The organism is Paenibacillus sp. FSL R5-0475, assembly GCF_038004585.1.
Taxonomy (GTDB): domain Bacteria; phylum Bacillota; class Bacilli; order Paenibacillales; family Paenibacillaceae; genus Paenibacillus_AQ.
Genome location: NZ_JBBORK010000001.1, coordinates 3,112,404 through 3,170,074, shown reverse-complemented (window position 1 = coordinate 3,170,074; position 57,671 = coordinate 3,112,404). Strand labels below are relative to the sequence as shown.

At 41.6% G+C, this 57,671-nt stretch carries 48 protein-coding genes (2 of these 48 cut by a window edge); 38 read left to right on the top strand and 10 right to left on the bottom strand.

The window, feature by feature from the left end; genetic code table 11:
* The 17 genes from MKX41_RS14205 to MKX41_RS14125 form a co-directional block, all read left to right on the top strand.
* A protein-coding gene (locus tag MKX41_RS14205; RefSeq protein ID WP_340971309.1) for a sigma-70 family RNA polymerase sigma factor crosses the window boundary here: on the top strand, positions 1-431 show its 3' portion. Its footprint begins 121 nt before the window's first position; only the last 431 of its 552 coding nucleotides appear in the window; its start codon lies off the left edge, out of view; it ends in the stop codon at positions 429-431.
* Positions 421-1,719, top strand: coding sequence for a DUF4179 domain-containing protein (locus MKX41_RS14200; RefSeq protein ID WP_340971307.1), 1,299 nt, complete (start codon positions 421-423; stop codon positions 1,717-1,719). Before MKX41_RS14205 ends, MKX41_RS14200 begins: the two co-directional genes overlap by 11 nt.
* 68 nt (positions 1,720-1,787) lie before the next feature.
* The gene (locus tag MKX41_RS14195; protein WP_340971305.1) at positions 1,788-2,273 is read left to right on the top strand and encodes a hypothetical protein; all 486 of its coding nucleotides are present in this window, start codon (positions 1,788-1,790) and stop codon (positions 2,271-2,273) included.
* A gap of 194 nt (positions 2,274-2,467) precedes the next feature.
* Entirely contained in the window at positions 2,468-4,438 is a 1,971-nt protein-coding gene (locus tag MKX41_RS14190) for a serine hydrolase (RefSeq protein ID WP_340971303.1), read from the top strand.
* Between the two features lie 141 nt (positions 4,439-4,579).
* Positions 4,580-5,311, top strand: a complete 732-nt coding sequence (locus MKX41_RS14185; protein WP_340971301.1) for a class I SAM-dependent DNA methyltransferase — start codon at positions 4,580-4,582, stop codon at positions 5,309-5,311.
* Positions 5,312-5,376: 65 nt separating this feature from the next.
* Complete coding sequence (locus tag MKX41_RS14180) at positions 5,377-5,973, top strand: hypothetical protein (RefSeq protein WP_340971299.1); 597 nt, start codon at positions 5,377-5,379, stop codon at positions 5,971-5,973.
* Positions 5,970-6,533 carry an adenylyl-sulfate kinase gene (gene cysC, locus MKX41_RS14175; protein WP_339248627.1) on the top strand — a complete coding sequence of 188 codons (564 nt, stop codon included), beginning with the start codon at positions 5,970-5,972 and terminating at the stop codon, positions 6,531-6,533. The genes MKX41_RS14180 and cysC overlap by 4 nt, the downstream gene beginning before the upstream one ends.
* Positions 6,534-6,722: 189 nt before the next feature.
* Entirely contained in the window at positions 6,723-8,702 is a 1,980-nt protein-coding gene (locus MKX41_RS14170) for an AraC family transcriptional regulator (protein ID WP_340971297.1), read from the top strand.
* A gap of 83 nt (positions 8,703-8,785) precedes the next feature.
* A complete protein-coding gene (locus MKX41_RS14165; RefSeq protein ID WP_379423697.1) occupies positions 8,786-9,814 on the top strand; it encodes a FecCD family ABC transporter permease in 1,029 nt (342 codons plus the stop codon).
* Positions 9,807-10,808 carry a FecCD family ABC transporter permease gene (locus tag MKX41_RS14160; RefSeq protein ID WP_340971294.1) on the top strand — a complete coding sequence of 334 codons (1,002 nt, stop codon included), beginning with the start codon at positions 9,807-9,809 and terminating at the stop codon, positions 10,806-10,808. Before MKX41_RS14165 ends, MKX41_RS14160 begins: the two co-directional genes overlap by 8 nt.
* 39 nt (positions 10,809-10,847) lie before the next feature.
* Positions 10,848-11,909: an NAD(P)/FAD-dependent oxidoreductase gene (locus tag MKX41_RS14155; protein WP_340971292.1), complete on the top strand. Its 1,062-nt coding sequence runs from the start codon at positions 10,848-10,850 to the stop codon at positions 11,907-11,909.
* Positions 11,910-12,144: 235 nt separating this feature from the next.
* Positions 12,145-12,924, top strand: coding sequence for an SDR family oxidoreductase (locus MKX41_RS14150; protein ID WP_340971289.1), 780 nt, complete (start codon positions 12,145-12,147; stop codon positions 12,922-12,924).
* A 139-nt stretch (positions 12,925-13,063) separates the two neighbouring features.
* A complete protein-coding gene (locus MKX41_RS14145) occupies positions 13,064-13,540 on the top strand; it encodes a GNAT family N-acetyltransferase (protein ID WP_339265942.1) in 477 nt (158 codons plus the stop codon).
* Between the two features lie 185 nt (positions 13,541-13,725).
* Positions 13,726-14,478 (top strand): DUF4184 family protein, encoded by a 753-nt coding sequence (locus MKX41_RS14140; protein ID WP_340971287.1) that lies wholly within the window; start codon positions 13,726-13,728, stop codon positions 14,476-14,478.
* Positions 14,479-15,169: 691 nt separating this feature from the next.
* Positions 15,170-15,886: an ATP-binding protein gene (locus MKX41_RS14135; protein WP_231573310.1), complete on the top strand. Its 717-nt coding sequence runs from the start codon at positions 15,170-15,172 to the stop codon at positions 15,884-15,886.
* 125 nt (positions 15,887-16,011) lie between these two features.
* A complete protein-coding gene (locus MKX41_RS14130; RefSeq protein WP_042189803.1) occupies positions 16,012-16,674 on the top strand; it encodes a DUF421 domain-containing protein in 663 nt (220 codons plus the stop codon).
* Between the two features lie 41 nt (positions 16,675-16,715).
* Positions 16,716-17,189: a GNAT family N-acetyltransferase gene (locus MKX41_RS14125; RefSeq protein WP_340971284.1), complete on the top strand. Its 474-nt coding sequence runs from the start codon at positions 16,716-16,718 to the stop codon at positions 17,187-17,189.
* 47 nt (positions 17,190-17,236) lie between these two features.
* Here the strand turns inward: MKX41_RS14125 and MKX41_RS14120 are convergent, their stop codons facing one another.
* Both MKX41_RS14120 and MKX41_RS14115 read right to left on the bottom strand, forming a co-directional pair.
* A complete protein-coding gene (locus tag MKX41_RS14120) occupies positions 17,237-18,646 on the bottom strand; it encodes an MDR family MFS transporter (RefSeq protein ID WP_340971282.1) in 1,410 nt (469 codons plus the stop codon).
* 87 nt (positions 18,647-18,733) lie between these two features.
* Complete coding sequence (locus MKX41_RS14115; protein ID WP_340971280.1) at positions 18,734-19,159, bottom strand: MarR family winged helix-turn-helix transcriptional regulator; 426 nt, start codon at positions 19,157-19,159, stop codon at positions 18,734-18,736.
* 206 nt (positions 19,160-19,365) lie between these two features.
* Between MKX41_RS14115 and MKX41_RS14110 the strand changes: the two genes are divergently transcribed.
* From MKX41_RS14110 to MKX41_RS14090, 5 genes are all read left to right on the top strand, one after another.
* A complete protein-coding gene (locus MKX41_RS14110; RefSeq protein ID WP_188114664.1) occupies positions 19,366-19,881 on the top strand; it encodes a CAP domain-containing protein in 516 nt (171 codons plus the stop codon).
* Positions 19,882-20,051: 170 nt separating this feature from the next.
* Positions 20,052-21,296, top strand: a complete 1,245-nt coding sequence (locus MKX41_RS14105) for a stalk domain-containing protein (protein WP_340971278.1) — start codon at positions 20,052-20,054, stop codon at positions 21,294-21,296.
* Entirely contained in the window at positions 21,293-22,123 is an 831-nt protein-coding gene (locus MKX41_RS14100; RefSeq protein WP_340971276.1) for an AraC family transcriptional regulator, read from the top strand. The genes MKX41_RS14105 and MKX41_RS14100 overlap by 4 nt, the downstream gene beginning before the upstream one ends.
* A gap of 73 nt (positions 22,124-22,196) precedes the next feature.
* Positions 22,197-23,426, top strand: coding sequence for a multidrug efflux MFS transporter (locus tag MKX41_RS14095; protein WP_340971274.1), 1,230 nt, complete (start codon positions 22,197-22,199; stop codon positions 23,424-23,426).
* Complete coding sequence (locus MKX41_RS14090) at positions 23,398-23,991, top strand: hydrolase (protein ID WP_340971273.1); 594 nt, start codon at positions 23,398-23,400, stop codon at positions 23,989-23,991. Before MKX41_RS14095 ends, MKX41_RS14090 begins: the two co-directional genes overlap by 29 nt.
* Before the next feature lie 66 nt (positions 23,992-24,057).
* Here the strand turns inward: MKX41_RS14090 and MKX41_RS14085 are convergent, their stop codons facing one another.
* A complete protein-coding gene (locus MKX41_RS14085; protein WP_042189788.1) occupies positions 24,058-24,870 on the bottom strand; it encodes an undecaprenyl-diphosphate phosphatase in 813 nt (270 codons plus the stop codon).
* A 276-nt stretch (positions 24,871-25,146) separates the two neighbouring features.
* Between MKX41_RS14085 and MKX41_RS14080 the strand changes: the two genes are divergently transcribed.
* Entirely contained in the window at positions 25,147-25,713 is a 567-nt protein-coding gene (locus MKX41_RS14080; protein WP_340971269.1) for a GNAT family N-acetyltransferase, read from the top strand.
* A gap of 61 nt (positions 25,714-25,774) precedes the next feature.
* Here the strand turns inward: MKX41_RS14080 and MKX41_RS14075 are convergent, their stop codons facing one another.
* Positions 25,775-27,529 carry a sensor histidine kinase gene (locus MKX41_RS14075; protein ID WP_340971267.1) on the bottom strand — a complete coding sequence of 585 codons (1,755 nt, stop codon included), beginning with the start codon at positions 27,527-27,529 and terminating at the stop codon, positions 25,775-25,777.
* 15 nt (positions 27,530-27,544) lie between these two features.
* Complete coding sequence (locus tag MKX41_RS14070) at positions 27,545-29,098, bottom strand: response regulator transcription factor (protein ID WP_339797137.1); 1,554 nt, start codon at positions 29,096-29,098, stop codon at positions 27,545-27,547.
* A gap of 278 nt (positions 29,099-29,376) precedes the next feature.
* Here MKX41_RS14070 and MKX41_RS14065 point away from each other — a divergent pair, with 278 nt between their 5' ends.
* The 6 genes from MKX41_RS14065 to MKX41_RS14040 all read left to right on the top strand — a co-directional run bounded on the left by MKX41_RS14065 (position 29,377) and on the right by MKX41_RS14040 (position 39,302).
* Complete coding sequence (locus MKX41_RS14065) at positions 29,377-30,669, top strand: ABC transporter substrate-binding protein (RefSeq protein ID WP_340971262.1); 1,293 nt, start codon at positions 29,377-29,379, stop codon at positions 30,667-30,669.
* A 28-nt stretch (positions 30,670-30,697) separates the two neighbouring features.
* Complete coding sequence (locus MKX41_RS14060) at positions 30,698-31,573, top strand: carbohydrate ABC transporter permease (protein ID WP_076121149.1); 876 nt, start codon at positions 30,698-30,700, stop codon at positions 31,571-31,573.
* Positions 31,570-32,376: a carbohydrate ABC transporter permease gene (locus MKX41_RS14055; protein WP_339265913.1), complete on the top strand. Its 807-nt coding sequence runs from the start codon at positions 31,570-31,572 to the stop codon at positions 32,374-32,376. Before MKX41_RS14060 ends, MKX41_RS14055 begins: the two co-directional genes overlap by 4 nt.
* Before the next feature lie 181 nt (positions 32,377-32,557).
* The gene (locus tag MKX41_RS14050) at positions 32,558-34,063 is read left to right on the top strand and encodes a hypothetical protein (RefSeq protein WP_340971257.1); all 1,506 of its coding nucleotides are present in this window, start codon (positions 32,558-32,560) and stop codon (positions 34,061-34,063) included.
* A 12-nt stretch (positions 34,064-34,075) separates the two neighbouring features.
* Positions 34,076-34,834, top strand: a complete 759-nt coding sequence (locus MKX41_RS14045) for a DUF6063 family protein (RefSeq protein WP_042129190.1) — start codon at positions 34,076-34,078, stop codon at positions 34,832-34,834.
* Positions 34,821-39,302 carry a hypothetical protein gene (locus MKX41_RS14040; protein ID WP_340971254.1) on the top strand — a complete coding sequence of 1,494 codons (4,482 nt, stop codon included), beginning with the start codon at positions 34,821-34,823 and terminating at the stop codon, positions 39,300-39,302. The genes MKX41_RS14045 and MKX41_RS14040 overlap by 14 nt, the downstream gene beginning before the upstream one ends.
* A 176-nt stretch (positions 39,303-39,478) precedes the next feature.
* Here MKX41_RS14040 and MKX41_RS14035 read toward each other — a convergent pair whose 3' ends face one another.
* From MKX41_RS14035 to MKX41_RS14025, 3 genes are all read right to left on the bottom strand, one after another.
* On the bottom strand, positions 39,479-40,366 hold the full coding sequence (locus MKX41_RS14035; RefSeq protein ID WP_340971253.1) for a DMT family transporter: 888 nt from the start codon (positions 40,364-40,366) through the stop codon (positions 39,479-39,481).
* Positions 40,363-41,214, bottom strand: coding sequence for an AraC family transcriptional regulator (locus tag MKX41_RS14030; protein ID WP_340971252.1), 852 nt, complete (start codon positions 41,212-41,214; stop codon positions 40,363-40,365). The genes MKX41_RS14035 and MKX41_RS14030 overlap by 4 nt, the downstream gene beginning before the upstream one ends.
* Before the next feature lie 92 nt (positions 41,215-41,306).
* Positions 41,307-42,770 carry an ATP-binding protein gene (locus MKX41_RS14025; protein WP_340971250.1) on the bottom strand — a complete coding sequence of 488 codons (1,464 nt, stop codon included), beginning with the start codon at positions 42,768-42,770 and terminating at the stop codon, positions 41,307-41,309.
* 205 nt (positions 42,771-42,975) lie between these two features.
* On the opposite strand from MKX41_RS14025, the gene MKX41_RS14020 reads away from it, so the two are divergent.
* The gene (locus tag MKX41_RS14020) at positions 42,976-43,698 is read left to right on the top strand and encodes an MOSC domain-containing protein (protein WP_340971248.1); all 723 of its coding nucleotides are present in this window, start codon (positions 42,976-42,978) and stop codon (positions 43,696-43,698) included.
* Between the two features lie 83 nt (positions 43,699-43,781).
* Positions 43,782-45,851 carry a serine hydrolase domain-containing protein gene (locus MKX41_RS14015; RefSeq protein ID WP_340971246.1) on the top strand — a complete coding sequence of 690 codons (2,070 nt, stop codon included), beginning with the start codon at positions 43,782-43,784 and terminating at the stop codon, positions 45,849-45,851.
* 93 nt (positions 45,852-45,944) lie between these two features.
* Here MKX41_RS14015 and MKX41_RS14010 read toward each other — a convergent pair whose 3' ends face one another.
* Entirely contained in the window at positions 45,945-46,376 is a 432-nt protein-coding gene (locus MKX41_RS14010; RefSeq protein WP_340971244.1) for a flavodoxin domain-containing protein, read from the bottom strand.
* A gap of 413 nt (positions 46,377-46,789) precedes the next feature.
* On the opposite strand from MKX41_RS14010, the gene MKX41_RS14005 reads away from it, so the two are divergent.
* The 6 genes from MKX41_RS14005 (at position 46,790) to MKX41_RS13980 (ending at position 56,390) form a co-directional block, all read left to right on the top strand.
* A complete protein-coding gene (locus MKX41_RS14005) occupies positions 46,790-47,131 on the top strand; it encodes a DUF4181 domain-containing protein (RefSeq protein WP_340971242.1) in 342 nt (113 codons plus the stop codon).
* Positions 47,132-47,357: 226 nt separating this feature from the next.
* Positions 47,358-48,269, top strand: coding sequence for a phosphatase PAP2 family protein (locus tag MKX41_RS14000; RefSeq protein ID WP_340971241.1), 912 nt, complete (start codon positions 47,358-47,360; stop codon positions 48,267-48,269).
* Between the two features lie 84 nt (positions 48,270-48,353).
* Positions 48,354-49,709, top strand: coding sequence for an MFS transporter (locus MKX41_RS13995; RefSeq protein WP_076286555.1), 1,356 nt, complete (start codon positions 48,354-48,356; stop codon positions 49,707-49,709).
* Positions 49,710-49,742: 33 nt separating this feature from the next.
* On the top strand, positions 49,743-52,007 hold the full coding sequence (locus MKX41_RS13990) for a beta-glucosidase family protein (protein WP_340971238.1): 2,265 nt from the start codon (positions 49,743-49,745) through the stop codon (positions 52,005-52,007).
* A gap of 24 nt (positions 52,008-52,031) precedes the next feature.
* Positions 52,032-53,732 (top strand): glycoside hydrolase family 3 protein, encoded by a 1,701-nt coding sequence (locus MKX41_RS13985; protein ID WP_340971236.1) that lies wholly within the window; start codon positions 52,032-52,034, stop codon positions 53,730-53,732.
* Positions 53,733-53,855: 123 nt separating this feature from the next.
* Positions 53,856-56,390, top strand: a complete 2,535-nt coding sequence (locus MKX41_RS13980; protein WP_340971235.1) for a GH39 family glycosyl hydrolase — start codon at positions 53,856-53,858, stop codon at positions 56,388-56,390.
* On the opposite strand, the gene MKX41_RS13975 is transcribed toward MKX41_RS13980, so the two are convergent.
* Complete coding sequence (locus MKX41_RS13975; protein ID WP_340971233.1) at positions 56,385-57,182, bottom strand: lipase family protein; 798 nt, start codon at positions 57,180-57,182, stop codon at positions 56,385-56,387. The genes MKX41_RS13980 and MKX41_RS13975 overlap by 6 nt on opposite strands.
* A gap of 174 nt (positions 57,183-57,356) precedes the next feature.
* On the opposite strand from MKX41_RS13975, the gene MKX41_RS13970 reads away from it, so the two are divergent.
* Positions 57,357-57,671, top strand: the start of a protein-coding gene (locus MKX41_RS13970; protein WP_042189748.1) for a cache domain-containing sensor histidine kinase. Its footprint extends 1,488 nt past the window's final position; only the first 315 of its 1,803 coding nucleotides appear in the window; its start codon is at positions 57,357-57,359; the stop codon falls past the right edge of the window.

Here is a 57,671-nt window from a genome sequence, read left to right as displayed (position 1 = left end):
ATGATGCCATGGATGCCATGGACGATATGATCGTCACACTTTATGAAAAGATCGGTCAACTAAAGAAAGAGGAAGCATTTTATAGCTGGAGTAAGACGATTTTGGTGAATGGCTGTAAACGACTCCTTCATAAGCGCGGCAAGCTGGTGCTATTAGAGGATTGGGGTAAGGTTGACGATAGGGAAATAAGCCAAGTAGTGAGTAGTAATGATCCTTATCGCAGAAGTGAGCAGCAAATGGATATGGAGACCTTGTTGTTACAAGTAAATGAACATCAGAGAGAAGCGATTCAATTAAAGTATTTTCATGATCTCGATTATCAAACGATAGCTGACATTACAAAGGTTTCGATAGGAACGGTTAAATCAAGAATTTACCATGGATTACAAACGCTCAAAAATCAGTACAGAGGTGATGTTGATGAACAATAATGTCGAGCAACAATTAGCTGATGAAAAGACACGCATAGCGTCCATTACCGCACCTGAAGAATTAGAAATGAGATTAAGAAAGGCTTTGAATTCGGCTCCCGCAAAAAGAACGAAAAGAATAGCACCGATTTGGAAGGTTGCGGCGGTTGTTTTATTGGTGACAGTGATCTCTGGACAAAACTACAATGCTTTTGCTTATTTTGGCAAACAGCTTTTTGGCTTTGATGAATTGCTTAATGGCACAACTTTACAACAGCTAAATGAAAAAGGGTTGGGACAAAACATCAACAAGAAAACTACGTTACTAGATGGAACAACTCTTACCATTAACGGAATTATGGCGGACGCCAATCAATTCATTATGTATTACACCTTAACTAACCCAAATGGACTAGAGGATATGTCTGTAGACACTTTTAGACCCTCAAGAATAAGTGGTTTTTTAACCGATTCTAACGTAGTAAGTGGTACATCATTAATCAATGAAGGTCATACGGAGATTAAAGGTCAGATGTCGTTTGACAGCGTAAATCCATTTTCAAAAAAACTAACGTTACACTTTTGGCAGCAGCTAGTAGAGAACGGCCAGATGAGCGAAGGAACAGTTACGTTCCCTTATAACCCTAATGAGGCCATGGAAACTCAGATTAAACAATCGATCAATAAAAAGATTAAAGTCGACAAAGGTACGATTACCTTCAAATCAATCACAGCTACACCAACGATGACTGTAGTAAAAGGGAAGCTGGATGTCGATAATTTTGATCGAGTGAAGCTTGGATTACATGGGATACAATTAATTGTCGATGGAACACCTGTAGAGATTCTGGGTAGTGGTAATCAAACCTCATTAGGTGGAAGAACATTTGATATTCGCTTCGACACATTGCCTAAGGAGCTACATTCCATGCAGCTAGTCGTTAAAGAGTTTCCTGGATATCAAAAGCTGGACGAAAAGTATTCCCTGACTTCCCTTAGTGATAAGCCATTGATGTTGGGTGATAAAGAATTATGGTTAAAGGATGTCTCCAAAACCTCCCAAGGCATCGAAATAACAATCGCTTCTGACGATGATGTAATGCTGGATGGTGTGTCTATAGAAACAAACAACGAGAGTACATCTTTAAAAACAACGATCAATCAAAAAGAGACAAAGCAAGTGGACGGCAAACTAATGAAAGAACGAACTTTATTATTTGATACACAAGCAGAGCCTGAGTCACTACTAATAGAAGGGATGCACTATTTAAAGGCATACAATAAATTGATTGAGATTCCTGTGAAGTGAAGAAAAGTGTAATATCCATTTTTTATAACATATGGTAATCTATATGGACGTGAGAAAAGGAGGGGCACATGGATCATATAGGGGTTTATAGAGTAAGGCGTCCGTCGTTAATACCACTTCTGGTGTATATCAGTCTGCTAATGGGGATTCAATTATTTCAAATTTATAATTTAAACTATCGCTATACAAGTAGTGACAACTTAGTGCTATCTTGTTTACTTTATGGTCAGGCTATTTTGTGTTTCATTGTTGCAATTGTTTTAGTCTACAGGATATTTACGATCAGAAGAGTTGTTGAAATTCAGATTCAACCGGAATCTATATTAATAGAAGATCTAGGAATAGAAGCAGAGCGGATTAATGACATATATATAAAAGGATATTTTAGTCCTGTAATTGGGATTAGACCTAAAGTGAATAAATTTGTTCCTTATAAATTATGCTTTAATTTTCTGTCACAAAAAGATGAAGATGAAATAATGAAACAGTTAAAAGCTTGGGCCGAACGAAATCAGATCAATGTATCTCATAAAAGTTTTTCGAGATGGCTCTAAGCTCCTCTAAACTAATATGTGAAATGAAAGACACTGACTCCTTGTTGGTGTCTTTTTTTGATTAAATCGTTATGTCATATGACATGTAACGAAGCTAATTGGTGACAGAACGTTTCTAGCTAGAATGACAATCCGTTTGTGATACTCAGAACAGGTTTACTATTTACAACTAACCCTATAGAGGAGAATGGATTATGAAGAAAAAGACACGCAAGCTTAGCGTCATCGCACTATTATTATCAACAGCTGTATTTACAGCATGTTCAGCACCAGTCTCCACTAACGCAACCAGTTCGAAAGGATCTTTTAATGGAAAAGAAATCGAGGCTTTCGCGGACCCTATATTTGCGCAGAAAATGAAGGAATACAATGTGAACGGATCCAATTTTGTAGTGGTTAAAGACGGAAAGGTGCTCGTGAATAAAGGGTACGGATATGCGGACAAAGAAAAGAAAACACTTGTCGATAAGAATACCGTCTTTCAGATCGCATCCGTGTCGAAGACATTTACCGCTTTAGCAGCTTTGCAGCTAGTGGAACAAGGAAAGATGGATCTTGATCACGATATCAATGCGTATCTTGGCGGAATGAAAGTACCAAATGAAACGGAAACTCCGTTAACCTTAAGAAATATGTTATCTTACACAACGGGCTTTGATTACCCGGATAAAGCTAACTTTGTTGCACCGGAATATGTAGATCAGGACATCCCCATGAAAAAGTTTATGACGGAGCATATGCCGACTGTCGTTCGGACGCCGGGTGAAGCGTATACCTATGATAATTTTGCCTTTTTACTTGCGGGCTATGCGGTTGAGAACGTAAGTGGTACCCCGTTTTATAAGTATATGGAGAACCATGTGTTCAAACCGTTAGGAATGAACTCTACTAGTGCTCGATTTACCCCAGAGCTTTTAGCTAGAATGGCCACGCATTATGGACCAGATGGTAAACCTCATCCAACCTTTGGGCATGCGCCTACCGATGGGCCACAGGGCAGCATCCTTTCCACAGGAGAAGATATGGCTAAATATTTAACTCTTTTTCAACAACAAGGTAGCGTGAATGGGAAGCAAATCATTAGTAAAGAAACCACGAAGATGATGCAAACGTACTCTGTATTTGCGAATGAATCGCTTCCGATGACGACGGTTGGAGGATTTGAAGGGTATCGTAATGATCTGATGAATGGCTATCATGTGGTTCTCAAAGGTGGAAATATGCCTGGTCATCAATCACTGATCGTATTATTGCCAGAGGAGAATACCGCTTTCTACATGTCCTATAACAATGACACAATGATGAGCTTAGACATTTATGAAGCCTTGATGGATCACTATTTTCCTGAAAAGAAAGCACCAGAGGCGCCAACGTATCTCCCATTGCCTGCATCAGAAGCTACTAAATATACTGGAACTTATTTGAACACCAGATTCTATTTCTTGAAATCGAACTTCACCTATGCAGATGGCAATCTGATTATGGAGACTGGAACAAGCGGTACACATACGTTACGAATGATTAATCCGCTATTGTTCGAAGATGAATTAGGTAACAAATTGGCCTTTAAAAAAGATCATAAAGATCAGATCGAATACTTTTATTATACGAAGCCTAATAGCCCAGACTTTGTTTCAGATGCTCGTAAGGTTCACACGAAGCCAGCATTCGCTGATGTATCTGAGGAGAGCCCTTATAAATCTTACATCGACAACCTGTATTCGCTTGATGTGATAAGTGCTAAATCTGGCAACAATTTCGAACCACAGGGAACGATGACGCAAGGTGAGTTTATGGATGCTCTAATTCTTGCTCATGGTTGGTACGGCTTTCCTCATTTAATTGAGGGGAATAAAGAATTAACGAAAAAAAGTATCCCTGGTTTTGATCGTAATGCTGTCATCACAAGACAAGTAGCAGCCGTTATGATTCAAAATCTAAAACAAGCTAAGCAAGCTTCAAAAATTACGCTTAAAGATGACACAGACTCATGGGCCACTGATTCGATCATAGCATTAGTGTCACAAGGCATTGTAGATCCTGATACAAAAGTGAATGATGACGGGTCTGTCGATTTTCGTTCTAAAAAGCCTTTGCTTCGCCAAGAAGCGAGTGCATTACTTGATCTTGCTTTTGGATACTATACGTTGCCAATCAAACACTAAGAATTGGACACCTCAGAGAGACTCTTTGGGGTGTTTTTTTAATGATAGGTTTAAGAGGTAAATGAAATTATCGGTAGTATAAGGTTGTTTTAAATGCTAAAATTACCCAAAAGAATTTTCTTACAGCAAGGAGGTATTCTGTTGGATTACAAAGGGTCATCGGTGTATGACAATGCGGATTTTTTCTATAACTATTTATTGAGAAGAAACAGAGCGGATAGCCCAAATAACATTATTGAAAAGCCGGTTATATATGATCTTATGGGCGATGTACTTGGGAAAAAGGTGCTCGATTTAGGATGCGGGGATGCTAGGTTCGGATATGAGTTGCTTGAGCAGGGATGTAACTTTTACGAAGGTGTGGAAGGTTCAAGTAATATGGTCAAAGCGGCAAAAGAACTGTTAAATACATCTAAAAGTGAGATTCACCATGCTACTATGGAGAGTTGGAATTACCCAAAAGAGAACTATGATTTGGTAATCTCTCGGTTAGCTATTCATTATTTACAAGACCTAGAACCAATCTTTGATAGTATCCGTAGTGCGCTTATCCCTAATGGTCAGTTTATTTTTAGTGTACAGCATCCGGTTCTAACATCATCCATGAAAAGTGCAACAACTTCAGAAAGAAAGTCGGACTGGATCGTCGATAACTATTTTGAAATGGGTAAGAGAATGGAGCCTTGGATTGGAGAAAGTGTAGTTAAGTACCACAGAACTTTTGAAGAGTATTTTCAGTCACTGAAACATGTTGGATTTAAAATAGAGGATATCAGAGAATGTAAACCAAATCCTCAATTTTTTAATAGTGAAGGAGAGTATAAGAGAAGGATGAGAATCCCACTTTTTCTCGTGTTTAAATGTATAAAATAGTTTGTTGAAGTAACGCTTGTCTAATGAGCATATGAATGAAAAGAATTGCAATAAGGAGGACTAAGATGAAACGGATGCAGTTTATACGCCCAACCGAGCATTACGATCATAGAATTACTGATATCGATGAGCAGATTTGTGCATTGATAAAACAACGTAAGGAACGCTCGGATAATAATCCAGGATTTCCACCATTTGAGTATATTTCCGATTGGGCGGGCAAGTTTGAACTTTACGAGGATTTTTTGAAATCGGTATTTGGGACATTATTTAGTGAAGATCATTTTAAGCCGATGGTCGAGCCAACGGGTTTTAGAAAACATATTGCTGTTCTACAATCTATTGAGGCAGATGAGTTCTTCTATACACTGACCTCTATACGACAATACAGTAATGCAAGTGTTGTCACGCTTAGTATAGATTGGGATATTACCTCTGAATTATATGCCAATAAACTTAACCATTTTGAGCTGTATATAGGAGAAGCGTATGACAGTAGAATGACGAATGGCGGAAGTTCATCAGGGCATGCAGCTTATAACTACGTAGTATCTCCGCCACTCCCCGACGATATCTCCGGTATTAAATTAGAGTTCAGGGAATTTAGTTCACCCTTAAAGAAGGACGGGACAGGTACTGAAATTGTGTTTAAGCTAGAATAACTATACAAAGTATTTTAACAATAGAATCTAGCAGGAAGAGGTACGTATCTATGAATCAAATGATCTGGCTAACTGGACTATCGGGTTCAGGTAAATCTACGCTTGCAGAGGAACTGAAAAATCACATTGAGAATTGCTACATTCTGGACGGTGACACATTGAGGAGAGGTATTAATCAGGATCTTCAATTTAGCGAAGAGGATCGACTGGAAGTTGGTAGAAGAATTGGTGAGATTGGTAAGATTCTGCTTGATGCGAACCTGAATGTGATCGTTGCCTCGATCTCTCCCTACCGCTCTACACGCGATAAGGTCCGTTCTCTCATAGGGGATTCCTACAAGGAAGTTTATGTTCAATGTCCTTTGGAAGTATGTGAAGAGAGAGATCCGAAAGGTCTATATAAACAAGCAAGAGCCGGACAAATCAAGCATTTTACGGGTATTGATTCTCCATATGAGGAGCCCGTTAGCCCGGATGTGATCGTAGAGACAGACAAGTTTTCCTTAGATGAATGTGTGTCGAAAATCCTTCAACACACATCAGCTATGGGGAGGAAATAAAACATTTATTAAATTTGATAGAAAAGACGAGCAAACCATCAACGGTTGCTCGTCTTTTTACGTTCCATTGTCAGTATCACTGCTGGAAAATAGTTCTGCGAATATCATTGTAAATGATAATCATTATCATATATGATGGGGGTATAAATCTCTCAACATGGAGTGATAGAGAAGGGGGAGCGCAAGACAGTGACATTGAATGATCAAGCTTTGCTATGGAATCAGGCATTCATCAAGATCATAGATATACGACATACAAGAATGGAACAAGGCGAGGAGCTGCATGCGTACAGAATGCCCTCAAGCGTCTTCTTATATGTGACTAGAGGTAGCGCACATCTCCAACTGGACGGCATAGCACACCGCGTCAGCCGGTTTTCCGTGCTCCATGGGGGCAAGGGTCTCTACCTTGATATTACGGCAGATGAGCTGCTGGAATACTATATTATTTTGTATAAAGCAGTACTAGCACTACCATCCCGTCAAGAAACGATCAAGCTGATGGATAAGCACAATCCGTTTCAAATGCAATATGTATTTAAGCCCCATTATCCGATTTCCGTTTTCCATCATGTCACCTCCATGAGCAAGGAGTGGCATCGTTCAGATCTACTCAATAAGCTTCAAGTTAAAGCGATATTTTATCAAATGGTTTATGAAATTTTAGAGCAGATGGAACGCCAGAATATCATAGCCGTTAAGCCTGACTTGGTGGCCCAAGCGGTTCGTTATATTCATGAACGCTATCGGGAGCCGATAACGCTTGAGACGCTGCTTGAACACCTTAGTTGCAGCTCCAGACAGCTACTGCACGCCTTTAAGAAGCAAGTGAGAACGAGCCCGATCGATTATTTGATTCAATTGCGGATGAGCAAAGCGAAGCAGTTGCTTCTATCCACAGATTTCACGCTGAAGGAAATTGCCGAGAGTGTAGGCTATACCGACAGCTATTATTTCAGCCGTATTTTCAAGAAATACGAGGGTGTTTCTCCCACCAGCTTTAAAGAAGCAGCGTTGCAACAGGAGCAGCGTCGAAATAATCCATCCTTCGTGTTCAGATCTCCCATTGTTGCTAGAAGGCAGCAACGTTATATTGGTAATGAGTTTGAGAATCATTATCAATATAAAAGAGAAGGGGAAATACCGATGTATCGTAAGTCAAGAACAACAATGGCAGCAACCTTATTATTTTGTTTCGTTCTCTTTTTGAGTGCATGCTCGACAGGGGGAACGAATGTCACACCGACAAGCAACAGCACTTCTACTAATAATGTTGCAACTTCCGCAAGTCCAGCTGCGAGTCCGTCGACGGATGTAAGCAATGACACAAGAGTGATTAAGCATGCGATGGGGGAAGAAACGCTTACCGGCGCCCCTGAACGTGTTGTCATATTGACCAATGAAGGAACAGAGGCACTTTTGGCACTGGGCATCAAACCGGTCGGAGCCGTTCAGTCTTGGATTGGTGACCCTTGGTACGACCATATCAAGAAAGACATGGAAGGCGTTACGGTTGTGGGAGACGAGCTTCAGCCGAATATTGAATTGATCGCGAGCCTCAAGCCGGATCTGATTATCGGTAATAAGGTCAGACAAGAGAAAATCTACGACCAATTAAAGCAGATAGCTCCGACGATATTCTCCGATGACCTGGCAGGAGATTGGAAGATTAATTTCAAGCTCTACTCCGAAGCTTTAAACAAGCAGGAAGAAGGAGCGCAGGCGATGGCGGACTTCGATAAACGAGTTGCGGAAGTCAAGGCGAAGCTCGGCAGCAAAGCAGACACGAAAGTGTCGGTGGTGCGCTTCTCCGCGAAACAAGTGCGTATTTATCAAAAGCAAACGTTCTCCGGCGTGCTCTTGAGCCAATTAGGAATTGCCCGGCCTGAGTCGCAGGATAAAGACTCCTTTATCGAAGTTATGACCAAAGAGACGATTCCTAGCATGGATGGTGATGTGCTCTTCTATTTCGTGTCGGAGACTCCGGGCAAGGACGATGCATCGAAGGTCGTGGAGGAATGGAAAAAAGATCCGTTGTTCCAAAATTTGAGCGTTTCAAAGAACAACAAGGTGATTCAAGTCGATGAAGCGATCTGGAACTCGGCAGGCGGATATGAAGCAGCCAATCTGTTGCTGGACGAACTCGTTAAATACTTTGATGTGAAATAATAAAGGCGGATCGAATCAACAAGCTGGCGCTGTATTCGCGTCAGCTTGTTGACGTTCCGGCAGTTTAGTTGTTAAGACTACCAATGAATAGGAGGCTCGGTGCAGACGTGAATGGTTCTTTCCTAAGCAAGCGAAAGCTCGCCGGCCTAGTTGTCGGCGCGATTCTACTTCTAATTAGTATGTTATGCAGTGTATTGTACGGTCTTCATCAATTCAGCTTGAAAGATCTATGGCTGGCTTACAGTCAATTCAACGGTTCGAACGAACATCTTATTCTGACGAAGGTTCGTGTTCCTCGAACCCTGATTGCGGCACTGGTGGGGGCAAGTTTAGCAGTAGCCGGGGCAATTATGCAGGTTCTGACAAGAAATCCGCTGGCTTCGCCCTCTGTCTTCGGTGTAAATGCGGGCGCTGTGCTATTTATTGTCATCGGGTTACTCGTATTCGGTTCCTCGTTAACGATGAGCGGTATGGTCTGGCTTGCTTTCGCAGGTGCGGTCGCAACATCGGTGGTCGTCTATACGCTTGGATTGCAAGGAGGCGGTTTCGAGCCGGTAAAGCTGACCTTGGCCGGCGCTTGTATGGCAGCTTTCGCTTCCTCAATTACATCCGGCATTATTCTAATTAATAAGCAATCGTTGGAATCTGCCCTATTCTGGATGATCGGCTCTGTAGAAGGAAGAAATCTGGAGCATTTATTGATGGTTCTGCCTTATATGGCAATAGGAATGACGATCTCACTATTACTCTCGGGCTCGTTAAATATTATGGCGATTGGAGACGATAGCGCGAAGAGCTTGGGACAGCGTCTAACGCTGGTCCGCGTGCTGTCGGCTACGGCAATTGTACTATTGGCGGGAAGCTCGGTAGCAGCAGCTGGTCCGATTGCTTTCATAGGACTTATTGTCCCTCACTTATGCAGATACATCGTTGGGCATGATTTTAGATGGCTGCTTCCTTATACCGCATTAGTTGGGGCGATTCTTTTGGTGACTGCGGATTTAGCATCGCGCTTTATTCTGGAATCCAGAGAAGTTCCGGTTGGTGTCGCAACGGCGATTATCGGCGTTCCCTTTCTGATCCATGTGGCTAGGAGGAAACAGCATGCTTAAAGCGCGTATAGCGAAGCATTCGTTCTTGTTGTTTTTCGGTTTAACTTGTATCGTTGCCGCCTTGTCGCTCCTTAGTTTATCCGTTGGGGGAGTTAGCGTACCATTAAAAGAGGTACTTGCTTCTCTTACGGGGCGAAACGCAGAAGCCAGTAACCTGATCATTATGCAGTTCCGTTTGCCTCGAATAGTAGCCGCTATACTCATTGGCGCAGCATTGGCAGTAGCGGGTGCGCTATTACAGGGCGTCATCCGTAATCCTCTCGCTTCGCCCGATCTGCTGGGTGTAACCGGAGGGGCATCGGTAGCTGTAGTCGCCTTCATGACTTTCGTGACCGGCTACAGTATCCACTGGGTACCGTTCATTGCCATCGGCGGCGCGTTGGTTGCGACAACTATTAATTATGTATTTGCTTGGAAAAAAGGTGTGTCGCCGTTTCGGCTGGTGCTGATTGGCATTGGCATTTCTACCGCAATGGGCGCGCTCACTACGTTTCTGCTAATTAGCGGGCCGGCTTATTTGGCCGCACAAGTGCTGAATTGGATGACGGGAAGCATCTACGGCACCAATTGGAGTTATATTGAAGTGCTGTGGCCGTGGGTAGCGGTATTCATTCCTTTATCGCTACTGCTCGCGAAGGAATTAAATGTGCAATCCTTAGGTGAGGATGTCGCTCGCGGGCTTGGAAGCAGGCTTCAGCTAAGCCGGATGATTCTCTTATTTTATAGCGTTGCACTTGCCGGTGCTGCAGTTGGCGTAGCCGGGACGATATCGTTCATCGGATTGATGGCACCGCATATCGCCAGAATGCTGGTTGGAAATTCTTACAAGCTGATCATCCCGGTATCCGCATTAATAGGTGCAATCATTCTACTGTTGGCGGATTTGGCAGGAAGAATGCTTTTTCAACCGCTAGATGTTCCGGCAGGCGTTTTCACAGCAGGCATTGGAGCTCCTTTTTTCATGTATCTGCTGTTTAAGCGCAAGAAGATTTAGATCTTCTTTCAAGAGGATGAGAACAGAGGGAGGCAAAGAATGGGTCAGAAATTGGAGCTTTTTGATGTAACTATAATCGGTGGAGGACCGGCGGGGTTGTATGCTGCCTTTTACAGTGGAATGCGCGACATGAAGACGAAACTGATTGAGGCGAGAGAGGAACTCGGAGGAAGGACATTAATGTATCCGGAGAAGATCGTCTGGGATGTCGGCGGCATGGCCCCCGTTCGAGCAGCGCAGCTGACAAAGCTCATGATCCAGCAAGCTCAAACTTTTGATCCGACCATTGTACTGGGTCAACAAATTACCGGGTTGGAGAGATTGGTTGATGGCACGATGCGTATAACATCTGCAACCGGAGAGCAGCATTGGAGCCGGACGCTGATTTTGGCCATAGGCCATGGTGCGCTAAAGCTTGCTAAGCTTAATCTGCCTGGAGCGGAAAATTACGAAAAAAATAATCTCCATTATAACGTTACGGATGTGGCAAGCTTTCGCGGTAAAAGAGTGCTAATCTCTGGAGGCGGTGATTCAGCTGTCGATTGGGCTAATGAACTAGTAGGAATCGCTTCATCGGTTACGCTCGTGCACAGGCGGGAACGATTCAGTGGTATGGAACGGAATGTGAGGCGGATGAAGGCATCGAACGTTCAAGTTCTTACGCCATATGCCATTAAGGATTTATATGGGAATGGCAATCGCCTTGATGCTGTTTCAATCGCTCCATTAAATGCGGAGGGGGAATGGACGGATGAAACAGAACAGGAGCGTCTTGCGGTAGATGCCGTCCTAATTAATCATGGGCTACGCGGGGATTTAGGTCCTATTGTAGATTGGGGGTTAGTGAGAGAGGATTGGAATTTTAATGCGGACGAGAAGCTGGCAACCAATCTTCCAGGAGTGTTCGTGGCTGGAGATACGGCAAATTACGGCAGCAAGCTTTATCTTATTGCCGGAGCTTTTACGGATGCAGCGTTAGCCGTGAACAGCGCCAAGTTGTATATCGAGCCGGATGCGTCAACAAGAGCGCAGGTCTCCTCACATAACAGTAAGTTTGATCAGAAGAACAGGGCGTTAGAACTTGTAGAGGAACGAAGCTGAAGGGCTGACTTACAAGCGATGTAAATTCATTAATAGTTTTGGAAAGTTTATCTATGTTTGAAGCAGAATTTCAGCTACTATTGTTAAAGGATAGAACAGTAACTGTTCCTACACTAATTCACATAATTAATAAGACGGTACACTATCTCCCTTATAGATTAGTGATGCTGAATCTGCTTATGTCTATGGATCTCTACCTATCTATCCTTCTAATTTATGATCGGAGATGGTATAGATGAACTCATTGAAAAATAAAATAGCAATCGTTACTGGAGCAAGCAGATCCACAGGAATCGGAACAGCCATATGCCGTTCACTTGCAAGCCAGGGGGCAGATATTTTCTTTACGCATTGGCATCCTTTTGATGAAACGGAAGGGAATGGTGGAGAAAAGGAATGGCCGGAGCAACTTTGTGCAGAACTGAAAAGCTTGGGAGTCAGGGCGAGTCACATGGAAGCAGATTTTTCCAATCCTGAAATCTCAATAAAGATTATGGATCAGGTAGAACAAACTTTAGGAAATGCTTCCATTTTGATTAACAATGCAGCTTATTGCGTGCCCACGAATTATCAGAACCTGAGCATCACTTCGTTAGATCAACACTATGTAGTGAACAATCGTGGCACGGTTTTACTCAGTACTGAATTTGCCAGAAGATTCGAAAAGAATCATTCAAAGGGGACTCCAGGTAGAATTATTTTTATGGTTTCTAAAGGGCCTGACCCTGATAATCTGGCTTATATATTGACAAAGGGTGCATTAATTGGATTAATTGAACCTCTTTCTGTTGGTTTAGCTCCGCTTCATATCACAGTCAATGGTTTTGATCCGGGTCCTACGGATTCCGGGTGGATAACGGATGAGATGAAAACTCATTTTTTACCTATGTTTCCAATGGGAAGGATCGGTTTGCCAGAAGATGCAGCTAGAGGCATTAGTTTCTTAGCGAGTGATGATTCGCAGTGGATTACGGGGCAAGTAATAAAGTCTGAAGGTGGATTTCTAGGAAAATAAAAGACATAAGTATTTCATCCTGGCTACCGATTGAACGGTAGCCTTTTTTAGCTAGTGGGCAGACTATCGCTACAAAACATGGAAATTTATGATATAATATCCAAACTCAATAATTCAGATATGAAGGGAGAAGCCCAGCATGATTACTCTCAGAAAGATTACACTAGAAAACCGACGTGCCATTTTCAATTTGGAGGTTTCAGACGATCAACGTCGCTTCGTAGCGTCCAATTTATCAAGCATGGCTTCGTGTTATGTCCTTGTAACTAATGGTGGTCATCCATTTCCGTTTGCGATTTACGAGGATGAAGAGCCGGTTGGTTTTGTGATGATGACTTATGGTATTACTGGATATGAAGTGCCATCCTTTGTAAATGATAGCTATTGTATCTTGCGACTAATGATTGATAAACGATACCAGAATCAGGGCTACGGCCGAGAAGCCATGACAAGAATTTTAGAATTTATCCGCACTTTACCGGCAGGCCCCGCACAATATTGCTGGATTTCTTATAAGGCTGATAACTTGTCCGCTAAAAGGCTCTATGAAAGCTTCGGTTTCCGTGACAGCGGCGAAATTATTGAAGAAGAGCTAACAACCGTATTACGACTTTGATTTGCTTTCCACTTTTCAAAGGTAGTTTCTTCAGCATTATGCTTAATTTAGAAAGCCCGAGGTGTGATATGGAAAGAGTAGCGAATATTAGAACGGAAGAGAAGAGATATCATGACATGTGTTACGATAGTTATAATTTATTCGAGCCATTGCTAAGAAGTTATAAAGAACACTAGGAGATGGTTATGCCTTTTACCTTTGCTCATCCTATATTTGCACTTCCGTTTAAATATGTGAAACCAAAATATTTTAGTACTACAGGCTTGATATTAGGAAGTATGTCGCCTGATTTTGAGTATTTTATTATGCTTGAGCCCTATCAAAGTATAGGCCATTCTATAACAGGACTATTTTTGCAGGCGATTCCCCTATGTGTGATCCTTGCAGTGATTTTCCATGTCATCGTAAAGGAAATATTAGTATTGCATCTTCCTTCAAATTATAATATTGATCAACGAGCATACAATACTTTAAGTAAGTGGAGATTGAATCCTAAGGGCTGGGTAGTGTTTATCCTATCTGTGATAATTGGTTTTTTAACTCATGTGTTCATCGATGGATTTACACATTTCAATGGTTACTTTGTTGAGCGATACTCCCCTCTAAGAGACCTAATGATTTATAATTTCCCTCTTTATAAAATACTGCAGCATTCTTTTTCGGCATTCGGATTAATCATGCTAACCTGGATGATAATTAGTTCTTTGTATCGACACCATGAAACGATAACGACAATACCAGCGGTTTCTACGAAACAAAAGATTGTTTTCTGGACATTAGTAGTTGTTGTAGCAGTTGTTTTGTCCAGTATAAAGTTATTTTTTAGTTCGAGCGGGAATATAATCGGTATTCTTGTGGTTTCACCTATAACGGGGATATGCTTAGGAATTGTACTTGCATCGCTCATTATAAGCGTGATACAAACAACAAAACAATAAAAATCATCGCTTCATCAAAGCATCCATAGGGTGCTTTTGTTTTTTATTATTTTAAAAATGGTTGAGAAATACATAGTTAATAAGGGGAACTTTACTTATAATATTATTTTAGCGTATTTTTCCAGTACGCTGTATTTTAAGCAACACTAGGCTGAAAGGAAGTTATCCCTTGTTTGAGACTTTGCTTTTGAATTTCTTGTTTTTATTGTTTCCAATCTTAATTTTTCTACTTTTCTTTGAGAATCGTGCTTTTGCTTATAATAGTAAGATTCTAGTTCTACTGTCGGCAGTGACCATGTGTCTCTGTATAGCCAAACCTTTTAAACTCGATATGGGCTTTATTTTTGATTTGAGATATATCCCGTTTATCATTGTGGCTCTTTTTGGTGGATACAAGAACGTTCTACCGCTATATATCCTTTTAAATATCTATCGATTCTATGTGGGGGGAGAGGGTACGTTACAATCCTTTCTTTTCGCCACTTCAATCCTAATCCTAGTTCCTCTATATAGTAAAAGGTTCTTAAAACTAGATTCGAAATGTCGCATCATCGCGGCAACAATAATTTCTTTTCTGACAATGGGATTTTACCTAATTATATTAGGGTTTACACAGGGGAGTTTAAATAGGGAATATTGGTTTCTCACCTTAAATGCCTTTACGACGCATGTCGGGGTGATGTGTATCAATATGATCTTAATAGAAAAGATTATTACTAATATTAAGAATCGCGACCGAATTATGCAATCTGAAAGATTAAATGTCGTGAGCGAGCTAGCGGCAAGTGTATCACATGAAATCAGAAACCCGCTTACAGTGACCAGCGGTTTTTTGCAGCTGTTGAATAAATCTAAGACGATCACAAGGGAGGAGAAACAGTACGTAGAGTTATCTCTATTAGAATTACAGAGGGCTGAAAAAATCGTGAGTGACTATCTTTCATTTGCTAAGCCGCAATCCGATAATATGGTTTATTCCAACATGCAGGAGGAGGCAGAATATACTAAAAATATCATCATGCCTTATGCCACTATGCACAAAGTAGAGGTCAAATTTAATTTTAATAATTCGCTATTCAAAAATTATGATCGGAACCAAATACAGCAATGTCTTATTAATCTATATAAAAATGGAATCGAAGCCATGAAGGAAAAGGACGGTGGTACGCTGTTCATCGATATTTCGGAAAAAAAACAAAATATTATTATCAGTATTCGCGATACTGGCATTGGAATGACAAAGGAAGAAATATCGCGTCTCGGTAAACCGTATTATTCGACCAAAGCCGAAGGGACAGGACTGGGAATGCTTATGGTCTACAGTACCATTGATAAAGTGAAAGGCATTGTTGAAGTTGATAGTGAAAAAGGCAAAGGCACAACGTTCCTTATCACCATTCCAACATAAGGGCAAGTTGCAGAGCGTCTCGTTTGCTGTTTATCCCCCACTAGGAGTGTGTAATACCTTTCATGAATGGATTTCGTGTCATAAGGGCAACGACCTTGTGCGAGGTCCCAGCTGGAGGTGCAGCAATGGAGATATTTGTAACTATAGGTGTCAAACTGATCATTAGTTTCTTTGGTTTGTGGATCATTACCTTTATTACTGGCCGCAAGACGCTTAGTCAATTGACGCCACTTGATTTCCTGTCATCATTGATTTTAAGTGAGATTGTAGGGAATACGATATATGATAATGAGGTGAAGATCTGGCATCTGCTGTTTGCGCTTTTCATCTGGACCGCTTTGTCTTATTTGTTTGAAAAGGCAACGACCCATTTTGTGAAGTTCGGGAACATGGCGGAAGGCCGGACGGTGTTGCTTATTGACGATGGCAAAGTGAATCAGGATTTGATGGAGAAATACGATATTGAGTTTACCCAACTGCTGTTTATGCTGCGGCAGCAAAATATTTTTTCTCTAAGTGAAGTGAAGTATGCTCTGCTCGAAACGAATGGCTCACTGTCGATTATGCGCAAGTCTGAAGAGGAGCAATCGGAGCAGTCTTCCTCTTTTTCCATTACAGTTATTGATAAAGGTAGGCTGCTGGAAGATTCGATGCGTGGCAGACCGATGAATAAGATACAGATCCAGGAATGGATCAGGGAGCATGGCTATCAATGCGTTGAGGACATTGCTTATGCTGAATACAAGGAAGACGGATCACTCTATATCATACCTAAAAACAAACCATAAACCTTGTTAATAGTAATATATATTAATGGAGGTACATCTTTATGGGGATTTCTTTATGTAAAGCAGACGTAAGTGATGCGGAATTTATTCATCAAATGCAAGTCAAAGCCTTTATGCCATTACTGGAGAAATATAAGGATTATGAAACCAGCCCAGCCAATGAATCCGTAGAACAAATGATAAACCGAATTAATCAGTCTTTTACAGAATATTATATAATTAAGACTTCTGATATTGCTGTGGGCGGTGTCCGAATCGTTAAAAAGGAAAACAATACTTATCGTGTCAGCCCCATATTTATTATGCCAGAATACCAGGGGATGGGGATCGCCCAGCAGGTTTTTGCAATCATTGAACAGAGATATAATGACGCGAAAAAATGGGAGCTGGATAGTATTGAGCAAGAGCAGAGGAACTGTTATTTATATGAAAAGGTAGGATATAAACGAACAGAAGAAACAAAGCGAATAAACAATAAATTAACTTTAGTATTTTATGAAAAATATATGGATTAAAATTTAGACAGCGGACAGCTCGTGTCCACTGTCTTTTTTGATTAAAATTAATAAACTCTAATACGCTTCACAAATAACGATAAAATTAATCCGATAACTGCAATTGCTGCGATAAATAAGTATGCATGTGTAATTCCTGCGGTTAAAATTTCAGGCTGTGCAGCAGTTGGATGTGTATTAGCGAATCGTGTTTGTCCGCTAGACATTAGTGTAACAGCGAACGTTGTACCAAGAGCACCTGCGATTTGTTGAAGTGTGTTCATAACAGCTGCCCCATCCGGATAGTATTTCACGGGTAACTGATTTAAGCCATTGGTTTGAGCGGGCATAATGACCATAGCTAATCCGATAAACATAGCGCAGTGTATTAAAATAAAGGTCAGATTACTGGTTTCAGTAGAATTGCTTGTAAATAGAAAACTTGCAATGGTTGCGATGGAGAATCCAAGCGGCAGCAATAATTTCGGACCGAATTTATCAAATATTCTACCCGTAACTGGAGCCATAGCTCCGTTAATCACACTGCCTGGAAGGAGTAGAATTCCTGCAGCTGTAGCTGATAACAATAAACCTCCTTTTAAATATAACGGTAATAAAATAGCAGAGGATAAAATGATCATCATTCCTAAAAAGACCATTATCAGACCTATTGTAAACATAGGATATTTAAACACTCGTAAATTTAGCATCGGCGTTTCCAACTTAAACTGTCTTAATACAAACAGGATTAAGCTGATGACACCAACGATAAGAGGCAGATAGACAATGATTTCACTTAAAGCATGATCAGCGATGTTGCTAAATCCAAATACGATGCCACCAAATCCGAAAGTAGAAAGTAGAATGGATAAAATATCTATTTTAGGTTTAGAGATTTTGGCTACATTTTTGATAAATGTTAATCCGAATCCAAATGTAAATAATAATAAAGGTAAACTTGTCCAAAAGATAAACTCCCAGCCCAAATGATCCACGATCAAACCAGACAAAGTTGGCCCGATGGCCGGTGCACACATAATAACAAGTCCCATCATCCCCATGACAGTTCCACGTTTATGTGCAGGGAAAATTATTAGAATAATGTTCGTCATTAGGGGCAGCAATAAACCAGTTCCCAAGGCTTGCACTAAACGCGCAATTAATAAGGAGGTGAAATTGGGGGAGAGGGCAGCAATTAAAGTACCAATGATAGATAATAACAAGGATGCTGTGAATAATTGTCTAGTGGTAAACCATTGCATTAATAGGGCGGATATCGGAACGAGGATACCTAATACAAGTAAATATCCTGTGGTTAGCCATTGAACCGTTGAGGCGTTGATTGAAAATTCATCCATTAAGTTGGTAAAAGCCATATTTAAGGCGGTTTCACTAAATAGTCCGACGAATGCTCCTAGCATAAGGGAGAAGGCCATTAGGGCGGGACGTTTAACTTGAACAGCTGCTGTTGATTCCATGATAGGGATAAACCTCTTTTCAGAAATGGATTCGTATTATTTTTGAAGAATAGATGATATGTCAACTATAGAGCAAAGGATATGCATTTATGCCTCTCTTACATTATTCTGCACACGAGTTAACAAAGTTGTTAGCGCTGAGTACTCCGCAGGAGAGAATCCTGTCGCTATAATTTCGTTTAATTTGATCGTCACCTCATTGATTGTAGTCTCTAATTTCCTGCCTTCGTCTGTGACAAAAACATTTACCGAACGACGGTCTTGCGTACTTGGTACTTTATGAATGTACCCCTTGTTCTCTAAGCTAGCGATCATTCGGGCAACACTGGCTTTATCCTTCCCAAGTTTATTAGCAATCTCGTTCTGAGATAGACCTTCTTTCTCAAGCAACAAAGCCATAAGTAAATGTTGTTCAGGCGCAAGCCGAACGGGTGCAAGCAATTTTGTTAAATAATTGGCTATTTCTAAATGCAAATCGCGAATAACTAACCCTAGCGGGTCTTTGGAATCCATATGATCTCTCCTAATTAGAAAAATAGATGATATATCAACGTTTATGATTTGTTTATATTAACATAAAGTAACATATGCATGTCAAGTCAAAGAGAAATCAAGTACATAGGGTTAACAAAATTTATAGTAGAATTATAGACTTTGGTACAAGCGTGAGGACCTCTTCCACAATATATTGTTGTAAATACAGTGTAGGAGGGAAAATCATGAAGCAAAGAATATCTTCAATAAGAAGAGTCAAAAGTTCTTTGAGTAAAGGAATAAAAACGAAACGTAGTCCCGTAACGAAAAGAGTAGGGAAGTCAAGGATTCATATTAGACAAGCTAACGCATTTGAATTGCAAGTTTTTAGATTAGTCAACGAAGAACGGACGAGTAGAGGAATCGCTGCCTTAACTCTAAATACGCGGCTAACTGATCTTGCGGTTTTGAAATCAAGAGATATGAGGGATAATAACTATTTTAGTCATACCTCTCCAACTTATGGCACCCCCTCTCAAATGCTAGATCGATTTGGAGTGGAGTGGCGAGCTTATGCAGAAAATATCGCGGCGGGCCAAGCAACACCTGAAGCAGTAATGAGAACGTGGATGAATAGTACTGGTCATAGAGCTAATATTTTGGATCCTCGCTTTACGGATATTGGGGTTGGTTATGTAGGGGGAACTGCAACTAGTCAATATCAACATTATTGGACACAACTGTTTATTCAGAAACCATAAGAGATCACAGTGAAGCCACTCTATAATGAAACACGCCTCTGATTGTGTGTCTAACCATTGAGGTGAAGTTCATTTACGGGGTGGTTTGTTTTGTGTTTTTGAACTGCTTTACAGAAACCTTTCTGGAAGAATGTCGTCTAACAAGATATGGAATTTTTAGGAGGGGAACTATGCGTAAAAAATGGATACTTATAGGCGTCTTGCTGCTTATGGCAATCACTCCATTGATTGATGTCACAAAGGTACAAGCCGCAAAAGTATTGTTTGACGGAACTAGTAGTGCGGAGCAACTAAAAGCACTAGCTTCGATTAATAAAATTCGGCAACAAATGGGGTTGGATGAAGTGAAACTTGATCCTGCCCTCGTTAAGGCGGCGATTAATCATGCTCGCTACGCTAATGCTAATTTTACAATAAAGTCTGAAGGCGATTTATCTATAGAAGTGAAAGGTCGTGAGTTCTTTACCCAACAAACGCCTAAAGAGAGAGTATTAACTTCGGGTTTTAGCGGAGAAGTACCGGAGATTATGGAAACCGTATATATGAAAGAGCGGGCCTATGATGAATTTGATATGGCTTCAGAGATTAACGAGCTAGCAGTTATGCATGATCGCAGGGAAGTGATGCTGACCCCGGCAGTTGCTTCTATTGGCATTGCACGAGTGGGTAAGTCTACCGTGATTGTTGGTGCTGTGAAGTCAGAAGGCGTAATGACTACACCAGCGACTGCGAGCGTATTTCCTTATGATGGAATGACGCGAGTGTGGTCAGGCAACATTTACAAAATGAATGCACAGCAGTTAATTCAAGGAGAAGCTACAACACTTACGGTCTTTAGTAGTCTACGGGATGTAGCGGACATAAAGGCTAAACTAAGCACACAGGCAGGCAACCGCCACATTAGTATCCCGCTTAGTGTGAAGAAACTCAATTCTGGTTACGGGTATGTATTAACAGCGCAGCGTCAGTTGAGGGGGGATCGGGAGTATACCGCGGAGGTTTCATTTCAATCTGGTGGCGAAACGCTAGTGAAAAAATGGACCTTTAAGACAAGCCCATTCCTGTATCAGTTGAACATTGATGATATGCCACTTCTATCAGCACCGCCGCTAAACATTGTGAATGGTATTTCAGAAGTGCCCATGCGTTATCTCTTTGAGTTATTTGGAGCCAGGGTAGAATGGAACAAGGCAACTCGCACGATTACCGCTGAAAAAAATGGACTTTCTCTGAAGATGACCATCGACGATCATACAGCCTACATTAATGGACAAGCTGTGCAGATGAATAGCCCACCTCATCTATACGGTTACGCGACCTATGTTCCTCTCCGATTTATATCCGAAACGTTCGGATATGATGTAGAATACGATCCGATCGAACGTTCGGTGGACATTTGGACAGGTCTTTTATGAATATAAATAATCTATTTTTCCACATACTATATTGTAATTATAGATACTTCAACGACCCCAAGAGAAATTGGAGCAAGCTCGTTAGAACCCTTCAGCATCATGAACTTCTCTTAGTGACTGGAGGGAAGGGCAGCTTTATGATGGAGCGAAAACGACATTCGTTTAAAGCTGGTATGTTATTCTATATTTCTCCAGATGTTAAGCATTCAATAGAGATAGATGCTGAAGATCCCTTATGCTTTCTGTCCGTTCATTTCAACTATGCGAAGGTGAGCATGAACGAGGAGAACTGGGGAATTAGTGGTGATGTGGATTCACTCCATTTGCAAGCTGTATCCGAGTTGAAGGATTATTATCAAGTGGAAGATATCTTCGGACAAATGATTCAGAGCTGGAATACTAAGCTGCCAGGGTATGAATTTGTAGCGAAGACTTTGTTACAGCAGCTTATCATTGCAATTGCTCAAAATACACAAAAACAAAGTCAAAATTACTCCACTTCATTAAAGGTGGAAAAAATTATTAATTATATGCATCAAAAGATCAATGAGAAAGTTAGCTTGAGCGAATTGTCAGATTTGGTACAGCTTTCACCTGCTTATTTATCGAGAGTATTCAAAGAGATTACAGGTTATTCGATCATTGAGTTTTTTAATAAAATGAAAATTGATAAAGCGAAAGAGCTGATTCTTGAAGGGGACATAAAAATCAAAGCGGTTGCGCAAACCCTTGGATTTACGGATGAATTTTATTTCAGCAGAATTTTCAAAAGAATGACAGGTATCAGCCCTTCGGAATTTCAGAGCAAAAATGTCCATGGAGTTTAGAATAATGCATGGTATAGAGCCAATCTGACTGTTAATATGAGGTTGTTATTGTTAGCAGAAAGAAGGCTTTTTTATGTCCATGTGGAAAAGGAATTTGTTCGTTTGCTGGTTTGGTATGTTTGTAACGGGTGTAGGTATGAGCCAGATTGCGCCAGTATTGCCACTTTACATTAAGCATCTTGGCGTAGACAATGCCGATTCCGTTGCTCAGTTTTCTGGTATTGCTTTTGGGATTACCTTTATCGTTTCAGCCATATTTTCACCCATTTGGGGGCTGGCGGCAGACAGGTTCGGACGGAAACCAATGCTTTTGCGGGCAAGTCTTGGGATGGCGATTGTGATCAGCTGTATGGGGTTTGCGCCTAATGTGTATGTATTAATTGCACTAAGATTATTACAGGGTACAATAACGGGTTATAGTACAGCTTGTACTACATTAATCGCGACTCAGACGGATAAGGAACATGCAGGATATGCTTTAGGAACTCTTTCAACAGCCAGTATTGCTGGAGCTTTACTTGGCCCAACGATTGGTGGTTTCATTGCAGAGAGCATGGGTTTACAAAGTTCATTTTTTGTTACGGGTGGACTGATGCTGGTTGCCTTCATTACAACGGCTTTGTTCGTGAAGGAATCTTTTCATCGTGAAGATAAAAAGACACTAAGTATCAAGGAGGTCTGGAGCAGTGTTCCAGAGAAAAGCCTAACGCTAACCTTGTTTGTAACCTTCTTTATTCTAACTGTTGCTTTATACTCTGTAGAACCAATTATTACGGTATATGTTACTCAGCTCTCCAAGAGTGCTAGTCATGTGGCTCTGCTTGCAGGGATGACCTTCTCAGCTTCAGGGCTGGCTAACATCATTGCTGCTCCAAGGCTTGGCAAGTTGTCTGACCGAATAGGTGCTCAAAAAGTTATACTTGTTGCGCTTATAGCGGCAGGACTTCTGTTCATCCCACAAGCGTTTGTTCAGAATCCTTGGCAGTTAATGGGTCTGCGTTTTCTACTAGGATTAGCGGCAGGTGGGTTAATACCTTCTGTGAATATCCTCGTTAAGAAAATCACACCAGATACGCTTACAGGCAGAGTATTTGGCTTTAACATGTCGGCAGGTTATCTTGGTACATTTGCGGGTTCGGTTCTAGGTGGGCAAGTGGCAGCCTGGTTTGGGATCCGGGATGTATTCTTTATTACGAGTGTTTTGCTATTGATAAATGCAGGCTGGGTTTATTTTAAAGTGTATAAAAAACTAAGCTTAAATGGGAGAGAAGACAATGGAAGACTTAAAGAGATCAGAAACTGAATATATTGATGCAAAGAAAACGGCACTGGTTGTAATCGACTTGCAAAATGGAATTGTTAACATGCCTAATAAGGCTCCATATACAGGCGAGCAGGTGGTTCAGAAGGGCAGCAGTTTAGTTCAAGCCTTCACGGAAAAGGGGGCGTTTGTAGTACTTGTAAGAGTATCCTCGTTAGATGGACAGGATATGTTAAGACCTCAAACAGATCTGAAGATGAATGCAGGAGCCATTCCAGAAGGTTGGGATACCTTGGTACCTGAATTATCTGACTTCAAAAACGCACATGTGATATCTAAACGTCAGTGGGGGGCATTCTTCGGAACGGATCTTGATTTGCAGCTACGGCGTCGTGGTATAGATACAATTGTCTTGTGTGGTATTTCTACATCCATAGGTGTGGATACGACAGCTAGAGAAGCTTATCAGCTTGGTTACAACCAAGTTTTTGTGGAAGATGCAATGACTGCTTCTACGAAAGAAGAGCATGACTATGTGTGTAAAACCATTTTCCCTAGGATCGGCAAGATTCGGTCGAGTGGTGAAGTAATATCCCTGTTAAAATAGGATGAAAAGCCCTCATGCTCTCTGGAATCCCAGAGAGCATGAGGGCTTTTGTTTGAAATCATGTGCTTACATGAAGATAAGGAGTAGTATCCCAGCCAAGAAGCAGTAATAAGAGAAGTACTTCAAATTACCTTTAGCCATAATCCCCATAAACCAGCGCATAGAAAAATACGTAACGATTAGTGTAGTGATAAATGCAATTAAGTATGGAATTGCTAGTTGCGCTCGGTTCGGGTCACTGGCAATATCAGATGCACCCATAACAAGTCCGCCCAGACTGATTGGAATATACAGCATAAAAGAAAAGCGTAAAGCAGTTTCTTGCTTCATTCCCACAGCGATGGAAGAGATGACCGTTGCGCCTGAGCGACTTATCCCAGGAATAAGAGCTACAGCTTGGGCAAGTCCGACTATGACTGCATCCTTGGCTTTTAAATCCCCATCTTGTTTACGACCGCGAAGATTACGAATTAACCATAAAGCAACCCCGGTTACCAGCAAGGCGATGGACACGGTGTGTACTGACGAGAAGATCTCCTCAATTTGGTCCTTAAAGAACAAGGCCACGATAACCGCAGGCATGGTGCCAATGATAATGTACAAAGAGAACATAAAATCTGACTTATATTCCTCTTTGCGGGTCAGAATAAATTGAACGAATCCAGTGATCAATCTTCCGATATCTTTGCGGAAAATAAAGCAAATCGCAATTAGAGAAGCCGTATTTGTCAGGATTTCAAAGGATAGCCCATTCTGTTTTAAGCCTAGCAATTTCTGTGCGATGATCAAATGGCCGCTCGAGGAAACGGGGATTGGCTCAGTTGCCCCTTGAACAAACCCTAGAAACAAGTATTTAAGCCACAGTATAATATCTTCCATTTTTCCTCCCAGTATTTTTGTAATCTTTTTAATCATATCTCATTCAATGAAGAAATGACAATAGAACCATCGTGCCATATCGAAGTTCATCGCCTTAAATGAGGGCTTGACTGAAGCAGTTATAATATTCTTGAATGGCTTCTTCACTAACCGAGCCTATCGCGAAAGTAAACTAAATGAGGTGGAACTATTTGTAGTTCATTAATTAAAATTCATCGGCAGGACATTCCGAAAGCCGCCAGCGTTCTGGCAGAAGCCTTCGCAAAGGATGATCCATTGTATCAGCATATTTTGCCTGATGAAACAACCAGACTCCGCGTATTAAACATTTTTTTTCATCGTTATATTGAGATGTTGTATCCTTATTCGGATTTACTAACGACGTCATCTAATTATGAAGCTGTAGCCTTGGTGTTCCATTCGGAGCGTCAGACGGGGACATTGATTTCGAACGTCAACTATATGAAACAAATTGGGCTGGCGATTCTCAAGTGTTTACCGATTTGCCGAATCATTGGTGTGCGAGGATTTATTCGAGGGTTAGCCACTTTGCGCAGTATGAGCTCCTTATGGTTATCGATGTTTGGAGATCAGAAGTATATGCATTTGGATATGCTTGTAGTGCAAGAACGTTACCGTGGGCAAGGATATGTATCAAAAATTATGATGCCGCTGCTCGCCGAGTGCCGCGAGAAGAATGCATTATGCACCTTAGAGACACAGACGCAAAGTAATCTTCCCATCTATGAGCATTATCAATTCCGCACGGTTAAGGTTATCCCCTTACCCAATAGTACATTAGAGCAGTATTGCATGGCGTATTCTCCAAGCGTTACTGAGTAGTTATTAAAACGGGGCGTCCCATTCAGCCATTTCATGGCTTTTGGGGCAGCCCTTTTTTTGATCATGAACTATATTTCGCAGCAGGGATGATTATTTTTATGGCTGTGCCATAACCTGGCTCGCTTTCAATGTGGATACCATAAGGTGATCCAAAGAGCAGCTGAATTCGATCATGAACATTCTGGATGCCAATCCCTGATAAATGATGTTTTTTGCTTACATTCACCTGCTCAAGAGCGTTCGGCATCCCTATACCATCGTCCATAATTTCGATGATTAAATGCTCATCCCGCTGGGAGATGAAGATTTGAATATTGCCGCTGACGTATCCAGGGAAAGCATGGAAAAACGCGTTTTCCACAAAAGGCTGGATGATCAGCTTGGGGACCAACAGCTCCGTACTGTCTTCAGAAATCTCAAAGTGGACACCGATTTGATCACCGTATCTGATCTGATTGATAAATACATAATGCTTTAAAGTCTCTATCTCCTGTTTTACAGTAATCATGTCCTCTGTAGATCCTAAGGTATTCTGAAGCATGGAGATGAGGCTATCGATCGTTTGATCCACCTGTTGGGTCCGATGCATGTTGGCTAAATATTTGATCGAACTCAGCGTATTATACAGGAAGTGAGGGTTGATTTGCATTTGCAGAGCATTGAGATCTGCCTTCCGGCGTTCCTGCTGTTCGTAGACAACTCTTTCGGTATACCGGTCAATTTCTCTAATCAGATGATTGTAGGCTTTGGTTAATACATTAGTCTCGTAGCTGCCATCTTCCTGCAAGGGATGCAATTTCAGACTGTCCCCTTTGGACGTTTTCATCGTATTGACTAACTGATTCAGGGGCTGAATGATTCGTTTACTAAGCCAATAGACAAACAACATGCTAATCACCAGTACAATGCTAACTACCTTGATGATTTCGTTTGAGATTGTATATAGCGGCGCAAATGCAGTTAATTGATCAACCTCCTCCATAATGTAGGCATTAAACTCCGGAAGGAAATACGAAATATAGGTTTGTTTATTTTCTGAATTTGTGACGATACCTCCTTGCTCCACAGCGTTCATGGCATTCAATAGAAGAACGGAATTATACGTGCTAATGGAAGCCTTATTGCTGCTGGAGAGAATCGTACCCTCTGCTGAGATAAGCGAGATATGAATGCCTTCCGAAATGTAGGGGCTGTATTTAAGATAGATGTTAAGCTCGTCCATAACAACGGCTGTATATCCGTACATTGAACCGGAAGCACTATCTACCAAAGGTTTCGTAGCAAAAATATAGTTTTTATAGGGTACAGTTTCTTTGAAAAGATCTGAACTGCTATGATATTGAATTCGATTGGGAATAACTCCATAAATCGTCATATAATCCGATACGATTTCATCCGGTATTTTATCCCATTTCAAGTTATTGCTTGAATAATGGCGTCCTCCTTTTCCCGGCATTGCCGAAACAATGATATGGGAGTTGTCGGGACTGAGGTAATCTTTGTAGATATCAATATATCTTCCAAGACTCATGACCAGATTGGTATGCTCAAGCGAGGTCAGAGCCGGCTTGGTAATATAATTTTTAAATTCAACACTACTGTTTATCTGCAGCATCGTATTCACAACCTGGTCATTGTATCGCAGTAAATCATTCTTTACCAAATTCATATTGGCGGATGAATTCTGGACGACTTGATTTAGTAGAATCCGCTCTGAAATTTTCGAGGAGGCCATGGTAAGGATGAAGGAGATTACAAGAATCCCCATTAACATAAGGATTAGAATTTTGATAAAGATACTATTCTTACGAAGCAAGCCGTTCACCTGTCTTTACTGGGAGATTTGAGTACGGAACTCCACAGGAGTCTTTCCAGTCATTTTTTTGAATACCTTCGAGAAATAATTATGTTCTGAGAATCCGGTTAAACGGCTGATTTCTGATACGGTTAAATTAGGGTCCAGCAGCAGTTCTTTCGCTTTATCTATTCGCACCCTGCTGATATATGTAGTTAAATTCTCTTGCGTTCGCTGTTTGAAATAAGAGGAGAGGTAACTATAGTTAAGATGCAAGGTATTTGCCATTTCTGATAATGAGATTTCATTAGCATAATGTTTGTTGACGTATTCATAAATCTGGTGCAGAATCATCGATTGTTGATCTGTTTGTTTCATACTGGATTTCAGTGCATCTAGGAATTGTATCAAAATACTCTCTAATTCATTGATGCTATAAGCTAAATCAATGGTTTTAAATAACTTTAGTCTGGACGAACCAAGCTCAGAAATGGGCTGCTTAATATGCTCAAGTGTACTCATTGCCGTATAGATGAGATTTTGACATAAACGTTTCAAGCTATATTCGTCATAGTCCTGTGTAGATAAGATTTTCAGAAAAAACGCTTTCAATTGTTCTCTGGCGTCATCTATAGCCAAAATCCGTAACAATGAAGTAAACTGATTCAGGTCGAAAGATACCTTTTCGCTAGGAATGAGAATTGCATTTTCCGGAACTACTACTTGTGTTGGGAAATAGATCAGTTTGCCAAGGTACGGTGTTAATCGCAAATGCGCTTCCTTAATCTGTTCTAAACCGGAAAATGGATTGGAAAGAATAAATGAGATATACAGAAGCTTTTCTTTCACGGCCTCAGCTAATGATTGAATTGATGTCATTATATTTTGAGCTGCAGTCTCCTCATAGTTTAGGAGAATTAGAAATTCTGTCTTAAGGAATATAAAAGAATAGGTTAAGTTATTAGATAAATGTTGCTTTGCCAATGAAAGAAGGAGCTCCTCCATTTGGTTTTGACTCCACTCTGTTCTGGACAGAAGTAAGCTGTTGCTGGCTTTTGCCAGCATAAAGCAATTTCCTCGAAAATATTTTGTGAGCAAGTCTATAGATTCTTCATTTGGTAACGAATCATGTTCAAGCCATTGGGCAAGGATCAACGAAATGTCCAGATTAGGACGAATATTACCGGATGTATGTAAGTTCACTGAACCACACAATGTCTGGATTAAAGTTATAAGCTCAGCAGAAGAGACTTTCGGTTTGAGTAAATAATCAGTAACGCCGTATTTAAAGACTTCCCGAACATAATCGTATTCACTGTAGCTGCTTAATACGATAATTTTAATTTCCGGATATTTCACTTTCATGATTTTTGAGAATTCTATTCCATCCATAACTGGCATCACAATATCGGTGATGACGACATGTGGACGAGTGGATTCGATATGGTCGAGCGCTTCTTGGCCATTTGAGACCTGGGAAACGATTTCAATTCCATAATTGCTCCAGTTACATAAATGCATAATCCCCGTTCGAAGGATGGCTTCATCGTCTGCGATCATCACCCGATAGGTTGAATCGTTTTTGTTCATAGTAGGACACCCCGTTATTTCTCTTGTTGTATTTTTCTCATCATATAACAATCTTTCATATTACGGTATGGGATCTGGTTTGAAAAGCTATATACATATAAAAAGTGCTATCGACCATAATTTTTACTAGGAAAAAAATAACATTTATTAAATGAACAATAATTACTACTAAGAAAGAACGAATGATTATTATACTTATCATTTTGAATTCTCTAAAATTAGGTTCAAGCGTTAAAGAATGAACCGCTTACATACAAAGTCAAAAGGGGTTGTAGAAATTGAAAAAATGGTTATCAGTATTGCTCTTAGTATCAATGACAGCAACAGTACTCGCAGCTTGCGGGTCATCAAATTCAGCAGAGAAAAATGAAAGCGGTACTACTAAGAAAAAAGTGATCGCTTGGGCATGGGACCCTTCATTTAATGGTGCAGCTTTAAAAATCGCTGAAGATCTTTACAAAAAAGAAAATCCTGATTTTGAGCTAGAGGTTGTTGAAATGGCCAAAACGGACTTGGAACAAAAGCTGAATACTAATCTGGCAGCAGATGTTAAAGACGGTCTTCCAGATATTATTCTGGTAAATGATCCTAATATTCAAAAATATGTAAACGCATATCCAAATACCTTCGCAGATTTTGGTGACAAGATTGATTACACTCAATTCTCTCCATACAAGGTCGATGCACTTAAGGTAGACGGTAAAATGTATGGTGTTCCTTTTGATATTGGTTCAACAGGTATGTACTACCGCTCGGATTATCTGGAGGAAGCAGGTTTTACGGATGCAGACTTACAGAATATCACTTGGGATCGTTATATTGAAATCGGTAAAATTGTAAAAGAAAAGACGGGCAAATACATGGCGACCATTAATCCAAATGATGAAGCCTTAACCTCCATTCTTCTGCAATCGGGTGGATCGTGGTACATCACACCTGACAATAAAGGAAACTTTGTTAATAACCCTGTAATGACAGAGACCCTTCGTGTATACAAAGCGATTTCTGATTCCGGGATTGCTAAGCCTGTTACAGGCTGGAGTGAATTTGTAGGCAGCTTTAATGCTGGTGATGTAGCTACAGTAGTATCGGGAGTGTGGCAGGTATCATCTATCATGGATGCTAAAGATCAAAGTGGTAAATGGAAAGTAGCGCCAACGCCAAGATTGGGAATTGATGGTGGTGTTAATGCATCGAATGAAGGCGGTTCCAGCTGGTTCGTGCTTGATGGCTCAGCTAATAAAGATCTTGCAATTGATTTCCTGTCCAAAACAGTGGGCTCCAGCAGTGAATTCTACGAGCGATTCTTGACGGAAAATGGCGGTGTGGGTTCCTTTATTCCGGCATTCTCCAGTGAGGCTTATGGTCAAACCTCAGAGTTCTTTGGTGGTCAAGCTATCTACAGCGATTTCACGAAATGGTCTACAGAAGTTCCGGGGATTTCTCTGGGAATGTATACACAGGAAGCAAAAGATGCACTTAAAAATGAATTGCCAAACATTCTGAATGGCGCGGATTTGACGCAAAGCTTAGCTAACATCCAAAAATTGTTCGAACAACAGGTGCAATAAATATAAAGTTAGCAGGTGGGGATAGGATATGGAGAAAAAGTGGAATAAATCTACTATCGCGGGATGGCAGTTCGTATTATGGCCTTCACTGATCATAATGCTGTTTAGCTTCTATCCCATGATTCAATCATTACTGTTATCATTTCAATCAGGGAAAGGGACTGTGTACAGTTTTGTAGGGCTCAAAAACTATGTGCGTCTATTCTCCGACCCTATGTTTAGACAAGCGGTCTCGAATACTTTATTATACCTGGTTATTCAGGTGCCAATTATGTTGTTCTTGGGCTTAATCATTGCCTATTTTCTTAATATGCCTGGTTTGCGCTTTAAGGGGTTTTATCGTACGGCGATTTTTCTCCCGTGTGTAACCTCATTGGTGTCTTATGCAGTCTTGTTCAAAAGCATATTCTCTGTAGACGGTATTCTCAACCGTATGCTTATGTCCATTCATTTAGTGAGTGAGCCTGTTGGATGGCTCACTGACCCACTTTGGGCCCGTATTGTTATTATTCTAGCAATCACATGGCGTTGGACGGGTTACAACATGATTTTCTATTTATCTGCTATGCAAAATATTGATCCTAGTGTGTATGAGGCGGCTTCTATTGACGGAGCTTCAAAGACTCGGCAGTTCTTCAGTATCACTACACCAATGTTGAAACCAATTATTTTGTTTACAGCAATTATCTCAACGAATGGTACGTTGCAATTATTTGATGAGGTCGTTAATATTACCAATGGTGGACCGGGTAACTCGACAATGACGATATCGAATTATATCTATAATCTATCGTTCGTATATACTCCTAACTTTGGTTATGCGGCTACAGTCTCCTATGCCATTGTAATCATGGTAGCTGTGTTGGCATTTCTTCAACTTAAGGTGGGAGGCGAAAAAGATTGAGCAAGCTAAATAAATCAATCATTCATTTCTTTTTAATCATAGCGTCTGTCATTTCTCTATTTCCTTTTGTGTGGATGCTTATTGGGATGACGAATACTTCTTCGGATATAGTAAAAGGAAAATTCTCGTTTGGCTCAAGCTTTTCCGATAATGTAAGTCATTTATTTGGCTCGACCAACCTTGGCCAGGCGTTCTGGAATTCTGCTCTGATCGCGGTCGTGGGTACCCTCCTAACATTGCTGCTTAGCTCGATCGCAGGGTATGGATTTGAGATTTATCGGACGAAAGGTAAAGATCGCCTGTTTGGTATTCTAATGCTCTCCATGATGATGCCGTTTGCAGCGATCATGATTCCACTGTTCCGGATGTTCAGTAAATTTGGAATTTTAAACACGCCTGTAGCAGTTATTCTGCCTACCATTACAACCGCGTTTATGATTTTCTTTTTTATGCAGAATACCAAATCCTTCCCGCGAGAATTGCTGCAAGCAGGTCGTGTGGATGGGCTGGGTGAATTGAGATTATTCACAAAAGTGTATATGCCAACCATGAAACCAACCTATGCGGCAGCAGCGATTATTACATTCATGAGTAATTGGAATAACTTCCTGTGGCCGTTGATTGCACTCCAAAGTCAGGATAAGAAAACACTGCCTTTGATCGTGTCATCGTTAGCTTCGTCTTATAATCCAGATTATGGCATGATTATGGTTTCCATAGTTATCACTACATTGCCGACAGTATTAATCTTCTTCTTGCTGCAGAAACAATTTGTGCAAGGGATGCTCGGATCTGTGAAGTAGTAACAAAATGATATAGTAGGGACGGGGGCATTTAATTGTCCCCGTCCTTATAAGATTTTGTTTAACAATAAATAGCACAACCTTCGATGAATTGATATAATAGAAACATATATTCGCGTACTTCAGAACCCTATACGGATGTATACGGGTTTTATTTTTATTTGGTGAGGATGGCAGAAAGATGAATTGGTCGGATTTTGGCGAACGAAATAAACGATTGAATCCCCTATGGAATCTGGGGGCTGGGATGAACCTTGGCGAAATCCAACCTTACAAAGAAATGGTGTCTTTAAGCATCTTGTTGCAGGTCTATTATTTGGAGCTAGAGTCCAATGAGAGAAGATCCAAGGAAGATATAATAGCGTTGGCTTGGACTGCATTGGAACGGTTCAATATTGCGAATCTCGGGACTACCGAATCCGTAGAACGTTTAGTAGATGGCCTGCTCTGGAGCGGAAATGGTGGGGATTTCGAATCCTATTATTATGATGATGCGGCTCGGCAAATGTCTGTGCAGAAATATAAGTATTTCATGGTGGATGAGGATGCGACCCGCAGTAGCTGGGAAGAGAGCGGCAGAACAATCTATCGTCTCTCCGAATATGCCATGGAGCTTATTTTTATGAGTCATGAGATTATTGAAGAGTTCCAGATCAGCATCAAGCTGCTCGAGATTCAGATGCATATTAAGCATGGACGTGTAACTCGGGCGCTTCAGGATGTGAATGAGCTTATCTCCCGGGTTCGGAAGATGACCCATGAACAGCAGGAATACAGGAATGCATTGCGCCGTAACCCGAAGCATATTTTCAGTGAATTTGGAGTGGCTCGGCATCAGCGACTCGAAGAAATTCATCAGCAGTTCGAGGAAGAACGCAAGCATTTTGATAACATTCATCGTTCTCTGGCCCGGCTTGCCAATGACGAGAAAGATGTGATCGACTTTAACGAGATTCGTATTCTTTCAGAACGAGTGGAGCTCTCTAGGCGAGTACACGATGAACTGGCCGAGATAGTCTTGAACATTTTTGAGGTGGAGACTAATTTAAGATTGAACTTCCCTGAATTATTCTGGGGAGCAGCCGGATTTAACTTCCGTACTCATATCTGGGAGGAATGGGTTAAAGAAGAGGGGCTTCCAAGCGGCGACAGCCTTGAACTGCTTCTTGGCGGATTGTTTGCTCCGAATCAGGATTTTGTTTATCCGCTTCCCTGGGCTTGGGAGGAGCAAGAGGTTGGTTTTATTCCGGAATTTGTGATGGATGAACTTGATGATGAGATAGATGCGGAGACCGTTCAATATATTCCTAAGGGGATTCCTTGGGCGGAAGTCGTTGAACTGTGGAAGCCTGTGTTCAATGCTCTAGCCGAGTGTGGAAGCTTTACATTTACTGAGGAAGCTTTTACCACGGAGGAATTAACACGTTGGGCACGCACACCGGATGCTATAGATCTATGGGTGCAGTTTTTTCATTCTGAAATTACAGTACAAGAACAAGCTCCAGAGAACAGCAACGGATCCGATGAATGCCAGTTGCTAATCCGGTATGTACTAGAGGATGATCCTCAACTGGAGAGCTTGCACGGCAAGCTGCTGCGGACGAGCATTGTTTCAGAACCATACCCAAGGGTACGCTGGTCTGGTCTGGACATGAGTCCATATATTATTAAGATCGTGGAGAGGTGAGAGGTTACAAGCATGAGTTATACATTAGAACAGGTACAGCAAGCTTCACGGCTATTTTTTGAATTACTTCGTAAAAAAGTAATTCCTCTCGATGATCCTGCGGCGGCAGAATGCCTGCAGGACGCTGGAACATATGATGCGCTTCAATATGTTGCCAAGGAGGCAGGCTGCCGAGTGATGAATTCCGGACAACGTCTCCATCTGCTCGTCAATCCACTCGGGTCAGTGTTCGCCACCAACTTTACCCAGTTGAAGAATAAATATTCACGAATTGAGCGCAAAACTCATTTACATATCATTAATATTATCATCCTTGTTTTTCTGGCCGAGATGGACCAGGACGAGACTCATTTTAAGTCCGGACAGGACAGTATGTCCTATATACAGATATCCGATCAGGTGTCTTCACTTTTTCAAGCTTGGATACAGATGGATGATGAAGGTCAGTTTAGCCAGCAGTGGCGGTTGGATATCCAAGCGATGTCGAAGGTGTGGACTAACCTTTATATGCAAACTAAGAGTCAGGAAGAGAGCGATCTTCTAACAAGAGGCGCAGGCTCACGAATTGGGCTGATTCATGAAGGCATGAAGCTCCTGGAAGAGGAGAAGCTCGTGTTCATCTCAGAGTCAGAGAAGCGCATATTCCCGCGGGAAGAGCTTTATGAGAGAATGCGGTATTTATATCATGATGTTGACCGGTATCAGGAATTAAAGAAACTCATTGGACGAACTTTAGCTGAGAAAGACGGTGCTACTAATGCCGCGGATTGAACGCATACGGATTACAGGACTTAAATACGAGAAAATGCTCAAGAAATATGATGATATGATTCTGGACCTCTGCAACGAAGAGGGGCCGGCCAATACCCTTATAACGCTTATGAATGGCGGCGGGAAGGGCGTACTGCTGCAATCTATATTTCAGTTATTAATGCCCAAAACGCCATGGGGAAAAGACAGTGAGAACCAGGTTGAAGCATTTTTTCATAACCATAAAAAACAACTTAAACCTTACACCTTTCACGTAGCTATCGAATGGCATCTCGACAACAGTGAGCGTAATGAGTACATGACGACTGGTATTGCTATGACAGCACATAATTCGCTGGATCAGCAGGACATAAAAGTAGATTACTTACTGTACGCACTTACAGATTACGGTGAAGCATCTGAACTTACCCTTTCTACGTTGCCGCTCTTTGATGAAGAGTCTGCTGAACCTACGAGTTTTGAAACGATACAGCAATTTATACGAGATCGGCGGGGAGAAATTGTACCTTTCGGTAGCCATAGCTCGGATTTAAAAAGATATTATGATTTCCTGGCTACTCGGGATATTCATATCGCCGAGTGGCGTAATATGAGGCGAATCAATGGGGAAGAGGGCGGTATTAAAGGTTATTTTAAAAAGAATGATGCCTTTACCAACCATAACTTATTCGAAAAGTTAATTATCCCTGAGATAGGTTCCAGTCTAAATGAGGGACCCAAAGAAGAAGACAATACGCTGCAGCGGATGTTTATTGACACGGCGACAGTAGCTCAGCGTCTACCGATGCTTGAACAGCGGGAACAGGTCTACACAGAGTTTCTTGGCATGGCTGCACCTTTATACGAGCTGGTGAAGCTAGGAGTAGAGGCAGAGAGTGTTGTTCAAGAAACTGAACTTCGTGGGCGTCAGATCTTTACGGTTATTCATGAAGAGCAGAGAAATGCGGAAGAAGAGCGAAGTAAGGTTGGTAATGAACTGGCTGGGCGTTATCAGGATGCGAAGCAATTGCGATTTGAGACGGACAATCTAAAGTATTTGCGCAGCAAGGAAGAAATGGAACTGAAACAAGATGAGTTCAAAAAGCTTAGTGATGATCAGAGACGTGCACGTGGACGGCTGGACGATTCCAAGGCTCAGGAGAAAAAGCTTGAAGTGGCTCATTTCTTAGCTAAACGTCTGCTCCACACACGACAAATTGAGCAATGGCAGAAAGAAATTCAAGCAATCGAAGGATCTCTGGAGATGAAAGAACGTCAAGAGGTCATTCAGACGGCTAAAGAAAAGCTTCGTAAACAATGGGATGTGGTGTCAAGCCTCTGGCAACAAACGATCAGTGGGTTTGGAACCGCGGAGCGGGCTCTGACGAGTGAAGAAAAAGGTCTGCGCAAGGAGCGGGAGAGCTTTCTGCTGGAGTTAGCTGGTCTGGATATTCAGATTAATGAATTGACGTTATCTATCCGGCAATATACAGAAGAGCTTGGCACATTCGCAGCCCAGCATGGTCAAGAAGCTGCCCATACTCCGGTGGCGGCGCTTCAACGTACGATTTCTGCTGCCAAAACGATACTTCTGGATATGGAAGCGTTAGAGGAACAGCATAAAGAGGCTGAGAACCGAAAGCTGGTACTGCATAAGAATCATGCCGAGCTCAGTGAGAAACATCGCTCTTATGAACGAGAGATTGATGAGCTTGGGGTACAGCTCGATTCTCAGACCTATAAAGAATCACAGTTATGGTCACAAATCGTTGTGCTGCTGGAAATGTTTGATGAACATAATCGTTTGGGAGCTACTGGTCTTTTTGAAGAGAAGGATACGATTCAACTACGATTTATCCGAAAAATGGATGAAGTGGAGCAACAGACAAAACGTTCCAGACGAGAGTACTACAATCAGCTTATGGACGTGGAACTTCAAAATCAATCCTACTGGCTGCCGAATTCAGATATTCTCGCGGTCAAGGATACACTCGATTCGCTCAAGATTCAATCTACACCGGGTAGTTCCTATCTAAATGATCGTCCATACCTTGAACGTGAGGAAGAACTAGAGCACCATCCACTCCTTCCTTATAGTCTGATTGTTACCCGGCGCGAAGCTGATAAAATTAAACCGGATTTGCTGAAGGACATACTGCTGAAATCAGCGGTGCCTATCTTTATCCGTGAAGAGATGGTAGCTTCAGATCCAGTATCTTTTAAGCTTCTAGCTAACCAAGGCCCACAAATGGTACTGGAGCCAGATCGTTTCTTAAACTTTAAGAGCGGTATTCAGGCGAAGCTTAAGGAGCAAGAACAAGTGCTTCAGGACGCGGAGGCTTATTTATCGAAGTTGAAATCTGTGCGTCAGGAATATGAGCGGTTATATCAAACAGAGAACACTGTGACGATTACAGCCAAACGCAATACCCTTATGAAACTGCAAAGTGAACTTCAGCAGAGCATTATCAGTCTGAGCAACGAGATGGATGAGAACGAGTGCACGCTTACTCGGATCGGTCGGGAAATCTCCGAGTATAAGTCACTTAGTGCAGAGCATGAGCAGAGAGCAGCAGCGTTGCAAGGTTGGATTGAACGTTCGAAGAAACATGAGCAGGATCAAAAGGAGAAGAAAAAGTATACAGATCGTAAGAGTCTAGTGAGCAAAGAGCTTGCGAGTAAGGACCAGCAACTCGAGCATCTTGAAGCGCAAATGTTAAGCCTTGGCGGAGAGCGTGAGAAATGGATGGGTGATGCCAAGTATGCTCTGTTCCCTAGACTGCAGCATTGGTTCCCTGAAATTGTATTTCCGATATATCATCAGCTTTCGGATGATATGGAACCCACACCAATAGATCCCGTAGAGCAGAACCTTCTGTTGCAGCAGCTCAGTACCGTTGAAAGTCTGCAGCAATCGCTGACGGAGAATGAGCTTGAAATTCGAACAAGAGCCGCCCAGATTAAAGCGGCGAGCGAAAATCTAACGGAGCTTGAAGCCAGCCTGAATCAAGTGGATGAGAATTGGCGGAAGGTAACAGAGCCTGCTGAATCTACTGAATCCATTATGGCTGCAAGAAACCGTCAAAGGTCAGAAACTGCTTCGCTGGAAGAGGACTATCAGATGGTTCACGACTCTTTCATCCGCTGCCAGACCGAATTGGAGAATTTGCAGAAGGAACTGCGCAAGGTAGAAAAAGGAATCAAAGAGAAACACGAGCGTGCGGTGGAGATTTGGAATGAAGGGCTGGAGCAAAAAGAAGCAGACATTCAGGCGCGTTTCCAAGAAAACGAGCTCATGCTTAATCAGTGTAAGCGATCTTTGGAACGAATGGATGCACTCATTCAGACGTTATCCAATCAAATCAAGATCATGAATGCACATATTGAGGATCGGGTCAATCTACGGACTGTGCCAGAAGAATTAATGCTGAGCGTAAGAGAAGGCTGTGAGTCACTGGTTGCTGACTGGCTTCTTCGTATTAAGGATAGCCGAGTTAGACGGGACGAGGTCTCCAGAAAGGTGAAGGAAGAGAAAAATTCATTAACCGGAAAACTTGCCAAAAACGAACGGAATTCTGAACTGGAGACCAAGATTCTAGATCGTTTAAATACGGTCCATTGGGATAATTTCGCTATTGCTCAGCAAGTCCTAGATTCGATGTTACGTAGTTCACGTGATCAGATTGAGAGTATTCAAAACGATAAGGAAGATATGGATCAGTCCCGTAAGATGTGGGTAGCTCGGGCTTCTTATCGTGTAGTACAAATCATTGATATTATGAAGCGAATGGAACGACGGATGATTATTCATAATGAGAATAATTATGCCTTCCCGCTGGTACGACTGAATTATAAGAATATCAATGTACCGAGAGCAAGCGATGAAGTAGAGCCGATGGTGAGCGACTATTTCAATCGATGTATCCAGGAACTGCTTGCAAAATATCCAAAGATTGAACAAGTGCCAGCAGTGGTAATCAAAGAGGTTATTAATGATGGACGAATCGTCTATGCGGCACTTCAGAATCGCTTCCCGATTCTTCAGGTATATAAACCGGTAACGGAGAATTACTTCCTCTATGCCGCTCCGGAAGACTATCATTATTCCGACTGGGAGATCATCAATCGCGGTGCGCTGGATGAGGCTGTCGGCAGTGGTGGACAGCGTCAATCTGTACAGCTGTTGGTAGCCATGATGATCATGACGCATAAACGAGTGAATCGTGAGAACAAAGGGTGGACGGTCTTTTTATATGACAATCCTTTTGGAGAAATGGTTTCTAATAATGTGCTTGATCCCGTATTTGAAATTTCTAAGGCTCTTAAATTTCAGTGGCTGATTGTAACGCCACCGGAGCTAGTGAAGAATGACGTTAGCGTTCGCTTTGGTGTGTACTGGCAGCTCTATTTCGGAGGTGTCAAAAGGGATATGTTAGAATCCACCCTAGTCAAGGGAGGAAGAAAGCTCATTCCTGTTTCGCTTTTTTGATCAGCAGCGTTTACCAGCGTACACAATGAAAGGGGCGTAGCGAAGTAGCATTAAGCTACTCCGGTACGCCCCTTTTTTCGCGTTTAGGATGAATTAGGGAAATTGTCCCTAATTAGTTTTTAGATACACTCCATATATTGGAATATCTTCTTATTTTAATCATAGGAGATGAATGATTATTTCGGTTTGCGTTCAGAAATATATGAACCGGTTAGCGTCAAGAAGGTTCCCAGCAAAGTTGCCCAAGTGATCTTTTCATTCAGGATAAGGGCAGAGGCTGCCACCGTAACTACAGGCACAATATATATGTACACACTTGTTTTTACGGCTCCTAAGATTCCTACAGCCCGATTCCAGGTGACAAAACATAAAGCAGAGGCTCCCAGTCCTAAAAAGAGGATGTTAGTAATATTTTGGGTGTCTTTGAATCTACTTAGATCCAAATGAAAATCAAAGATAAATAAAGCTGGCAGCATAAATAGGATTCCATAAAAAAACACTTTACGGGTAGCCCCAATCGTATGAACCTGTAAATCGCTTGTTTTTCGCATTAATACAGAGTAAATGGACCAAACCATAGGGGCTATGAAAGCCAAGAGGTCTCCGATCGGGTTCAGTTTTAGAAGAAAACTTCCATTTAGCCCGATTAAAATAATTCCAGACAGCGCAATTACAAATCCTAATATAAACTGACGATGAAATTTCTCTTCCTCCAAAAAGAAGTGAGCAATCACTGCTGTGAAGAATGGAGCAATTGAGACAATCACGCCTACATTGGAAGCAAGGGTGTAGACTAGGGCAATATTCTCTAGAAGAAAATATAAAGTAATTCCACATAATCCTGCTGAAATAAATAGTAATTCTTCCTTAAAGGATTTCGTTCGCACTGGACGTGAATAGATCAGTAACAATACAAAGTAACCCAAAAGAAAGCGGAAGAACAGGATTTCAACAGGTGTAAAATCCGTTAATAATATTTTTGAAGAGATAAAGGTTGTTCCCCAGATGATAATCGTAATTAGTGCCAGCAGATGTCCCGTATGGGTCTTGCGTTGATCCATCATATCGTGCGTTCCGTTGATCGCGTTTGTCCCGGCTGCTGAATAAATATACGCATGTATTGCTTAGGGGTTAAGCCAATCAATTTTTTGAAAAAATTTGTGAAATGGCTCTGATCGCTGAATCCGGTTAGTGAGGCCACTTCTATGGGGAGTACTCCTTGTTCTAAAAGTCGTTTGGCCTGATTAATCCGAATGGTTTCCAAGTATCGATAAGGAGATATCCCTTTTTGTCTGGTAAATAAACGCAGTAAATGATATTTGCTTAAGCTTGTCAATTCACTTAATTGATTGAGGGTAATATTCTGCGCATAATGAGTCTCTATGTATTCGCAAATGGTTTTGATTTCAGAGGTAAGGTCTTGTGAAGAATAGAAGGGCTCTGCATCGGAATATTCCCTCAGAAGCTGCTCCAGGAGAAACAGAAACAATTCTTCTTTTTGAAAATCAGTTTGATCCTCTAATATCATTTGATGTAGATCGTGTAATGAGGTTGCCAGTTCACTTTGGTATAGCGCATTATGTGTGAACCGAGGCAAGTAGTCCATGCCGGTAATTTCAAGCACATACTTACGCATTATCTCAGGCTGAATATTGAAGGCGCGGTAATCAAAGGAGTTTCCGTCCATCGGTTCACAGATGTGGGTATCCTGCGGATTAAAGATGATAACATCTCCGCTGTTAAGGATATGTTCTTCATTGTTACAAATCATAAGTCTTTTGCCTTGTTCAATAAAACCTATAACGTAATAGTCATGAAAATGGTTAGGGAATTTCTGCATGATCCCTTCAAAGCGATACGCCTCAAAATTCAAGCCGCTATCGAAGACGATGGTCCGAACTTCACGAGTCACTGCTGCACCTTCTTTTCCAGTTATGTATAAGCATTATAATGTGAAAATCAGGTGCATTCTTGCACGATGTTGCGATTCCGGAACTTCTTATGTTATATGACAGCTTCCTCTGGCTCTAAAATTTTTGGAATGGTTACCGTAAATGTAGTGCCTTGCTCAGGAACACTTTCTACACTGATCGCTCCGCCATGATTATGTACAATATTCTGCGTGATCATAAATCCAAGGCCTGTTCCTGTTTCTTTTGTCGTATAAAATGGTTTACCAAGTGCTTTAATCTGTTCCTCTGTCATCCCGCAACCTTCATCTTGCACGCTGATTCGGGCTTCACTTTCATTTGTAAGCACATGAATATATATGTTTCCTCCACTATTCATTGCTTCCATCGCATTTTTGAGTAAATTAATAAATACCTGTTTCAGCTGATAAGCCTCACCATGGATCCAAATGGAGTGATCTGTACAGACAGGGAGGATCTGAAGGTTTTTCAGTGCAGCTTGTCCATTCATTAGTGTGGTGACTTGTTCTAGTAAAGATAATAAATCCACTGGTTTACTGATATGCGTCGTCTGTGGCTTGGATAAGACCAGCAGCTCGTTAACGATAAATTCGATGCGTTTCAATTCTGACTCAATAATGAAAAAATATTTATCATTCATGCGCTCGGAAGAGCGAAGCAGCTTCATGAAGCCGTTAATGGCGGTAAGCGGATTTCTGATTTCATGCGCGATTCCAGCAGCTAATTGCCCTGCAGTAGATAATTTCTCGGATTGGATTAGCCGTTCTTCTTCCAGCATTTGCTGAGAGACATCTTTAAAAATTCCGATAAATGCCATGTTTCCATTGAAAATAATCGGTAATGTGAATCCATCCACAAATTTCTGCTGACCGTTTAAGCAATTAATTAAGTAGCAAACAGAGCCAATCGTGTCACCACTGTAATACCTTTCCCTTCGTTCTTGGAGGATTGCATGGTTGGTAAGGTCTACAATATTAGTAGTGGATGTACCCACCAATTGATTCAGGCTCTCCGCATGGATTAACTGTAAGCCCGCTGAATTCACATACTGAATAATCCCTTTTGCTGTAATAACAACGGTCAGAGGTAATCCCTCCAGGAGTTGCAGGAATGATTTATCTTTTTCTAGTAGACTGCTTTCCGCTTCTTGTAGCTGAGTTTCTATATGCCTGATCAAGGTCTTGTTCTCAAATTGAGTAAAATAATATAGGGGTGCACCATTAGCTCCCGAAACGATAGATATGGAGATCTCTATTGATAACAGCTGTCCGGTTGGTAGGTAGTAGGCCTGTTGGAATCGATGCGGATGGATGTTCATAGAGGAAAGAGACCTTCCAAGCTCAGCAATTTCATGGATCTGACTTAGAAGGGTTCGGACGGATGGTGAAGGTGTTATTAACTCGTTATGATCATATCCCAATAGGGTACTTAGGGCTGAATTCCATTTTAGGAACGTTCCATCTAACGAAACTAGAGCCATTCCAATTACAGCATGTGTAAAAGCAAAATCAAAACTTTGGAATTCATTGGACCGCACTGCTATTCACCTCTCATATTCTTTCCACTATATGTAATAGTCATAGTATAAAACATATAATCAAATAAAATATATAAATTTTTATGTGATCGAGAATCGTTCGAAATAGCTATGTGTTGTTGTGAAAATAAGGGTGCAAGAGTCAAACGATTTCAGTTAGAATTAAAGGATATGTTGTATTTTTAGAAAGTGGAGGCGTTGTGCCGTGGAATCAATCGTTGGTGAAATCAGAGAAATTAATCGCTATCCAGTCAAGTCATTTGCAGGTGAACGATTGGAAACCTGTGTAATAGAACCGTATGGAATGTTAGGTGATCGCTTCTGTGCCTTTTATGATGAGTCAAAAGAGGGCTGGTGGCGGTATTTTACGGCTAGAAATAATCATAAAATGCTTACCTACCAAGCGCAATTTATCAATGGAGAAATTCATGTAAGGGCTTCGGATGGACGAACCTTTGGGTGGGATGAGCATTTATTGGAAGAAATCCAAAGCCAAACTAAAACGCGAATTACCATGTCTAGTATAAAAGCTTCACATCCACAGCCAGAGCACCCGCAATTGTTATCGGTGGATGGCGCCAGTATTTTACTCATCACGGATGCTAGTTTGAAGAAGCTAGAGGCTGCGTGGGGACATTCCTTAGATCAGCGCCGGTTTCGTGGGAACTTTGTTATAGCTCTAAGCGATGAATCTCTTTTCGAAGGGGATTGGATCGGGCGGCAGCTCTCCATAGGAGATGTTCAGCTACAGGTAGATAGTTTTTGTGAGAGATGTATGGTTATCACGATGGACCCGGATAGTCAGGAAAGAGACCCTAAATTATTGAAAAAACTAAACCAAGAATTTGAACTACACTTCGGAGTGTACGCTTCTGTAGTTAAGACAGGGGAAATCAGAATCGGAGACAAAGTAGAATTAATGGATTAGATAATGATATAAACGTCCTTTACATTCTCATATGGATAATTTACCCTTTAAAGGAATGGAAAATTCATAGCGGGAGGGAATGTATGAAGAAGAAAATAATATCCCTGTTGATGGTATCTTTACTTTTAGTAGTGTATCTTCCTACGAATGTATTAGCAGCGGATAGCAGCAAAACGCAAACATATGTGAACACTCAGAAGGTCGCGGCAGAGAAGGCAGCATTCTTAACGGAAAAGATAGGAACGACAAGTCTCCAATATGCTCTTATCGATGGCGATAATATCGTTATGAGCGGCACAGCTGGATACAGCCATGTGGAGAGCAAGACAGCACCAAGCACTACAACGATGTATGGAATTGGCTCGACGAGTAAAATGTATACGACCGCTTCTATTATGAAGCTCGTTGATCAAGGAAAGGTAGATTTGGATGCACCTGTCGTATCGTATCTGAATAATTTTACGATGGAAGATTCACGTTATAAGCAAATCACCGTACGAATGCTGCTGAATCATTCATCAGGTCTTGGGGGTTCAAACTTATCAAACTCGTTCTTATTCAATGATTCTGATTCTATCGCCAAAGATAATTTGCTGGCGACTTTGACAACTCAACGCCTAAAGGCAGATCCAGGAGCCTACTCAGTATATTGTAATGATGGATTTACGCTGGCGGAGTTGATTGTTGAGAAAGTTAGTGGAATGGACTTCACTACATTCATCCATCAGAATTTTACAGGTCCTTTAGGGCTTGGGCATACGAAAACGCCAGTAGATTCTGTGGATTCTAGACAGCTGGCAAGTGTATACAATGCTACCTACCCTGCCGCTTTACCCCAAGAGACGATTAACGTGATTGGAACAGGGGGCATCTATTCTACGGCTGAAGATTTGGTGCGATTTGCAACTATTTTCACTGGAGGATCGAAAGAACTTCTGTCAGAAAAATCAGTAAAAGCGATGGAGCAAGAGGAGTACAAGCGTGGAATGTGGCCAAAAGGAAAAGATAATTCGTTTGCGTATGGATTGGGCTGGGACAGTGTAAATTTATATCCATTCAATCAGTACGAGATCAAAGCTCTGACAAAGGGTGGGGATACAACTCTGTATCATACTTCACTTGTTGTATTGCCTGATCAGCAGATGGCAGCAGCTGTGGTATCTTCTGGTGGGGATAGCACAACCGATCAGATGCTTGCTAACGAAATATTGCTCAGTGCGCTACAAGAAAAGGGAGTTATCAAGGAATTAAAACCTACACCTACATTTAAAGCTTCGAACAAAGAGGTTATGCCGCAGGAATTGCTGGATTATGCGGGTGTCTATGCGGATTCTACACAACTGATGAAGATAGAGATTAGTAAAGCTGGGGAATTGAGTGTATCTTCGATTATGGCACCTACATTTCCAGGTCAGAAATTTTCGTATAATACAAACGGTGAATTCTTAGATGCAACGGGTACTAATAAAGTCAGCTTTGTGAAGGAAAGCAATGGACGTGTCTACCTTTGGATTCAAGGGTATGGGGTCATTCCAGGGCTTGGTGAGACTGCTCTTTCTCAATATTCAGCTGAAAAGCTAGAGGCAAACGCTTTATCCAATGAGGTCTTGTCAGCTTGGCAGCAGCGTCAAGGGAAATTGTATTTTGATGTCAGCGAGAAGTATAGCTCACAATTTTACATGAGTATGCCAGTAGCTGGAATTGCTATGTTCCCTGATGCACCGGGCTATATGGGCTCAAATAAAATAACTGGGCCGAATAAAGCTGAAATGACCGTGCAAATTCCAACTTTAGGTGGGCGCGATCTTGCGGATATTGTTTTTGAAAATAAAGAGGGCGTGGAGTATCTCAAGATTGGAAACCAATTATTTATAACGCAGGATGCCATTAAACCTATCTATGCCGGCCCGCAATCATTGGTAACCATTCAAGCAGATGGATATGCGAGATGGTATGAAGTACCTGAGACAGCATCAGGCAAGTTGATGACAGTAGGGCTACCACCTAAAGGTTCCTTTGCTGTTTATGATGCGAATGGTGTGTGTATAAATTTCTCTACTGTCAGTGGTCTTACGAAAGTTAAACTTCCGAATAACGGGAAAATTGTATTTGTAAGCGATGTGGGTGCGAAGTTTGAATTGACAATCAAGTAGTAATAAACCATTCAATTATATTATTAAAAAAGATTCTGTTATCCAGATAATATATCTGGATAACAGGATTTTTATTAGAAAATTCTATATTCCCTATTTAAAATTCTTAGAAAACTCTTTTATTTTATCTACAAAAATCCCCTTGAGCTGATCAGTACCTTCTTTGGGAGCCTTATAGGCTTTATAACCGCCAAAGGATTCGATGCAAACCGCAGCTTTCTTTAGATCATCCGGAAAATTCTTCTCAATTAATTCCTCCGTAGTCTTTGGTTTTTCGTTACAAATATAGTAGCCCATCTTCTTATTTAGTAACTCATCTTTATTTTTTTTGATAAAATCACGAATCGCTTTATATATTTTCTCGTCTCTTACTCCAGCACCTAAAATAATGCTATCAAATGCCTCAAGACTTGGCTTCTCTATTTCAATATTACAGATCTTACTCTGAGGAAGCTCTTCTGATAATACCTTTGCGCATTGCTCTGTTGCCCCTGATTTTGTAGCGTATAGAATAAGTACTGCCATTGTGGTCCCTCTTTTCAGTTTAAATTGTTCAGGTTTCAAAATACCCTCGCAAATCGAATATCTTGATAATCGAGATATTATCTATACTATCGAAAATGCAGATCTTTTGTCAAGTTAGCAATAAGTTCTCATGCGTTAATCAAACACCCTTATTATGGTATCATAGGGATAATTACGCTATCACTAACTACATCTTTTAAGAATCAAACGATAAAGAGGGGAGTGGAGATAAGTTGAGTATTATCGTAATGCTAGTCATCTATTTTTTGCTTGGAGTATTCGTGATTAAATTAGGCATCGATAACTCTAGAAGTACGCAAATATCAAAAGAAATATTAAATGAGTTAAGAGAAATCAAAGAACTAATGATAAGAAATAAATATGAATAACTTCTTAGAAGGAGGGCATCAGGATTGATCATTCCATTTTTATTATTAATTATTGCTTTTTCTGGTTTTTTTCTAAGGATATGGATTGTTGGCCCGGATAAAGAAAAACTTTCTGACGAAGGTAATGAGCTAAATATAAAAGGTAAATTAATACTCGGACTTATTGGATTAATTTCGGTAATTGTCATAATGATAGCTGATGGCGTACAGGGGATGGGAATGAAGTGGTTTTGGATTGTATTCATAATTATTTCCCTAGGATTTCAGTCATTTATTGATTGGAAATTTTTAAAGCATACGAAACAACATATCGTTTCACTGATTTTGTTAGTTGAAGGTGTGGTGTTAGTTTATTTCCTTTTCTAATCGTTTGTACCATAAAGCCTAATCTCCTGTCGCGTGCACAAGGGATTAGGCTTTTTTGCTTATTGTAGATAAACGATCCTTTTGATTTATTGATCACTTTTTCACATAAGAGGAGGGTTAAAATCTACCCTAGTTTAAGTTATTATTCGCCTATCCGAATTCATGAATGGAGCTTTATAATCTCAAATGTAAGCGTTTCCTAAATGAGTATAAAGGGGATGAGGAGATGACGACAAAAGGGACAAAACGTTTTAAATGGGGATTTCTTATAGTATGGGTCATGTTAATGACGATCTTTACGTTTAATGATCTGAATCTATCCAAAGCTCTGTATAACGAACATGAATCGCGGTTTGGTTGGTTTTTTGAGGTATATGGAGAACATCCAGCTTTTCTAGTGTTATTCGCAGCTGGGAGTATTCTATTTAGTACGGTTAGAAATGAACGGTTGATAAAGAAGATTATGGTCCGTCTGGTGTCCGGATTATTCATCCTACTTAGTGGATTTGGTATTATAACGATTACTTTAACTCGTGGGTATGGGCTGGATGGGGATCATGTTATGATCAACAGTTTAATTATAACCGTACTATTTGCAACGTTGTGTCAATGGCTATTGAACCGTATAGCTGTTCAAACGCTCAGACAGTATAATCGTGCTGCTTGGGCAGCTATCGTGATCGTATTCGCGGAGATTCTGCTTGTAAATGTCCTCAAAATCTTTTGGGGAAGGATGCGTTTTCGTAATATGGAGGGCGATTATTCTCTATTTACAAGCTGGTTTCTCCCCCAAGGCATTCAAGAGAACGGCGTCACAACGGAAGCATACAAATCCTTTCCTTCGGGTCACTCTGCCAATGGCTGGACCATGATGCTGTGGATGATGTTTATGCCTTTCGCTAATAAATGGCGCAATATCATGCTTGTCTGTGCGGTAGTGTGGGGAATCAGCACCTCGACTAGCCGCGTCATTATGGGAGATCATTTTGCAACGGATGTATTATTTGGAGCATTTATTACAATTACTTGTATGCTGCTGTTCTGTAAGCTCTTTAAGGTTGATCTGTATCCTAATAGTCAGCCTAACGCTACCGCTACCGCTCTGTTAAAAGATAAAAATGCCCCCTATTTTCGTTAAAATACGGACAGTTTAAAAGAATCAGCTTCAGTACAATGCAATTAAGAAAGCGCTAACAAAATGCGGCGCAGGGGAGATGGTAGTATGAATGAAAATCAAATGCCATGGAGAGAGCGAATTAGTTATGGGCTAGGCGATACCGCGTCAAATCTAATTTTCCAGATGACAACACTTTACCTCATGTACTTCTATACGGATGTGTTTGGTCTGAACCCTGGTGCAGTAGCTGTGGTATTTCTTGTTGCACGGGTAATCGACGCGATCGTCGAGCCGTTCATTGGTGTCATGATTGACCGCACGCAAACAAAGTGGGGGAAATGCAGACCCTATTTTCTTTGGCTTGCTGTTCCTTTCAGCTTGACTGCAGTACTTATGTTTTTGACGCCGGATTTTGGTGATACGGGCAAACTTGTATACGCATACATTTCGTACACCGTGCTCGGTATTATGTATTCCGGTATTAATCTACCACTGTCTGCAATCCTGCCAAGTCTGACTAGTAATTCTAATGAACGTACAGTGATCAATACGGTTCGTATGATATTCGCCGTAATTGGGGTTGTTACAGTTAGTGCTGGAACGATGCCGCTTGTGAAAGCTTTTGGTGGTGGCGATCAAGCAAAGGGTTTTCTGGTCACCATGATCTTGTTCTCAAGCATTGCACTGCTGCTGTTTCTAAACATGTTTGCGAACACTAAAGAACGCGTAAAAGCCATTGATGAAAAACCGCTTCCGATGCGAGAAGGTGTTAAAGCGCTCAAAGGCAATGTACCTTGGTTGATCATGCTTCTGATGAGTTTGTTCCTGTGGATCACAACATCGATACAAGGACAGACCAGCATTTATTATATGACCTATTATATGAAAAAGCCTGAACTCATTCCTATCGTGAATTCGATGCAATTGTTGATGATATTTTCGATGGTGATCGCTCCTTTTGTAGTGAAGAAAATTGGGAAAAGGAACACAATTATTATGGGATCAGTGGTTTCTATCATTGGCTACCTTATTGCAATTACTGGGGGGAATGCCCTTTCTGTTCCGGTGCTGTTGGCAGGGCTTCTTATAAGCGGGCTTGGCATGGGAGTAGGAGCAGGTCTGATTTTTGCAATGATGGCCGACACGGTTGATTATGGGGAGTGGAAATCAGGTGTTCGGGCACAAGGCCTACTTTATTCAGCTGCTAGTTTTGGGGTTAAGGTGGGGATGGGACTCGGTGGAGCACTTGGTGGGGTGATATTGTCGATGGGTGGTTATGTAGCTAACTCCACGGCGCAGTCAGAATCCGCATTAGCTGCGATTTCATTTAACTATTTGTGGGCACCGATTATTGGCCAAATTATTATGATTACTTTGCTGTTGTTCTATCGTCTTGACAAGGATCAACCCGTTATGATGCGTGAACTCGAGGAACGTCGCAATTCTTCTATCGCTATGTAAAGAAACTAGTCATTCATAAGGAGTGAAATGAACATGGTACTTAACATTCAAGAAATTATTGCACAAATGACTTTAGAGGAAAAAGCAGGTCTTTGCTCAGGACTAGATTTCTGGCAGACAAAAGCCGTCGAACGACTAGGTATTCCATCCATCATGATGACAGATGGTCCACATGGTCTGCGTAAGCAAAAAGCTGGGAATGATCATTTGGGTATATTCGATAGTGTCCCTTCTACTTGTTTTCCGGCAGGAGCTGGAATGGCTTGCTCTTGGGACCGGGAGCTAATCAAGCAGGTAGGTGCAGCCATTGGGGAAGAGTGTCAGGCAGAAGATGTCTCTATTTTACTGGGGCCTGGAGCTAATATTAAACGTTCACCCTTATGCGGCCGCAATTTTGAATATTTCTCTGAAGATCCGTATTTATCCTCCGAGATGGCAATAGGCCATATTGAAGGCGTTCAGAGCCAAGGCGTAGGAACTTCGTTAAAACACTTTGCTGCAAATAATCAAGAGCATCGGCGTATGTCTGTAGATGCAATTGTAGATGAGCGTACACTAAGGGAAATCTATTTGGCGAGCTTCGAAAGCGTGGTGAAAAAAGCGCAGCCATGGACCGTTATGTGCTCCTACAATCAGGTGAACGGCGAGTATGCTTCAGAGAATCCGTATTTACTCACGGATATATTAAAAGAAGAATGGGGACATGAAGGGTTCGTAGTTTCTGACTGGGGTGCGGTGAATGAGCGAGCTAAAGGCTTAGCGGCAGGTTTGGAGCTAGAAATGCCGTCAAGTAATGGTGCCGGTGATCAGAAGATTATCGATGCGGTTCAGAGCGGAACATTATCTGAAGCAGCACTGGATCGTGCGGTGGGTCGCTTGCTTTCTATTATTTTCAAAGCTGTTGAGAATGACAAAGAAAATGCTTCCTATGATCCTGAGGCACATCACCAATTAGCTAGAGTTGCTGCCAGAGAAAGCATGGTACTCCTTAAAAATGAGGGTGGTCTTCTTCCTCTGAAACGTGAAGGCTCCTATGCTGTGATCGGTGATTTTGCCCGTAATCCACGTTACCAAGGTGGTGGAAGCTCACATATCAAGCCAACTAGGTTGGATGATATATATTACAGCCTTCTAGAAGAAGCGGGTTCATATGCGAAATTGAGTTATTCTCAAGGTTACGTTTCTGATAGCGATGAGCCGAGTCTGGAACTTATTGGGCAAGCCATAGAAGCCGCTTCACAAGCAGATACGGCGATTGTGTTCGTCGGATTGCCAGAGCGCTATGAGTCTGAAGGCTACGACCGGACTCATCTTCGTATTCCAGAGAGTCAGATCCGCTTGATCGAAGCAGTCGCTGATGTTCAGCCTAACACTGTCGTTGTGCTGAGTAACGGATCGGCCATTGAAATGCCTTGGATCAGCAACGTCAAAGCTGTGCTTGAGGGTTATCTAGGTGGGCAAGCGCTTGGTGGTGCCATCTCCGATCTGTTATTCGGAAACGTAAGCCCATCAGGTAAGCTGGCAGAGACCTTCCCTATGGAGCTGGAACATAATCCTTCCTACTTAAATTTCCCTGGCGAAGGAGATACCGTTGAATACAAGGAAGGATTGTTTGTAGGATACCGCTACTACGATGCTAAGCGAATTTCACCTTTATTCCCGTTTGGTTATGGTCTCAGCTATACAACATTTGCATACTCTGATTTTTCGGTAAGTTCGCACTCTTTGAAAGATACTGACACGCTGCAAGTAAGCGTGAAAGTTACCAATACTGGCGCTATGCAAGGCAAAGAAGTAGTACAGCTATATGTAAAAGACGTACTCAGTAATGTGGTGCGGCCAGAGAAGGAGTTAAAGGGCTTCGCGAAGGTAGATCTGCAGCCTGGGGAAACGAAGCAGGTAAGCTTTACGCTTGATAGCAGAGCGTTTGCTTATTATAACGTGAAGCTGAAAGATTGGCATGTGGAAACCGGTGAATTTGAAATTTTGGTGGGAGCTTCTTCCCAAGAGATCCTGCTTGTTGAGTCTGTGGTTGTTGAATCAACTGTATCCCTCGCTAAATCCTATACCCGTAATTCAACTATAGGTGATCTTATGGGAGATCCACAGGCTGCTGCTATTATTCAAGCTATGCTGTCACAAGCTGGTGAGATGATGCCCATGCTTCAGGATGGCTCGGATATGATGATCGAGATGATGCGCAACATGCCGATTCGTGCAATGGTTATGTTCAGTCAAGGTGCTATGACGGAACAAGGGTTAGATGAGCTGATTAATCTATTGAATTCCAATAAATAAATCTGGGAGAGTGAGATAAAAGACATGATAGATTTGAAAGCTAAACCGTTTCATCTAGATGATGAGGGGATTAAATGGGTAGAACAAACCTTAGCCTCTCTGGATTTGGTGGGCAAGGTCGGGCAGTTATTTTGCCCGATCGGGTTCACCGATGATAAGACGCAGCTGGCACTTTTGACACAAGGGATTAAGATTGGCGGGATTATGTTCCGTCCCGGTCCAGGAGAGCTGGTGCAAGAAACACATCGCTACTTGCAGGATACATCGGATATTCCGCTGCTAATTGCAGCTAATTTTGAAGCAGGAGGTAATGGTTCTGCGGCAGAGGGTACTTTCTTCGGCAAGCAGCTGCAAGTGGCGGCGACGGATAATACCGAAATGGCTCGTAAACTTGGTATCATTGCCGCGCGGGAGGGTGGTGCTGTAGGCTGTAACTGGGCTTTCGCACCCATTCTCGATATCGACTATAATTTCCGTAATCCGATAACCAATGTTAGAACATTCGGTTCTGATCCGCAGAGAGTAGCTCGCATGAGCAAGGCTTATACCGAAGCGATTCAAGAGCATGGCATGGCGGTATCTATTAAACACTTCCCTGGAGATGGCGTTGACGAAAGGGACCAGCATTTGTTGACCTCTATTAACTCACTTTCAGTGGAAGAGTGGGATGCTACCTTTGGAAAGGTATATGCGGATTGTATAGAAGCTGGCGCGCATACGGTTATGGTAGGGCATATCGCTCATCCCGCCTATTCTAGAGAATTACGTCCGGGGATTACAGATTTGGAGATTATGCCTGCAACTTTAGCTCCTGAGCTTTTAAATGATTTATTGCGTAACAAGCTCGGCTTTAATGGATTAATTACTACAGATGCTACGCCAATGGCGGGATTCACGATGGCAATGAAGCGGGAGCTAGCGGTTCCGACATCCATAGCTGCAGGTTGTGATATGTTCCTCTTTAACAAGAGTTTAGAAGAAGACTTTGCCTATATGATGAAAGGAATTGAGACCGGCATTCTGACGGAGGAACGCGTGAACGAAGCAGTGACTCGTATTCTTGCAGTGAAAGCTGCGCTGGGACTTCATAAGAAGAAACAACAAGGCACGCTCGTTCCAGAAAAAGAAGCCCTTGCCGTCCTTGCTTGCGAAGAGCATGTGCGTTGGGCTCAGGAATGTGCAGATGAGTCAGTTACATTAGTGAAGGATACACAGGAGATGCTCCCCATTAGTCCTGAGAGTCACAAACGTCTACTGGTATTCACACTAGGAGGCGAGGAAGGATTATTCGGAGGGGCAGATATTGCACCTTACTTCATTTCCAAGCTAAAAGAGGAAGGATTCGAGGTAACGCTCTTCAATAAGAGTGAAGTTGATTTCAGTGCCATGTTCGGAGGTGTAAAAGCGTTAACGGATCACTATGATGCTGCGGTCTATATCTCAAATCTGGAGACCCATAGTAATCAAACCGTTGTACGGATTAATTGGGCACCTCCATTTGGGGCAGACATGCCATGGTTTATTCAAGAACTGCCAACGATGTTCATTTCTGTAGCGAATCCTTATCATTTGATCGACGTCCCGCGTATACCAACGTTCATTAATGCCTATTCACCAAGTAATTATGTGGTAGATGCACTGATTGAGAATCTTGTGGGGCGTTCCTCCTTTAAAGGAGTTAATCCTGTGGATCCGTTTTGTGGCTATTGGGATACACAACTATAATTAGAATTCATAGAGATCTGTAATAGTATCAAGCGATTGAATAGGATAGTTCTATTCAATCGCTTTTTTTATAATATAATAGGACATAATACATATATTGAGAGAGTGAGAGGAGGGTGCTAGTTGCAAAGCTACACCTACGAAAATATTGAGATGGACGATCATCTTCCGGTCCACATGTTTTTGCACAGTACCCATCAGGTCCCGAATCATTGGCATGATAGCATTGAAATATTATTCGTACTCAAGGGGAAACTTGAACTTTTCACAAAGGACAGATTTAGAGAGTTAAATGAAGAAGATTTGTTCTTGATTAATGCTAATGAAATTCATGCGATTAAAGCTGAAGAGAATAATTTGGTGCTAGCGCTGCAAATTCCAGTTTCTTATTTACTTCTGATTGAACCTCAGATCGAAAGAATGTTATTCGATTGTAATTCTGCGGCTGCTAGCTATGAAGAACAATCTAAGTTTGATGAACTTCGTACATTGCTGGCTGAGATGATGCTGCTCCACAATAAGCGCCCACAAGGGTATCATCTACGCATACAGTCCTGTCTTCTTAATTTAACTTATTTACTCATGCAAGGATTTCGTGAACAAGACCAAAGTCCTGAGAAACATGATGATAAGCATCGTGAACGGCTATTGCGAATTACCTCTTATGTCAAAGAGAACTACAATCGGGCAATTAACATCCAGCAGTTGGCCCTTCAGGAGTATTTGACCGTTCCGTATTTATCGCGTTTTTTCAAAGAGTATATGGGTACTTCCTTTACCAAATATGTGAATGCGGTGCGTTTGGATAAAGCTGTAAAAGATTTGACGCTTACCAATCTATCCATCACACAGATCGCTCATGATCATGGGTTTCCCAACCTGAAATCCTTTAATGCGGTGTTTAAAGAGTTCTATCGACAGACGCCTGGAGAATACCGGAAGACCGTCTTGGACGGACGCAGTTCATTTCAGAAAAGCAGTGTGGCCCAGTTTAACTACTTTGACATGAATCCCACACAGGCGTTTGAGTCGCTATTCAAATATCTGCCTAACAAGAATTTATCAGCTACTTCCAATCTACCAGTTGCCCTTCATATACATAAGCAGACCCATGAGATTTCGGTAAAGTCTAACCAAAGCAAGGAGCTTGCGCATACTTGGAAGAAGCTCATGACGGTAGGAAAGGCCAAAGAGGTATTGTTTGCAGAGGTACAAAGACATATCAAGCAAATGCAACAGGAGATTGGGTTTCAGTATATACGGTTTCACGGTATTTTTGATGATGAGATGATGATTTATGGCGAGAATGAGCGGGGAGATGTGAGCTTAAACTTTGCTTATAGTGATTCATTATTTGATTTTTTACTGTGCTCCGGATTGAAACCGTTTTTAGAGCTCTCTTTTTTACCACGCCAGCTTGCGGGAGAGGGAGCTACTTCTGTTTTTTATAAAAAGAGCTTTGTGGGTAGTCCTAAGGACCTCGGTAAGTGGAATCAGATGATTCATCAGTTTATTACACATTACATCCATAGATATGGCATTCATGAAGTGAGGCAGTGGTATTTCGAGGTGTGGAACGAACCGGAAATCCATATTTTTTGGCCAGATACTTATGAAGCTTACTGTGAGCTGTTCATTTCAACATTTCAAACCATCAAATCCATAGATTCTGAGCTACGTGTGGGGGGGCCAGGTGTTTTATCTCTTACGTTAATGCAGTCAGATTGGCTGACAAGGTTTATGAATGATGTGTGCAGACGAGGCGTAAAGCCTGATTTTATATCCTTTCACAGTTATCCGTATGATGAATCGTTAAGATCAACTCAAGTGATTCAGGTGGATTATGAAGAGAATCCGGATGTGTGGTTTCAGAAAATAGAGCTTTCAGCGGATACAGAATATTTATCGCGAGTCATTATTAAATTGAAGAAAACCGTATCGGAAGCTATGGGAAGTGATGTTCCTGAACTGCATATGACAGAATGGAATGCCACAGGCTCTCACCGTGATTTAGTGAATGATACATGCTTTAAGGCAGCCTATATCGTGAAAAATGTACTGGAAAATATGGATGGTCTCCATAGTTTTGGTTATTGGACGGCTACGGATTTGCTAGAGGAGTTCAAAATGTCGTCAGAAACGTTTCATGGAGGTTTGGGGCTGATGACATATAACGGGATACCAAAGCCATCCTTCTACGCGTTTAAACTACTTGCAAAATTAGGCCGCCAATTCATTCATCAAGGGAAAGGATATTACATTACTAGTAGTGATATGGGGCTGCAGGTGTTGATGTATGCTTACGCGCATATCGATTCATTGTACCAAAAAGGTGATGCCTCGCTCATTAATCGCACGAATAGATACGATGTGTTCGAAGAAGGTGGAGACATAGAGTTGACGTTGGAGCTTGCAGATATTCAGCCAGGCTCGTATACGATCAAAAGACATACAATTAACAGGCAAAATGGAAGCGTTTTCGATCTGTGGGTACGAATGGGGGCGCCTCATCCTATAGATGCTGACACCCTTAATTATTTGAAGCAAGCCAGCTGCCCGCAACTGACCTTTGAACAAGTCGAAATAACGAGCACCTATTCGTTAATTAGTAAGTTGTCTCCGCATGAGGTGCAGTTGGTGGAATTGATGCGCTTATGATGGGTTATTTACAACTGGACAGAATCCTGGGTTCGTTAGACAAAGTTCCTCGGAGTATTGCGGTTGAAGCTTGGATAGCTCTGTGAAATAGTAGCTGATCATATGATTACCACTTGCCGATCCATTCTGAAATGACAGTGATAAAAAAGTGTGGACATGACTGTAATAGTACTTCGTTTCCCGTTTAGGTAGCCTGTATACATGTGGAGGCGCGTAGGTAACAACATCAAAGAGATTGGCATAACGGTAACTCTTGCGGACATATTGTTTAAAAGCATTAACGAAGTTCGGATCGCCTACACGTGGTGAACCATAGGTGTACAGAATAGGTGAGATGTGCGAGGTGTTGGCCGCAAGATCAATAGCACATAAAGTGGCGAGTGCTCCGCCAAGACTGTGACCAGTAATGTATAAGGTCTTATCGGGAGATAAATTAGCGAGTGTAGAGATAATCCCATCGCGCGCTGATGAGTAGATATTCGTGAAACCGCGGTGGGTAAGGGTATCTTCTTTAATGTAATTGAATCTCTCTTGTGAGGCCATAACGTTTGACATCCAATCGGTTGTGGAGCTGGTTCCTCGGAAGGCAACGATAATCTCTTGTGGAGATTCCAAAATAAATCCAAAGCGTTCCCACACCTCGCTGATGGATCTTGCTTCAATCGTATCCACGATCTGATAATCTAATGGAACGACGAACGAACCCTCTTTATTTGAGAACTGCGCATAGGTCTGTCCGCAGATAGCAGCTAGAAAGATAGCCCTTTGCTCTTGATCATTTTTGGTACCCATGTGCATCCCGCCCTTCTTCCTAAACTATATTAGGGGGACGAGGGAGAGATTCCTATATCATGCGAGACCCTGTACTAATGTGAAAGGGCTAAATTCTACACCGCTTGAATACTTACTTCAGATGATCTGTTATTAGGAGGTTTATCGATATGAATCTAACTTTAGTGTACGTAAATGATTAAATTACTTCGAAAGTCAAAAGTTCAGCGACGCTTAATGATTTCATTTCTGCTGCTGGCTATTATCCCACTGTGCACCTTCGGCTTTCTAGCTTACCATAAATCGAATGAAGCAATCACCTCTAAGACAACTACCTTTGTAAATGATATATTACGCCTCTTAGGAAGCAAGATCGGAACAGAAGTGGCCAAATATGAGACTTTCGCCGATCAAATCATGTTGAATGGAGATATTCAGCAAGCACTGCTCCGCTACAATAGATTGAGTGATCTTGATATTAGTAACATACATAAGAAGTTTGAAGACACT

Excerpts from the sequence above, each read along its gene's own strand:
- MKX41_RS14090 (WP_340971273.1), top strand. The coding sequence starts at position 23,398 with ATGGAAGACTTAAAGAGATCAGAAACTGAATATATTGATGCAAAGAAA.
- MKX41_RS14130 (WP_042189803.1), top strand. The coding sequence starts at position 16,012 with ATGGAGATATTTGTAACTATAGGTGTCAAACTGATCATTAGTTTCTTT.
- MKX41_RS14150 (WP_340971289.1), top strand. The coding sequence starts at position 12,145 with ATGAACTCATTGAAAAATAAAATAGCAATCGTTACTGGAGCAAGCAGA.
- MKX41_RS14135 (WP_231573310.1), top strand. The coding sequence starts at position 15,170 with ATGATCTTAATAGAAAAGATTATTACTAATATTAAGAATCGCGACCGA.
- MKX41_RS14040 (WP_340971254.1), top strand. The coding sequence starts at position 34,821 with ATGCCGCGGATTGAACGCATACGGATTACAGGACTTAAATACGAGAAA.
- MKX41_RS13995 (WP_076286555.1), top strand. The coding sequence starts at position 48,354 with ATGAATGAAAATCAAATGCCATGGAGAGAGCGAATTAGTTATGGGCTA.
- MKX41_RS14195 (WP_340971305.1), top strand. The coding sequence starts at position 1,788 with ATGGATCATATAGGGGTTTATAGAGTAAGGCGTCCGTCGTTAATACCA.
- MKX41_RS13985 (WP_340971236.1), top strand. The coding sequence starts at position 52,032 with ATGATAGATTTGAAAGCTAAACCGTTTCATCTAGATGATGAGGGGATT.
- MKX41_RS13990 (WP_340971238.1), top strand. The coding sequence starts at position 49,743 with ATGGTACTTAACATTCAAGAAATTATTGCACAAATGACTTTAGAGGAA.
- MKX41_RS14000 (WP_340971241.1), top strand. The coding sequence starts at position 47,358 with ATGACGACAAAAGGGACAAAACGTTTTAAATGGGGATTTCTTATAGTA.
- MKX41_RS14085 (WP_042189788.1), bottom strand. The coding sequence starts at position 24,870 with ATGGAAGATATTATACTGTGGCTTAAATACTTGTTTCTAGGGTTTGTT.
- MKX41_RS14165 (WP_379423697.1), top strand. The coding sequence starts at position 8,786 with ATGAATAGGAGGCTCGGTGCAGACGTGAATGGTTCTTTCCTAAGCAAG.
- MKX41_RS14070 (WP_339797137.1), bottom strand. The coding sequence starts at position 29,098 with ATGAACAAAAACGATTCAACCTATCGGGTGATGATCGCAGACGATGAA.
- MKX41_RS14155 (WP_340971292.1), top strand. The coding sequence starts at position 10,848 with ATGGGTCAGAAATTGGAGCTTTTTGATGTAACTATAATCGGTGGAGGA.
- MKX41_RS14045 (WP_042129190.1), top strand. The coding sequence starts at position 34,076 with ATGAGTTATACATTAGAACAGGTACAGCAAGCTTCACGGCTATTTTTT.
- MKX41_RS14180 (WP_340971299.1), top strand. The coding sequence starts at position 5,377 with ATGAAACGGATGCAGTTTATACGCCCAACCGAGCATTACGATCATAGA.
- MKX41_RS14100 (WP_340971276.1), top strand. The coding sequence starts at position 21,293 with ATGAATATAAATAATCTATTTTTCCACATACTATATTGTAATTATAGA.
- MKX41_RS14140 (WP_340971287.1), top strand. The coding sequence starts at position 13,726 with ATGCCTTTTACCTTTGCTCATCCTATATTTGCACTTCCGTTTAAATAT.
- MKX41_RS14010 (WP_340971244.1), bottom strand. The coding sequence starts at position 46,376 with ATGGCAGTACTTATTCTATACGCTACAAAATCAGGGGCAACAGAGCAA.
- MKX41_RS14110 (WP_188114664.1), top strand. The coding sequence starts at position 19,366 with ATGAAGCAAAGAATATCTTCAATAAGAAGAGTCAAAAGTTCTTTGAGT.
- MKX41_RS14095 (WP_340971274.1), top strand. The coding sequence starts at position 22,197 with ATGTCCATGTGGAAAAGGAATTTGTTCGTTTGCTGGTTTGGTATGTTT.
- MKX41_RS13975 (WP_340971233.1), bottom strand. The coding sequence starts at position 57,182 with ATGGGTACCAAAAATGATCAAGAGCAAAGGGCTATCTTTCTAGCTGCT.
- MKX41_RS14015 (WP_340971246.1), top strand. The coding sequence starts at position 43,782 with ATGAAGAAGAAAATAATATCCCTGTTGATGGTATCTTTACTTTTAGTA.
- MKX41_RS14190 (WP_340971303.1), top strand. The coding sequence starts at position 2,468 with ATGAAGAAAAAGACACGCAAGCTTAGCGTCATCGCACTATTATTATCA.
- MKX41_RS14145 (WP_339265942.1), top strand. The coding sequence starts at position 13,064 with ATGATTACTCTCAGAAAGATTACACTAGAAAACCGACGTGCCATTTTC.
- MKX41_RS14125 (WP_340971284.1), top strand. The coding sequence starts at position 16,716 with ATGGGGATTTCTTTATGTAAAGCAGACGTAAGTGATGCGGAATTTATT.
- MKX41_RS14120 (WP_340971282.1), bottom strand. The coding sequence starts at position 18,646 with ATGGAATCAACAGCAGCTGTTCAAGTTAAACGTCCCGCCCTAATGGCC.
- MKX41_RS14105 (WP_340971278.1), top strand. The coding sequence starts at position 20,052 with ATGCGTAAAAAATGGATACTTATAGGCGTCTTGCTGCTTATGGCAATC.
- MKX41_RS14060 (WP_076121149.1), top strand. The coding sequence starts at position 30,698 with ATGGAGAAAAAGTGGAATAAATCTACTATCGCGGGATGGCAGTTCGTA.
- MKX41_RS14200 (WP_340971307.1), top strand. The coding sequence starts at position 421 with ATGAACAATAATGTCGAGCAACAATTAGCTGATGAAAAGACACGCATA.
- MKX41_RS14035 (WP_340971253.1), bottom strand. The coding sequence starts at position 40,366 with ATGATGGATCAACGCAAGACCCATACGGGACATCTGCTGGCACTAATT.
- MKX41_RS14115 (WP_340971280.1), bottom strand. The coding sequence starts at position 19,159 with ATGGATTCCAAAGACCCGCTAGGGTTAGTTATTCGCGATTTGCATTTA.
- MKX41_RS14050 (WP_340971257.1), top strand. The coding sequence starts at position 32,558 with ATGAATTGGTCGGATTTTGGCGAACGAAATAAACGATTGAATCCCCTA.
- MKX41_RS14160 (WP_340971294.1), top strand. The coding sequence starts at position 9,807 with ATGCTTAAAGCGCGTATAGCGAAGCATTCGTTCTTGTTGTTTTTCGGT.